We start from the raw sequence: 40,452 nt of genomic DNA on the forward strand, positions 1-40,452 counted from the left end.
AAGGGATTCCCGCCCAGGTATAACGCTAGGCCAACTAGGGAATTACAGAGATAGGACGGAACGAACCAAAGGTCCAAAGTCACAGTCAAAGGTTTCGATCGATCCTAGTTTGTATTATTTCCTTCAAACAAAAATCAAACAAGAATACAGTCGCATAGGGCGATTCAGGGCTCCATTGCGATTTCTATTTGTTTCTATAGAATGAAAGTGACTTAATTGATCCTACATCAGTAACACTAAAAAGGGGACGAGCGCTAGGTCATACCATGAGATCTCTATCCAATCACGTGGTGACCTCGCTCGTCCCCGAGTTACTTGGGAAGGACGCGCTATTAAATGAAACGGTGGCTGAGATCGAGAGGAGGGCCCTGGAGGAGGCGGAGAGGACCTCCCCCAGGTACGCCAGGGGGAAGGAGGTGAGGAGGAGGGGTTACGCCGGGTACAGGTTCTTGAAGGGGTTCAGGGTCTCCCTCCTGGGGAGGAGGGTAGTGTACGGGCTGGAGTGGGTCACGGTGAGGTTGCCCGTGCTGTACAGGGGAGGGGAGAGGGTGAGGACGAGGGTGGAGGAGGAGTTGCTCAGGGAGGAGGGGCTGGTGCTCAGGTCCCTCCTCCTGCCCGTGTTGGGAGGGAACGCCAAGCTCTGGACCCAGGAGCTGGAGGTGAGGGGGGACTTCAAGTACGTGGTCGTGGACGGGAAGTACGTGAAGTTGAGGGGAGGGAGGAGGGGGGTCCTCTTAATCGCGTTGGGACTCACTGACCACTGTGTGAGGGCCGTGCTTGACGTGATCCTGACCAGGGAGGAGGACGTCGTGAGCTACTGGGACCTCCCGGTGAGGCTGTGGGGGAGGTACAACCTCACCCTGGTCGTAGCCGACGGGGTGAAGGCCCTAGACACGGCAATCTCCCGCTCCGGGATCAAGGTCGCGAGGCAGACCTGCCTGGTCCACCTCAAACGGAGGGTGGACAGGAGGGTTAGGGTCTTGCTGGACCTCCTCCTCTCCCTCGCCGAGTCCGTCCCCACCCGTGGCTCTCCCCTCCTACCTCCTCGCCCCCAGGGAGGCCCCTCCTCAGGTCAAACAACCTGGCCGAGTCCTTCAACTCCCTCCCGGAGAGTTCGGGAAGTGCCACTCCCCCTGGAGGATCGCCCGGGCCATAGCCCTCAACTACAACCTCTCGACCTGTTATCTCATCCTGATAATATTACAAGGACCCTTATTTCTTCGTGAAATGATCAAATATATTCAGTAATTCCTTCATTGAATAAGTCTAAACCGAGAGATATATTACAATTTGCAAAGGAGCCCTGAATCGCCCACTCTCAACCGGAGTATGGGTATTAACTATCATTGCTGGTTTAGTTGCAGCAATAATGTTCAGTAAAGGATATTTAAAAGCAACAGCCTCTTCATTTCTGGGCGGAGTGGCTTCCTCAGGATTATTCATTTTCTTAAATTACGTTACCTTAGGGGCCCCAATAGTTAAAATCGGCTATTACGCAGGGGAAGTTGCAGGTCTACCAGGATCCATCCTTTTAATCTTTTCAATCCTTCTAACGGGCCTTTATTGTATAATAGGCTCAGTTATAGGAACGTATACAGGAAAGCTCATACATGGCAGTTAAGTTACACGTAGCCCTTCTCAAAAATTTCTGTACATACTTGAGATTTTCAGTCATATATTGATTCATGTGTTTATAACTGTACATCCGTATGTATCAATGTCAATCTTGAGAATAACGGGGTTTAGTGTTTACCCGTGGCGTAACTTACCTTCTTTAATTACTTCTAATTCCGCCACGGGCACCCCTCTTAAGGGATCATATACGGTCACCCTTAACTCATTGGGGCTGGTCGAGGGAAACTTCAATACCCTCCCATCCACACTTTTATCACTCCCCAAACCTCGTGAGCAGTGCCCGTCATCAGTTAGGGGGATCATCAATAAAAACTACTTCGGTAATACTATATAAACACAACTTGTCAAAACGATATTTAGAAGTGATTAAAATTAACGAGTAGTTACGTAGAAGCGTTACAGTCTTAATTCGGTTCTAGGATTAAGGTAGGTCGTTCATCCTTAAGTAACGTTTATTAATTGCCTCACTATCAAACACTTCGTGGATTACACCACGGCCTATCAGACGGCACTCAACGACCCCGAGAAGTACTGGGGTCCGTTCGCCGAGTCCCTCTCCTGGTTCAGGAGTTGGGACCACGTTTTGACTGGAGACAAGTGGTTCGTGAACGGTACCACCAACATAGCCTACAACGTGCTCAGGCACGAGGGCACCGCCCTCATCTGGTACGGTGAGGGGGAGAGGAGGGAACTCACCTACGCCCAATTGAGGGCGTTGACTGAGGAGATAGTCTCACGGCTTAAGGAGAGGGGAGTCTCCAAGGGAGACAGGGTCTCGGTCTACATGCCCAACCTCCCGGAGACCATAGCAACCCTGCTGGCCTGTGCCAAGATGGGGGTGATATACTCAGTCGTCTTCGCGGGTCTAGGAGAGGAGGCGGTGAAGTCCAGGATAACTGATCTATCTCCTAAGTTGGTGGTGACCACCCAGTACACTGTCAGGAGGGGGAGGAAGATCCCTCTCCTGGGAGGAGACCTATTCTTGCCCAGGGGGATGGAACCTGGATCTAGGGAGGAGACGCCTTCGGAACCCATTGAGGCGAACTCCCCTCTCAAGGTGATGTATACCTCTGGAACTACGGGAAAGCCCAAGGGGATCGTCCTCCCCCACGGCTCCTGGATGGTGGGCCATTACGTGGTCTTCGACATCCTGTTCTCCCTGAGGCCTGGGGACAAGGTCTTCACCACCGCGGACGTGGGGTGGATCACATTCTCAAGGATAATGTACGGCACCCTCCTCCACGGGGGCACCTTAATTTTCATGGAAGGAGCACCAGACTATCCCAGGGACAGGGTGGCCAGGATAGTGGAGGAGGAGAGGCCGAAGGTCTTCTTCACCTCCCCCACCCTACTTAGGCTTCTCCGTTCCATGGGGGTGAGACCTCCCAGGGTGGAGTACTTGGCCACCGCCGGTGAGATAATGGATGAGCCATCCTGGGACTTCGCTGAGACATTTGCGGACAAGGTGACCGACGTCTACGGACAGTCTGAGACAGGTTACGTGGTGGGCGTTCCCTTCTCCTTGGGTGTGGAGCCGAGGAAGGGGTTCGCCGGGGTACCCTTTCCAGGGGCAGTCCTGGACACGGTGGACGATCAGGGGAGATCGGTAAGGGGAGAACCGGGCTACCTGCTACTCAAGTCACCCTTCCCCACGAAGTTCGTGGGGGTGTGGAGAAACGAAGAGAAGTACAGGGAGTACTCCAAGAGGTTCAACTACCACGACACTGGGGACGTGGCTGTGATACAGGACTGGTACGTTAAGATAGTGGGGAGAAGTGATGACATGATAAAGGTGGCAGGTCACAGGATAACTAGCGGGGAGGTGGAGGCTGTGGTAGGCACAATACCTGGAGTTAAGGACGTCTCAGCCGTGGGAGTTCCAGACTCGGTAAAGGGGGAGAAGCTCGTTATCTTCGTCGTGGGGGAAGTGGACGAGGAACTCATAAAGGATACCGTGAGGGAGAAGCTCGGCCCGATATACGTCGTCGACAAAGTGATAAAGGTGCCGAGGATGCCCAAGTCTAGGAGCGGAAAGGTGGTGAGAAGGATCTTGAGGGACCTCACGGTGGGGAAAGAAGTCGACCCGACCATACTGGAGGACCCTGAAGTTGTGGTAGAGCTCAAGGACGCCCTGAGGAAGGGTGGAAACTGAGGGACAACTAGGGTAGCAGTTATTTGACTCTCCCTTAACTGACGTCCTGTTATCGAGAGAAATCTTATGACCACTCGGGATTGATTAGAGTTACGCCACGGGTAAACACTTATCCGTCAGAGGTCATTCTAGCTGACCCGTCACTTTAGCTCTATATACTAGGGGACGTCGCACAACATGAACCTGTGTCCCTCTACGGAGTCGGGGAGCAGGATTTTCCGAAAAGAGAATTAAAAAAGGATCCCTTGCTCCTTCTTTTAAATGTTCTGCCTCACGACATGGGAGCCTTTCCTAGGGGTGCCTTAGCCCCCAGGGCTTCGGCCACCACGCTCGCCAACCCTGTGTACCAGGCAGCAATGGCGGTAAGTATTCCCACGTAACCTCCAGCGTGGAAGAGACCGACGTTGCCTGTCATGGCACCTATGCCCAACAGGAAGAAGGTTATCCACAGGAGGAGGAACGTCATGAAGAGGCCCATGTTGGACTTGAAGGTCCCGAACCACATCACCAACGTGAATATCCCGAACACCACCAGGACGTAACCTATGGCTGTAGCCGACACTGTGCCGAAGACTCCTATGGACGTGAGGAAGAACCACTCCCAGAAGGCACCATACGTGAAGAACGCCACGTAGCCGAAGGTATTTCCTGCCCTCCACTCCAATACGGCAGCGAGGAGTTGTGCTAGTCCGCCGTAAAATGCGGCGAGACCCAACACGACTCCACTACCGCTGCTCAAGAGGCCCGCATTGAAGGTGCTGAGAACGAGGGTCGTAAGGGCGAAGCCGGACAGACCTAGGGGAGCTGGATTAGCTCTCTTCTGTTCCGTCATTATAGATCTAATTTTTTTGGTATGTTATTAATATTAAGCTTTACTGCAAAGTTAATCACGATGAATCTTCCCTGAGTGTACCCCAGGGGGCTTTAGTGACTGGAGAATCCTCTCTTTCATGTTCTATAAACACTTTTCTTACATAGAGATTATTCTTATATATATAAATCTCGAAGGTTGCCAGATCCAAATCAACGTTTATTTTTTCCGTAAATAAGTTGGGAAACAGCTTAAATAATGAAAATGAATTAATATATATGGAATCATCAACAACTCACTTGAGGATCAGGAGGCCCCTCATAGTTACCTCCGACGTAGACGTGCGGGAGTTGCTCAAGAGGATGGAGGAGGAGGGTAAGGGGATAGCTGTGGTCATGGAGGATAGAAGGCCCGTGGGGATCGTAACAAGACGAGCTCTCGAGAGGGCATTATCGAGAGGTTTGAAGGGCGAGGTTAAGAAGATAATGAACGAACTCATCATCACCATCACCGGCGAGGAAGACCTGTTGGATCTACTCACTACCATGATAAAGAACAAATTGGAGTGCTTCGTGGTGATGAGGCGAGGTAAGTTGATCGGTGTGGTGACGGTGGACGACTTGTTCTACTCCATTCAGAAAAGGACATACTCCTAGGGAGACAAACGAGTGCAGAACTAAATTTGCTTTCGCCTTGACTTCGTAGAGACTGTAACTCTTTTACGAAACTGCTAGTCATTTTAACTCTCTAAAGGTCGTTTTGATTAAGTTATGTTCATGTAGTATTACCCAAGAATTCTCTCGATGATCTCCCAACTGATGACGGGCACTGCTCACGAGGGTGGGAGTGATAAGATCGTGGATGGGAGGGTATTGAAGTTTCCCTCGACTAGCCCCAATGACTTGAGGGTGAGCGTGTATGATCCCTTAAGAGGGGGTGCCCGTGGTGGAATTAGAAGTATTAAAGAAGGTAAGTTACGCCACGGGTAAACACTCGCTCCAGGACGACTGTAATTTAGAGGATGTCGTAAACTAGAGGATGTTTGAGGTTAGAAATTAGAAGTTTATCTCGAGATTAAAAATAGAGCTGAACCTTCTACTTTTGCAATATCGAAATACTAATTCCCAGAATCGAGTCAGTTAATACTTATAATCGTAGTCTTCATTGTCTAAGACTCTTGTACTAGATTAAAACAAATGTAACGAAGTACAAGGTAATGAACCCTGGATATAACTGAAAACTAAATACCTCAAAGATCATCAATGTGAAAATTTCATCCTTTATCTTAATGGGGGTTAAGGGAGGAAGACCCCCACCGTGGGGATGAATAGCCCCTTGTAGAAAGGCTTTATATTTATAAAGAGTGTGGAAATAATGTAGTCATTAACCTATTTATATTTGTATAATGATTATTACTTATGGGTAGGAAGGCTGTAGTTAGGTAAGTCGTTTCTTGTCCCTCTTGTAGTTCCCATCATGTTGTTAAGTGTGGTAGACCTTTGGGTAGGCAGAGATATTTGTGTAGGGATTGCGGTAAGTACTTCTTGGGTGACGCTAATTACCATCACCATTCCAAGAAGTTGAGGGAGGAGGCTTCAAAAATGTATGCTAATGGTATGAGTATGAGGGCCATATCCAGGGTGCTTAATGTACCTCTAGGTACTGTGTTCACTTGGATTAAACGTTATGGTGGGCAGAAGTAGGAGTATGGGGATAAGGCTTATGACGCTAATGAGGTTTACAAGACTGGGGTTGAGGTTGTTGTCCCACCTAGGAAGAACGCTTCTACTAGGCGTGGTCATCCTGCCAGGCTGTAATGGAGTTCAAGAAACTGGGTTATGATCGTTGGAGGGAGGAGAAGGGTTATGGAGTTAGATGGAGGATTGAGTCCTTGTTCTCTGCTGTGAAGCGTACTTTTGGGGAATCCGTTAGGACCACAAGTTTTGCATGTAAAGTGGTTGAAGGCCAAGTTCTGGGCTTACGCGTGGATGGCCCACTTGGCTAATTCTGTAGTTGATAGGGCTCCGGGTATTAGGGTGTGAGCTTGAAAATAACTTTGAAAAAATAATACTTACTGAAAAATTCTCATCATATCATGTCATACTTATGAAATAAATTGAAGAGATCAACAAAACATTACTCTTAATAAAGTTTAAATCTACGTCCTCTTTAATTATCTCATGAGCTTTAAAGAAGGTGACGTTCTAGTTACTAACGGCGAACAATTACCTGGATATAAAATTGTTGAAATAAAAGGTTTAGTAGTAGGAATAACTGTAAGGTCTAGAGGTTTAGGCAAAAACATAATTGCATCTTTGCGTAGCCTTGTAGGAGGAGAAATTAAAGAATACGTAGAATTAGCAGAGCAAGCCAGGTTACAAGCTATAGAGAGAATGGTAAATAACGCAAAAGCCTTAGGAGCAAATGCAGTGGTGAATGTTAGGTTCGACTCTAATGAGCTGTCAGAGGCGATGGACGAAATTATAGCTTACGGAACTGCAGTTGTGGTAAAGAAAGATAGTATGTAGTAAAAGTAGGTGAGGTAATCTGTAACGGAATGGTAGGTGAACCTTATCCTCCTTTATCACGGGCTCACCCAGTTCTAACCCTTTGACCCGTGGAGAGAACCAGGTGTGGGACCAGGAGAGGGTCAAGTACTGGTGAGGTTTAACAGTTATCCTCACGTTCTCACCATCAACCTTCCTCAGAGTAGACTTAACCCTTACGTAAACCTTCTTCAATCTAGGTTTCCTCAGTGAAGCTCGTCCTTTTTCAGCCCTCCTCCAACCTTTCAACACGGAGTAAGTGTCGCTTATTGCCTTGTCAGCGTAGTGTGAGGTTAGGACGTTGACCTCCTCCAGTTCGTCCCTCAACGTCCTGTAAACCCCTTCTTCTCGGGGTGGGTTATCTTGACCTTCGTGATGACTTTCTTACCCCTCTTCACTTCCCTCCTCTCAACCTTCGTCTTTTCCCACAACCAGTCTAAAGCCCTCTGCAGTAGGACTCTGTAGTTCTCTAATAATACTCTGCTCTCCTCCTTCTTGTTGTTCTTCATGGAGTAAGTTAGGTAGACGTATTCCTCCTCTGGTTGAAACGATTTAAGCCTTAATTTCCTCGACGCACTTCCTCACCTTCTCGTACTTGTGACTCCCCATTCCTTGCAATTTCTCGCTGAACGAGACCAAGATCGAGATCAGATCCTCTATCAACTCTTGTTCCGGAGTTTTGTCCTCCCTGTTCAACACCACGAGCTCACAGCTGTGCGCTTTGCACACTTCCTCAAGTATCTCGAAGCCGAACCTAACAAGTCTGTCGGGATATGCAATGACTTTTGACACCTCGTTATTTAATATCATCCTCAGTTGAGGAACCCCTTCCTCTTCACGTTCAACGAAGATCCCACGTCTTTTATCACCTTCGTATTCCTTAACGTTCTCCTCAAGGTATTTAACTTGCAGCAGTTATGGGATTTCTCGTTAGGTGTAGCCTTGAAGTCTAGGCAAAGTCTAATAACTGCTGTACTTGGTTTATCAAGTCGTCCTTTTGTGTATTTGATACCCTAGCATAAAGTATCACTTTCCTCCTTCTAACAATCCCCATCAACTTCTCTACGTACTCCTCCCTGAACCTCCACTTCCCGCTCTGTAGTACTGGTTTTATCTATCCCTTCTTTACGTATTCTCTAAGTGTTGCATAGGATATTCCTAAGCGTTGGTGGACTTCCTTAGGTCTCAACATAATATAAGAGTTTATGACGAAATAATATAAATTTCACGTTTTGTCTGAAACTGTTGGCTATGGCTCCCCAGGGAAGACCTATCGTAATTTGAGAGAGGAGGGCCTCATATTCCCAGATCTGAGGATGCTGAGCTCCATAAGTTAATATCCCCCTAAAGCTAAAGATAGGTAGTGCAAACGTTACGAATAGTGGTTTCGGGTTTAGTTCAGGGAGTGGGATTCAGGCCCTTCATATACAGGATCGCCACTGAAAGTAACGTCAAGGGTTTCGTTAGGAACATGGGAGGAAGTGAGGTGGAGATAGTCATCCAGGGTGGAAAGAGAGAAATCTCCACGTTCTTCTCGCTATTTTACTTGAAGCTCCCCGCTCCAGCCAGGATAGAGTCCTTGAGGGTGGAGGGATTAGAGGAGTGTAAATTCGGAGAGTTCAGGATTATGCCCAGTTCTCTGGACAGGAGGGAGCCCAGCCAGATCCCCCCGGATTTCACAGTCTGCGACGACTGCCTGAGGGAGGTCTTAGACCAGAGAAACAGGAGGTACAGATATCCCTTCAACAGTTGCGCCTACTGCGGACCTAGGTTCTCCATGATCATGGCAATCCCCTACGATAGGGAAAATACCTCGATGCGTGATTTCCCCCTCTGTGAGCACTGTAGTGGGGAGTACTCAAACCCCACGGACGAGAGGAGGTTTGACGCCCAGGGGATAAGTTGTCCCATCTGTGGTCCGAGGCTCTTCCTGGAGGACCTCTCAGGGGAGAGGGTGGAGGGAGATCCCATACTTCAGACAGCCAAGTTACTTTCGGAGGGCCACATTGTAGCGGTGAAGGGTGTGGGGGGTTATCACATAGCAGTCAACCCCTTCAATGACGACCTCGTGAAGGAGCTCAGGAGGAGGAAGAACAGGCCCGAGAAACCCTTCGCCGTCATGTCGATCTCTACCTCTGTCGTATCCAGGTATGCTTACCTGTCCAGGGAGGAGGTGGAGGCTCTGGAGTCTCCCGAGAGGCCCATAGTCCTCCTCAGGAAGAGGGAGGAGAGTCAGCTGTCCAAGTACATTTCCCCAGGACTTGACAGGGAGGGATTCTTCCTTTATTACACCCCCCTCCACTACCTGATATTAAGGGAAGTTGAGGGGAACTCACTGATCATGACCAGCGGGAACAAACACGGATACCCCATGTGCATCGACGAGAAGTGCGTCAGGGAGAAACTCAAGGGGATCGCGGACTACGTCCTCTACCATAACAGACAGATAGTCAACAGGGTGGATGACAGCGTGATGAAGTTCACGGGGTCGAGGAGACACTTGCTGAGGAGGGGAAGGGGATTCGCACCGCTTTGGATAAGACTGAGGAGGATTGGATTGCCGGGCCTGGCGATCGGGGCCGAGTTGGGGAACGCAGGGGGAGTCCTACTAGGCGACAAGGCCATCCTAACGCAGTACGTGGGCGACACGGACAGGGTGGACAACCTGGTCCAGTTGGAGAGATCCCTCGACTTCCTCCTGAGAACCTACGGGGTCGCTCCCAAAGTCGTGATAACAGATAAGAATCCGGCTTACCAGAGCAGGAGGTTGGCCAGAAAGTACGCTGAGAGATTCTCGGCCCAACTAGTCGAGGTTCAACATCACTTCGCCCACGCCTTGAGCGTCAGTGCAGAGAGGGGCGTGGAGGAGGGGATCGCCATAACCATAGACGGCGTGGGGTACGGCGACGATGGGAACGCGTGGGGAGGAGAGATCCTCAGGTTCAGGGGGGCAGACTACAGCAGGGAGTTCCACCTCAGATACATACCTTACCCAGGAGGGGACGTTAACGCGCTTAAACCTAGGAGGATGCTGGCTAACTTCCTGGGCACTTTCATGGACTGGGAGGAGGCAGGAAAGGTCGCGGGAATTCCGCCCGAGGAGGTAGTTGTGCTTTCTAACCTCAACAGGAGACCTGGACTCCTCACCTCCAGCACGGGCAGGTTTTTGGATGCCGTGTCCGCTTACCTCGGGGTGTGCCACAGGAGGACGTATGAGGGCGAACCAGCCATCAAACTGGAGGCTGCAGCTAAGGGTGGTAAGGTGTTGGACTTGGATTTGCCGGTGAGGGGTAGAGAGATAGATACGGTGGAGGCGTTCAAGTGGCTAGTCTCGCATGACCCACCGTTAGCTGATGCAGCCGCGACTGTCCTGTACAGGCTCGGGGAGGCCCTAGTCAAGGCTGCCCTGAGGCTGAACCCCGACGTGATCCTGGTCTCCGGCGGTGCGGCTGTCAATGAGTACATCCTCAAGGGGATGGAGGACAACTCCCAGGGGATCAGAGTGGTAACACCAAGTAAAGTTCCGGCAGGAGATGGGGGAATAGCCCTGGGACAGCTAAACTTCTCTACGTTGGCTAATCTGGAAGGGTTATAAGGTTGAACCTTTAATTTCACCCATGAGGGTTCTCGTTTTAGGGGTAGGTAACGTCTTCATGGGAGATGACGGCTGCGGTGTAGCTGTGGCACAGTCCCTTGAGGGACAGGTGGAGGGGGGAGACGTTAGGGACTTAGGGACCGGAGGGTTACCTGCGGTAGACTTCATGAGTAACTACGATTTGGTGGTGATAGTTGACGCAGCTGAAGTCGACGACGTTAAGGTCATAGAGGTGGGCGACAAGGCTGGGGAGGACGAGATAGCAGAGACCGTGTTGTCCATGGCCGTTGGGGGTTCACACGGGTTGGGGGTAATGGATCTCATCAACCTGGTCAGGGTCGGAGGCGACGTCCCAAAAATCGTAATAGTGGGGTGCAGGCCTGAGAGGTTAGAGGTAGGAATCGGTCTCTCCAGGGAAATGGTGGGAAGGTGCGTTAAGGCAATCGAGGTGATATCTGAGCTACTCTCCAAGTATAACGTCCAGGTGAACGTTGACGGGGCGAAGAGTAGGTTACTCCATAACGAACTTGCTAGGACTCACGATGTTAACGAACGCTCAGGAACACGGTAGAAAAGATCGCCCAGCACTTGTGGGAATTTCCCTTAAATATGGCCCTCCAACAGAGGCGAAATTTAATAATTGCTGATCACGTTCTCCTCCTGTAACGAAGAACCTTTGTCATAGGTCCCTGAGGTTCTCGATTATCTCCCTCAGGTTCCCCTCCACCTCCTCTCTCGAGACGACCCTAATCGCGTAACCTGCGTGAACTAGGACCAGGTCCCCTTCCTTGGCCTCCACAAGTCCCAGCTCTACCTCCCTCACTATCCCTCCGAAGTCCACCATCGCCCCAGACCCTCTCACCTCGATTACCTTCCCCAAATGGGCCATATCGTAGGGATCGTATTCAGACATCCTGGAGCGCCCTCATCAATTCCTGCTGATATCTCAACATCTCAGCGTACTCCTCCTCCGTTATCTTCTCCATTATCATCCCGTAACTCACTACCACTGGATCTCCCTCCTTCACATCGTCAAATCCGTTCACTATGACAGGCTCTATGGCACCGTTACCGTAATCCACGAAGGCGATCTGCCCCTCTACTGAGACCACCCTTGCGGGGAAACTCAGGCACATCACTACTATCTTGAAATTGCCCAATAAAAACTTGAGTCCCTCAGGGGACGTTGAGGTGCCCTACAGCCCATGACTACTTATTTTCTCGGGATGAAATTGGATCAGGATAGAGTTGACTCCCCTCGACATAGAGACCATAGAGTTAAGGGTGGAAATAGAGAAGAACGTAGTGACCAAGGTAACGTCGTCAGGGAATAGGCTCAGAGGTTACGAGAGGGCCTTCGTTGGGAAAGACCCCATCGAACTCTTGAGGATCATACCGAGGGTGTTGTCCACTTGCTCCCAATCCCACGTCCTCGCCTACGCTGAGGCCGTGGCGGAACCCGGAAATTGGGAGGAGGCCTCAAGGATCATGGCTATCCTCGAGATCGTTGAGAGCCACATGAAGCACCCCTACGCCTACTGGTTCCCCTACCTTGGGGGAGAGGAGTACAGTTTCCCCTCTGGGATTAAGTTCAGGAGGATAAACGAGGCGACCAGGAAAGTCAGGACGTTAATGGAGAAGGTGGGAGGGAAGTGGCCCTCGGTGGGACACCTGAGCCCTGGTGCGGGGGTCAGGTTCCGACTTCAGGACCTCATCGATGTGATCAAGGTTTTTCAGGAGCAGACCATAGGCATGGACCTGGATTCCTTCTTAGAGCTCTCCGACCTGGAGGAGTTGAGGGGCGATTCGGCCCTCCTAAACAAGGTCGAACCGTGGAGGGCAGGGTTGAAAAGGTACTTAGTGATAGGTTTCCCCTTCCGGGGGGACTTCTCCCCGCACCTGATCACTGACGAGGGTAATACCGTCACTTACTCCGGGCAAACCGTGGAAGTGGGACCTCTGGCACAGGCACTCTCGGTGGACCCCCTGATCAGGAAGCTCCACCACATGTGGGGACCCTCACCCCTGTTGAGGGAACTCTCCAGGCTCAGGATAGTCGCCTTTCTCCTCAGGGAATTGAGGGACGTGGATCTGGTATCGGAGGGGGTCAAGATCAGGGGCGGTGGGGTAGGGGGAGTCGAGTCCATAAGGGGTTCCCTCATACACATCGTGGACCTGGGAGAGAAGGTAAGGGACTACAGGATAGTCCAACCCACGACCTTCAATGCCTCACCTGGAGGGGCACTGGAGAAGGCAGTTCAGGGGATACCTGTCAATGACCCCAGGTCTCCCTGGGAGATATCTCTGGCAGTGAGCTCACTGGACTCATGCTTTGTGACTCAGGTGGAGGTGTTCAACGAGGGTAAGTTTGTGCTCTCTAAGAGGATAGGAGGGTTCTGTTGAACTCATCTCCGTCCTAGCGTAGCTCTCAATGGGCCCTGGACATCTTGTCCGTTATCCTCTGCGCCGCTAACTTAATTCCCTCGAACGTCAGTTCCACTGACCCCTCCCTGACCTCAGCCAACCCAGATTCTACCAGTTCCCTGAGCGTATCACCGTCAACCTCGTCAGCTCCCCTCTTCCTCCCGTAAGCTAAGTCCATGTACAGTACCTGGAGAAAGTCCATCAGACCGTAGAGGGAGGAGAGCTCCCTCACCCCAGCCTCCGTGAGGTACAATAACCCTCCCTCCTCCTTGACCAGTCCCCTCCTCATCAATCCCTCAAGGTCAACCCCCCGGAGCTTCAGCTCTTCCCTCCTCCTGGGGGCTACGTGGATCTCCTCGAGAGCAAGCAGGTCAGAAAGCACCTAGCCTCACCTTCGTGACCTCTGGAGAAGGCCACGATGGTTACCTTTGCCTTTACACCCCTCATCCTGGCCCTCATGAGGTACTCCTCCAGTTCACTGTAGGAGAGCACCCCGGGATATATCTCCTCCAGGCCCAGGACTAGGAACCTGACCGACTTGGCTGAATCCACCACGATCACCTCATCCTCGTCTCTCATTAACTCATCCATGGCGTCCAGGTTGGGGCCTATGAAGAGACCCCCGAAGTCCTCCACTATCCTTCCACCTTCATCTCCATGGAGTTCGTTCCCTACCCCTATGAGCCTCATAACCTCATCGCCAGTTTCTCCTTTCCTCCGTCCAGGACGTGGACGTTACATACCATACAAGCGTCGTGTGACCTGACCACGTGAGCGACCTCAATGGGGTTGGACAGGTCCTCCACTTCAGTTCCCACCAGGGCCATGGTAAGGTGACTCGGATTCCCCTCAGGGTCCTCAGGTCCCATGTTTATCTGTGTGGGGGTGACAACCTGGTAGTTCTCTATCTTACCATCCTCCACCACGATCCAGTGTCCCAAGGACCCCCTCGAGGCCTCAACCAGACCGTAACCCATGGCGAACTGTCTCTCCTGGGGCTTTATATAGGTAGGCCCATTAAAGTCATATGTGTCCAGGTTATTCAGGATCAGCTCGTGTATTAGGGCCAACCTCACGAACCTGGCCACCTCCCTCGCCAGGACATTTGTACCGAACCTCTTAACCAGGTCAGTCATGAGCCTGTTCCCAGCTACTACCAACATGGACAACGCTCCCACCTCGGGTGCAACGTACCTGTCCTTGAGCTTATACCTGAAAGTCTTGGTGAAAGTATACTTTCCCTTCCCGTTGGGTGGGAGAGGGTTAGTCTGGCCCATGAATGGGTTCAACCCTATCCTGTCCCCAAGGTCGTAGGTGTAGAAGGAGTGGGCGACGAACTCCAGGACGTTGTTAGGATCGACCTCGAACCTGTCCCACGAGTTTAGATCCAATATTCCCCTACTGAACACCAGCTTCTCCCTGGAGTTAGCCGGGTCGTAGTCCTCAGGCACGTTGACGTGACCGTAACTCATGAGGAACTGAGATCCCTTCCCTATCCTGTGCCAGCCCATGGATTGACCGTAGTTCCACACCTTAGATACGTCTCCCTCGGGGTAGTCCTTGGCCCACTGCTCCAGGTCCTCGACGCTCTCAAGCTCGAGGAATTGGTCTAGGGGTCCTCCCAGGACGGTCCTCTCCAGGAACTCAGCCGTTATCTGTCTTATTATACCCTTAGCCTTCACAACGTCGTTCGGGAAAGGTTCAGCGGTTATTCCTCCAGGAACCATGGCGGAGCCGTGGGGCCACTGGCCTCCAAAGATGGCGTAAATCTCGGCGTATCTCTTGGACCACACGACTGCCTGCTTATATGACGTCCCTACGTAGGGGGCCCACCTTAGCACCATGTCCCTATAGAAGGGTAACTTCTCATACTTCCTGTTGACGGAGTCTATCATGAACATCAGGTAAGTGTGCCTCACGTCGTTCTGTCCCATCTCAGCCAGGGTGAGGACGTTCCTCAGCCTCACAGCGTTGGGGGGTACCTTGGCTCCGTAGGCCATGTCCAGGGACTTAGCTGCAGAGAGCAAGTGGGATCCACCGCAGATCCCACAGATCCTTGGAGTTATGACCAGGGAGTCCATGGGATACTTGCCCTTGAGTATAACCTCAATGCCCCTGAAGAGCCTGGACATGGGATAGGCCTTGACTACCTTCCTCCCCTCAAAGATCACCTTGAGGTCCAGGTCTCCCTCCACCCTGTTGAGGGGGCTTATCACCCTCTCATTCAATCCAGTTCCCCTCCCTCTTGATGAGGGGTCTCACTAGGTACTGCGGTGCAGCGCCCCTGGCTATGGCTGAGAGGGTTATGTAAGATCCCCTGCTAACCCCCAGGGGTAATCTCTTGGGGATCCCTGACCTGTTCTTCTCAGTCCTGAAGAAGTTGAAGGTGGGGAAGTCGAACTCGGTACAGCCCATGCAGGGGGTTCCAACCCTGGTCTTGCTGCTCTGGTTGTTCCAGAGGATGTTGTTGCACGGACTCCTGGTGTACGACCCCCTACAGCCCAACTCGAAGTAGAGACAGCCCTCCCTGTGGCCGAGTTCCTTTGAAGCTATCTTGAACGTAAAGTAGGGCTGCCTGGGGCAACCGAACTGGGTTGTGGTGGAGTAGAAGATCTTGGGCCTGTTGAAGTCGTCAAGGTCCCCCTGGGTTATCCTCTCCTCCAAGATCATGGACAAGGTCGTGAACAGCCACTCTGGATGAACGGGGCATCCCGACAGGTTTATCACGGGGAGTCCGGAGGAGGACCTGAAGTCCTTCCCCAGGAATCCGCCGGCCTCTTTCCTGTGATATTGAAGACCTGTGGATTGCGTCGGGTTTGGGTCTGCTGCCGGTATACCACCGAAGGAGGCGCAGTCACCCACAGCTACCACATACTTGGCCCTCTTGGCTATCTCCCTAACCCAGTGCATCATGGGCTTACCTGCGAACATGTTGTACTGACCCGTACCGTTGGGTCCAGTTATGACTGAGCCCTCGAAGAGGAACACGTGAAGTTCCAGCCTTGCCTCCAAGATAGAGTTCAACAGCCTCTTCAGATCTCCCCCGCACTCTGGTGAGAGTGAAGGGTGCCACAAAAACCTGGCTTCGTGTTGGTGGAGAAATTCCAGGACGTCCGGGTCTGACGCGTTGAGCATGGACAGGGTGTTTCCTCCGCATGCCCCTCCCTGGAGCCAGAGAAGGTTTCTCATTTTGTAATGATAGAAACGCAAGATATTTAAGGCTGACTTATGAAAGACGTTGAATAATTTTAAGTTATAGCTGGAGAATCATTGAAAATAATTATAAATCGCGTAATAAAGTTGGAGGATATATGAATAGACGTCGCTATATTAAGGATAATGTTCAGCTCCCATATAAGTGGGCCGCAATGTGACTAGGATATCAGGGCAAACTTCAGGCCTGAACCTTTGAGTAATATCCGTCCAAATAATCACGTGAGGTATTTATTTTAAAAATAAGAAGTATTTGAACAAACTTTTTAAATACATGATTTAGAATCAATTAGATCTCAATGAGCGAGAGAGATGAGGACTACCAGGAGGGCCTGAACAAAATCAAAGAGATAGTGATATACCTCAATACCACAGGCATCTTAGACAGCATACTGGACTTCGTCAGTGACGAGAATAAGGTGAGGTCTTTCCTCCAGTCCAGGACCTACAGGGCCGTGATCGAAATGTTGGGAGATCTCAAGGACATGATAGACAGGGGAGAGGTGAGCTCTGAGGACTTCGTGAACGGAATGATAGCCATTGCGAAGCACATGGACAAGATAGGGAAGATCCTCACTATACTGGACAAGAACGGCGTGCTTGACGTGATGACAGCGGGGTTAGCTAAGGCGGCCGAGACCATGGTTCAATCGAACAAACAGTCCAACATAGTGGAGTTACTCGCGTCCTTTGACGATCCGGATGTGAAGAAGACCCTAGCTTACCTGAGGTTGATGTTGAAGGAACTGGGCAGGGCCGTTGATCCCCTAGTGAAAGGGAATGGTCAACAGAAGTGATCCCTCTCTCCCCCAGGGCTTATTAAGTTCGTCAGCTCCAGGAGGATCAACATGGCATTCTTCACAGCCTTCCCCTGTGTGGTGAGGGAGTAGAAGACCTTGACCGTCCTGTCAGGTACAACCTCCCTAGCTATCATGGAGTTCTCCTCCAGCTCCTTAAGTCTCGTGGAGAGTGCCCTCTGGGTCAGACCTTCGACCTTCCTAAGGATCTCGTTGAACCTCATCTTACCATACTTATCCAGGAGCATGAGTATCGTGAGAGTGTACTTCTTAGTGATGAGATCATAGATCTTAGGCGTATATAAGGTGCACAACTCCTCGTCGTCCCTGAGACAGCAGCCCATTGCGCAATATCCTTCGAGAAAAAGATAAAACTATTGTCCACTCCAAAATTCCGTGACCCGAGTTAAATCAATATTAGCTTAAAAAGTTGTTAAAATTTATCTCGATAGGATCCTGGAAAATCTAACTCCTTTAAAAGGATTTATGATAATTTTTTATTAAATAATGGATTGAACTCAAACAATTTATAACGCATAAATCATGGTATATCTGTCTGATCCGGAATAGTGCGATGAGACCATCGACTGCTCGGAGGTGGCTCTAGCCTCACGACAGATTCATTCTCCGAACACCTTGGAGAGGGAACTCAACACTTTGGGTAAACGTGGGGTTTTCCCGTAGAGGAAGAGTTCGAACATATCGTCCAATATGGCTGAGAACACGCTGTACAACTCTGTCTCCATCATCTTACGTATTGCCCTAGGGTAGAGTTCCGGCCCTGGCTCCAATTCCCCAGCCAGGTGTAATGCGAGGTGCTCCACTGAGCCCAGCGCGAAGGACAGTCTCATGACAACGTCATCGGAGGACTTAGCCAGGGTGAGGAATGTCTTGGCCAATGAGGCATAATGACCCTCCTCAATGTTCAGAGGGGGTACTTCCGCCTCTCCCGGTAGTCTCACACCCTCCTCTAATCTCCGGTTTATCTCCTCGCTCAAGTAATACCTCTCAACACTTACCTTACCGCCCTTGTTGAGCTGGATGGCCACGTATATTACCAGTATTGGAGGAGTGAAGGGGGAAGGGGGCGTGTAGTGGAGCATGGGCATGTCCCCCCTGCTCAGGTTTACCAGACCTAATTTGACCACTGGAAGTCTGGTCTCAGGCTCGACCACGTTTACGATCTCATCCAAGTGTTCCAGGTCTTCCGCCAAACTTCACCGCCCTTATGTACCTGGCCCCAGGCTTCCTCATGTCCTGGGGAGTTAAGACGTGTTTTAGCCCTCCCAACGCCCTTGCGGCCACGTTAAACCTTGCCCACTCCTCCATGATCTCGGCGAATGCCCTCGCCTCATGGATACACGCACCTACGGACAGAACTCCGTGATTCATGAGGATCACCACCCTGGGCACCTTGGCTCCCTCCCCCCTCACTGCCTCCCCCACGTTTCTCGCTAACTCGAGCGTACCTGGATGAGAGTAGGGAACTACCTTCACCTCGCCCAATATGGCAGCTGCCTCTCCGTGTGTGACCTCCAGGTATCCAGAGATGGCCACTCCCATGGTGTAGGGAGAGTGGGCGTGTATTACAGCATTGACGTCAGGCCTCCTCCTGTAAACTTCCAAGTGCATGCTGACCTCTATGGAAGGTTTGAGGTCTCCCTGTATCAAGTTCCCCTCCATGTCTATCTGGACCAGATCCTTGGGCTCCAGCTCAGACCTAGGGTAACCTGATGGCGTTATCCAGATCTTGTCGGATCCTGGTAGCCTGGCACTCTGGTTCCCTCCTGCGTTACTGATCATCCCCTTCCAATACAAGGTCCTCACGCTGTTGACCAACTCCCTCTTCAGTTGTTCCTCGTTGGACTGGCAGAGCCTGCAATACGTGTTGCCTATCATGTAGACCATTATCCTACCTCCTACATCTCGGGCTGACGTTGACTATCCTGTGGGTGGCCCATATCCAGCAAGTTCCCTCCTGCGACACCATGGGTGCACCCTTGGGATCCTCAGGCTTACAAGTCTTCCTGTAGAGTGGACACTCTGGGGGATCGATGAGGCCCATGACTACCTCTCCGCACCTAGCACCGGCCACGTACTCGTCCTGTGTCTTAGTTCTGTCCCTGATGCCGTACTGAGCCCTAGCGTCCTTCCCCCTGAACTCCTCCTTCAGCCTAAACCCGGCTCTGGGGAACACGGCCACTCCCCTGACGTAACCGTCCTCAAGGTCGAAGACCCTGTCCATGACCTCCTGTGCCTTCACGTTACCCTCCCACGTAACAGACCTGGTGTACTCGTTCTCAATCCTTGGCCTTCCCTCGTCTATTTGCTTCAGGATCATGTAGATGGCCATCAGGACGTCTATGGGCTCAAACCCCGTCGCCACCATGGGCTTCTTCGACTTCAGGAAGTACTCATAATATGGCTTGAGCCCGGTAACCGTCACGGAGTGACCTGCAGAGATGAAGGCATCTATGCCCAGGACGTTCGACTCCATCACTGACCCCTGGATCGCTGGAGTGTACCTGTATGAGACCAGGAAACTGAGGTTCTCCGGGACTCCCTTGATCATCTCGAAGGCAGTAGCTGGGGCAGTGGTGTCCATTCCCACGGCGAAGAAGAGGAAGTCCTTATTCGGTTCCCTTCTTGCCATCCTCACGGCGTCCTGAACTCCGTAGATCACCCTCACGTCACCTCCTAGGGCCCTAGCCTCCTCCAGGGACATCCTCGTTCCCCTGGCCCTGGTCATGTCTCCGTAGGTAGCCACCACGACACCATCCAGGGCTAGTTTCGCAGCGTCGTCTATGTCCGTCGCGGGAGTTATGCAGACGGGACATCCAGGTCCTGCCCTGACCTCAACGTTCTCGGGAAGTAGGGATCTTATGCCGTAATGGGTTATCGTCCACTCGTGACTCCCGCAAACGTGCATTATCATTATGTTCTCCTCAATCTTCTTGGCGAGCTCGGCTATCTTGAACCTCAAGGCCTTGGCGAGGTTCGGGTCCCTATAGTACTTCAGTATTGACAGGTACTCGCTCACTCCCCACCACCCACTATCTCATTGAAGTCCTGCCTCTTCTTCTCCTGAGGTAAGTCCTTGGTCATCTCGTTCCATATCTCCACTGTCCTCACGGCCTCCTCCTCGTCCACAACCTGGATTGCGTAACCTGCGTGGACCAGGACGTAGTCTCCCACCTTAGCATTGACCAGGGAGAGCAGGATGTTGTCCCTCACAGTTCCGTTTCCGAAGTCCACCTTGCCGAAATCTCCAGTTATCTCCACAACCTTACCTGGAAAAGCTACGCACACCTCACTTCACCCCATAAACCCTCTTCATCTCCTCCCTCTCCGCCTCAGTGAACGAGTAGAGGGGAAAATAGTCCTCGTCGAAGTATATCATGGGCACTCCGCAGTGCCTAGGCACGTCCACCTCCTTCCCGCAGATGTCACATCGAAGCACGTCCACCCTCCTGAAGTTTCCCCTCTGAGAGTAGGACATGGGTCTCCCACAGTGGTAAGGGACGCTCTCCTCAGCCCTGCAGATTACACACATGAGTCTCTCCATCTCCCCCACCTCAACATATCCTGGGAACCGGGTCCCCCAGAGGTCTCCCCACGTATCTCTCACCTCCCACGACTGTCTCCATGACAACTCCCTCAATGTCCTTTCTGACCTCCCCTATTACAGCTGCGTTTTTTCCTAGGGGATGTGAATGCAGAACCGCCATGATGTCCCTCACGTACTCCGGGGAGACAGCCAGTACTGCCTTCCCCTCGTTCCCCAACTCGAGGACGTCGATCCCCAGGAACTCCACCGCTGCCCTCACCTCATCCTTCACGGGTATTTCGCTCTCCCTTATGTAAATGCCCAGTCCAGACTTCTCTGACCAATCCTGGAGGAGGTCTGCCACTCCTCCCCTTGTTGGATCCTTGGCGTCGGCTATGCCTCCAACCTCCATGAGGTTGAGCATGAGGCCGTTGAGGGGAGCCACGTCTGAGGTGATGTTGGACTCAAAGCCCACCCCCTCCCTCGAGGAGAGGACCGCCACAGCGTGATCCCCTACCGTGCCAGTGACTATTACCTTGTCTCCAGGTCTTATGTTTAATGGGACGAGCCAGTCCCTAGGTTGTCTCGTCTTCCTCAAGGTCTCAATGTCGTGATCGAGTTCCTTTGGCCTGACGCCCAAACCCGATGTGTTTATCACTATCCTGTCCAGACTTCCCCTCTCCATGACCTTGGTGTCCCCAGTGACTATGTGAACCTTGGCCTCCTTCGCTGTATCCCTTATGCTGTCGACTATCCTCTCTAGATCACTCTTGGGGAACCCCTCTTCCAGGATAACCCCCAGGCTCAGGGCTATGGGTTCTCCCCCCATCATGGCGATATCGTTGACCGTCCCTGTGACACTTAACCTCCCTATGTCCCCTCCCTTGAAGAAGATGGGCCTGATCACGAAGGAGTCCGTGGTGAACACGGTGTTTCCGATCACGGCAGCGTCGTCCATGAGGTCCAGGGGAACTTCTCCGAATCCGTCACTGAGTCTAATGAAGACCTCCCTTATCAACGTGTGCATATACGAACCTCCGGCACCGTGGAGGAGGGTTATCACGTCTCTACTGTTGACCGTACCCATTTGAAGATATATGGCTTTTTGAGTTTATAAAGATAGATAACCTGAAGTTTTATGACTTAAAATTATTAAAATTATCCGAATTAACAAAACTACTCACACATGTGCGGTGTGTACCACACTCAATTGGTTAGCGATATAATCAAATATACCTTAAAAGTCCTTTTCCTCAGCAACATTAAAAAGCTTCGATTTTTTTAAGAGATTGGGAACCTTGCTTTCACCGCTGGTGGCGTCCTACATAGTTTACGTAGTGTCCATGACCGTGGTGATGAGCTGGGCCTTCGAGAGGGCCTTCCACGGTGTGGGTGTCGCCTTCTGGATCCTGATCCTTTCCTCCATGACCACCCTGACTTTCCTGTTCCTCTTCTCATACTCCCCAGACGTTCTCCTGTTTTCCATAGCGATCCTCTCAATTCCAGTGACCCTATGGAACCTCGGGAAGTGGAGGTTAGGGAGTGTCGCTGGGCTCCTGGCGTCCGAGATCCTTATGAGTCTGCTCTATTACGTCATGCTGAGAGGGTTAGGAAACGCGGTCATAGCACTGGATTTTTACGGCACTGATATTCCCTCAACCTACGTTAACTCTCCCTTCCAAGTGCTGGAGGCCCTGGCTGAGCTGGCTAACTCCTTCATGTTCTTCCTGATGATCCTCCCGGAGATCCTCTACTTCTGCGTGAGGAACAGGGATACGTTCCCCTTGATTCTGGGCTCCCTGGCCCTGGGAGGGCCGAACATAGCGTCTGAGATGACCCACTCAATCCTCCCACTCCCCTACGACCCAGTGAAGGAGGCGTCCATATTCGTGTCCCTGCTCTCCCTGGTAAGTTCTGTGTACGTCTCCAACTCCTTCATGAGGGGCAAGTTAAGGGGAGGAGAGTTCCTTACCTTCATCATCTCTAACCTCATGTTGAGCGTGTGTGGAGAGTACTACGCGGTAACGATAAACGAGATACCTTACGCCTTGGCCACTCTGATCACGCTGGGTCTGTCCTTTGTGAGACCAAAGGTGGAGCTGAGGGATTGGAGGACGTCCTTAATCCTCTCAGTCCCCCAGTACCTTTGGGGTCTATCTGTGGGTACTTGGTACAACGAGATCTCCGTTGGGCATCTCCTGGGAACACTTTTCCTCCTAACATACCTGGTCTCACTGTCGGCTAGTCACTTGAGGATAAAGGGAGCGGATAGGGAGGGCTTGGCTCACCCCAGGAGAGTGAGGTGAGGTCCATCCAACTGGGGTGGTATACTTGCTTATACTTTACAAAAACACTTAGGGACAAGTGAGCCCCTTCTTATATGCAGTGGGGAAAACTCTGAAGAAATGTTATTAAAGAGAGTTCTGCAAGATTTTGGTAGGAATTTTCATGGTGAGATTTCACACCAATATCTCAGAGCTGAGGAGAGACATACTTCACATCCTGGATTTGGTCCCCATGTCCACTTCCAGCGTAGCTCCCACCTTCAGCATAGCCGCAGCCTACGGGGTCATGGTTTCCCTCGCGGGACCTCAGGCCATAATGTCTACGCTATTGACCGCCATCCCCTTCATCTTGATAAGCCTCATTTTTAGGCAGTTCAACGTACACTTTCCCCACGCTGGGGCATCATACCACTGGGGAGTGAGAGTGATAGGAACGAGGTTCGGCGCCTTTCAAGCCTGGGTGGTCACGTTAGCTTATTTCCTGTCGATCCCTCCCATAGTGGTCCCTGCAGGGGAGTACACCCTGGCACTCTTGGGCTCCTTAGGTCTGATACCTCCATCTGCGGTGGGGGAACCTAGCCTAGTGACCGTGGCTGGAGTGATCTGGGCACTTGTAGCAGCGATCCCACTCCTCTTAGGGGCAAAACCCACTGCTAGGTTCACTGAGGCCTTCCTTGGGATGGAGCTGGTGATCTTGGGGCTCTTCCTGGTTCTGGGATTTTCACTCATGCCCCACCACGTGGTAAACCCCTTCTCCCCTGACTGGTTCTTCAGCACGCACGTGAATTGGGGTGGCATAGTCCTGGGCATGGTTGTGGCCACGACGATAGTGGATGGCTGGGAGATCGACAGTTACTCCTCGGAGGAGTCCAAGAGGCCCAGGAGGTGGCCTGGATTGAGTGGCGTGATCGGACTCCTGACCGTGCTCCTGGTTTACGGTGTGACCATGCCCCTCATGACCGTGGAGACCCCACTAGCTCAATTGTCACAAAGCGTTGATCCCTTGGCGACCTGGGCCTCAATGGTAATTCCCAACTACGCCTGGCTCATGGACGTGGCTGTGTTGGCCTCCACGGCAAGTTCCCTCTGGCTCACAGCCTTCATCCTCAGTAGAGCTTGGTACGCCATGGCCAGGGATGGGCTACTACCAAAGTTCTTCGGGTGGACCCACGAGAGGTTTGGCTCACCTTGGGCTAACGTATCTTTCATGACGGCCCTAGTAGTGCTCATCAACGTCCTCATCCTCATCTCCCCCTCCGTACAACAGTTCTTCACCCTGGTCCTCAGTGCCGCAGGGATTTTCCTGGCCTTGGAGTTCTTCCTGGACAGCGTTTGCGGGATCGTCTTCTTCTGGTTTAAACACGAACCCACGGGAAGGGAGAGACTGAAGAGTCACGTCCACTGGACCTACAGGCTTATATCCGTGTTGTCTTCCTTAGGTTTGGGATCCTTGATCGCCCTGGGGCTATACTACAGTCCGTCCACCATAGGATACCTCTTCCCAGAAGTATTCGCGACGTTGATAGGCACTGGAGTCATCATGGTGCTACTGTCCAGGAGGATCGTAGTGAGGGAGTTCATAGCCCCCGATTAACCCTTCCTCCTGACGAGGTACAGTGCCAGGAATAGCGTTAACGCCACAACCAGCATGGGAAGGAGGTAGGACGGGGTTTGAGCGGGAGCAGGAGTGATCGAGGGCCTATTGATTGTCACGTTCTCAGTGACGGATTGAGTGACCGGGCAACCCGGTGCTATTATGGAGATCGTTCCGTCAAAGAAGTTGCTCACGAAGATCTCACCACTGACGGTGTCGTAGAGCACCGACTTGGGTGACACTCCAACACCTATTTCCCCAAGAGTCTCGTTTCCAGCGAACGCAAGAACGGAATCAGGCCCGTAAAGGCTATCTAGAGAAACGTAGATGAACCCATCCCTGGGATCTACAGCTATTCCCTCAACCTTCTGACCCTGCAGTTGGAGTGAAGTCAAGGGCTCAAGCGAGGACGCGTTGAAGACTTCCAGGTAACCGTCCCCTCCTACGTAAATCTTCCCGTTCCAGAAGGTCACCACGTTAGGGAAAGTATTGAGCTCCACCACCCTATTCACGGTCAGTTCAGGTGAGATGGAGTAGAGGTATCCCTGGTTTTCGGAGAAGTTGAGTGTAGTGACGTAGATGTCCCCGTCAAGTGGATTAACGGCAATGGAAGTCACTACTCCATCTACTCTCAGGGAAGGAGACAACTCATTGCCTCGCAGTTCCCCTAATCCTCCAGGGAAGCCCACGTAGATTTCCCCATTACGTTGGTCGTAAACTATACCAGTTGGGGAGACGTTTAGTCCTACAGTTCTCAAGAGGGTGAGGGTTTCGTCACTTATGACCGAGATTGACATATTGGGTAAGGTTCCGCTGGCCACGTATATCAAGCTCTGGTTGGGATCGTAGGTCATATACTCAGCTCCAGACACGTTTATCTGCCTCAAGATCTTCCCGTCGTAAGGACCCAAGACGTACACTGACCCCACAGCAGCCACGAACACCCTCCCTTGGGAGTCCTGGATCAACTCGCTTGGGGAGATCTGGGAGAAGATGTTAGCCAGGCTACCTTGAACCACCGTGAAGTTTCCCAGATCCACGGTGTACTTTACGTACCCAATTGGTGGAGACAGACACGAGGAGCTCAGGGAGACTAGGAGGATAAAAAACAGGGGGATTGAATAGATTCCCATCACCTATCTTAAAAGTCCAACCAGTACTTCTCGTCAGGATCGTTACTTTCGTGATGCGGTTTAGCGTTCATGAGCTGACCGTAGAGCTTGGTGGATACAGCGATGACCCTCTTCAACTCCTCCTTCGTCTTCACGTTGTCCATCTCCAATCTCCCCACAAGGGACCTCACGTTGGCCAGGTTTTGGGTAGCGTCCTTCCAGAATCCCCAGTCACTCCTAGCGTGAAGCAGTACCTTATTAACGTCTATCCTCTCCTCCAATAGTAGTATAGCAGCTATGTCCGCGGTGTCCTTATCGGTGGGGAAGTGCATCTGTAACTTGGTGAGGAGCAAATCCGTGAGGCTCGCCGAGTACTCCTCCTCCCAACTCAGGTTGATCCTGTGATTGAAAGTGGGGACATCCATGTAATATGCCTTCAAGACCAAACTCTCATAGAAGAACATGCCAGCAACGTCGCCCATGGTCCTCTCCAAGTGATAGTAGGGAGTCCAGCCCTGTTCCTTTACCACCTCCTTGAACCTCTCCCTGGACGACGTGGGGAGTATGACGTTCATGTCCTGAGGTCCGTTCCTCCTGTAGAGCTTCAGGAGTTCCACGGAGTCCTTACTATCCTTAACCCTGTGATATATCCCTATGGATCCGTACAGGAGGATCTTAGCCCCACTCTCCTTGAGGGAGGAATATATCCTGTCATATAACTTGAGGTACTCCTGAGCTACACTCTCAAAGGGTACCTTCCTCTGTTGCGATACGTCGAACGGGGTAATTCCAGACATTGTTGAAATTTACTTTATTCATGTTATTAATAGTTTTCTTATGATGGTTAAGAGGAGAGGTTGGAGTAGAGAGGACGAGTAGGGCACTGGGAGCTCCTCAGCCTCCTCGCCAAGGACCTAAACCCAAGGTATTGGCGTGAGGACGAAACTCGGTCTGACTGTTCCTCTCTCGGATTTAAACGATACTACAAATTTACCCTACACAGACAATGATTTCTTAAACGTTGGAAAACACGTTTGAAAAAAATATTTTAAATTTCTCTGAACGATGAATTATTCATGAAGTACATTGCCGAGATAGGCACTGAGCATCCTCAAGAGTCAATTAGGGCCTTATTGTCAGACCCCCACTTCGTGATCCCCAGGGTCTTCAAGTCGGTGAAGGAATTCAGGGTAGAGGGATCCTCCTTCAGAGGGGTGGCGAGATATTTCGGCTTTGAACACGAGGTCTTAGGGAACGTCTACTCCTCCGTCAACGAGGTCTCCTATCCCTTCACCTTGAGGCATGGCGTTGACGTCGGTACTGGGAGATTGACGTTCTTGATACAGCCAGGTTCGGTGAGGGTTATCCTGGAATACGAGGGATGGATGGAGAGGTTCTCCAGGGGAATACTAAAGGGTTGGGTCAGGGACTTCCTCACCGACTTCGAGGAAGTAGTCAGGATGGAGAGAATCAAGAGGAGGTTGTGAGAACTGGGGATTTAGGGAACTGAGTTCAACAGCGGAGTTCCAGTGACGGAGAGCTGGGTTCCCTCGTGAATTGAGTGTACTACACAGGTTCTAACGCCATGGCTAGTTGAAAGCTCCATTCCACGAGGGAGGATGGCAAGGTCTCAAGTACACTCCTGCCCTGTCCTCTCAAGGAATTGTTGAGCTCTCGTGACGAGCTCACCCCACGCCCTGAACTTTACCCACCCTCACGGAGCTCCTCCCTCACGATTTTGATTTCATGCCTCTGGGCCCCACCTTTCCCTATCCCGGAGGTGGGATTCCAGAGGCTCTACAGGTAGTCCAAGCCCCGATGCCGACGAAGTGCCCATCCAGGTTGTTGGGGCCAAGGCTCACCACATTAACCCTCGCCCTAACCGAGGAGTCTCGGTGATGCTCATTACGTCCGTTACTCTCATTTAGAGAATGGGCGAGTTGAGGTTCAAAGACCCTGTGGACTATCCATCCCTCAAGGGAGGGTGTCTTCCACCCCACAAACTCCCGAGACGATAACTGTGAACTATAAAATTGTGAAAATGCATACTTAATGCATGGAGTTCAAGGAGTGGAGTGACTCCATAAGCGATGGGAACCCCCTCAAGGTAATCTACTTTTGGACGGAATGGTGTGAGGAGTGTGAGGCGCAGGCGAGGGAACTCTCTCTGGTCGAGAATTGGCCTGGCTTCAGTTACGTGAGTGTCAACGCAGATGAGAGACCCGACCTCGCCGTGAGGTATTCCCCTCAGATATATCCTTCCCTGAGTATAGTGACAGAGAACAGTGTGGTGGGAGGTACGTACGGGTTTGTGAGTCAAGAACAAGTCAGGGAGACGCTCCTCCTGGCCCTGAACCTCCTCTTGGGCGGAGGAAAGCTGGTCGTTCCCAAATCCACCAAAAGGGAGGGAGTAGACTCAACTCCTACATCTCCAAAGGTACTCGTGGAGAGGATAAAGCGTAATTGTCTATCGTTCTTCGACATCTATTACGGGGGCTTCGAGAAGGAACCTAAGTATTACTTACCCAACGTGCTGAGGTTCCTCATGAGGATAAAGGGGGATCCCTACCCAATTGAGGTGGTTAGGTACACCTTGGATGCCGTCATCTACAACCTCTGGGATGATGGTTTCTACTCTCACTCCCGTACCTACGACTGGAAGGAAAGATCCAGGACTAAACTCACGGATCAAAACGCCGAGATGATCCTCACGTTATTGGACGCCTACGGGACCACCAATGACTCGTACTACCTGGATTACGCTGTGGAGACTGGCAGGTGGCTCATGGGGACCAGGGTGGGAGAGTTTTATCCCGTGGCAATGGTGGACGGGAGGGCCAGGGGACCTCCACTGATGACCGTCAACAGTTTGGTGGGAGAGGCACTCCTCCAATTACACTCATTCACTGGCGATCCAAAGTTCCTGAACGAGTCCTTAAGGTTGGCCTCGCTCTTGAAGAGGAGGCTAAGCCACGATCTGAGGAACGAGGGGCCTCTATTCCTCTTGGACCTGGCTTATCTCCTCAGGTTCCTCTCAGCCCTTAACCAAGGGAGAGAGTTGGTGAACTTGGCCCTCTCCCAATACTTCGGAGGAGACGCATTCTACGACGTCACCCTAGAACATGCCAAGGTTAACGGGATAGGGAGGTTCAAGCTGATAACCGACAACTCCATCCTAGGACAGGGACTCGTTAGACTCGGTATGAGGGAATTGGCAAACGGTGTTGTGGACTACTTCTCACGAAGGTACTGGAACTTCGCGTACTTTAACCAAGCTGACCTAGGCCTCCTAGTGGAGATGTTGCATGGAGATGCGTGAGCTCTACTTGATTTCCGTGGCCCTGGGTCAGGTCATCCTAGTCGTCGAAATTATCCTACTCGTGAACTCGCCCTCCCTGCTCGGGGGAACTCTCTCCACCTTCACTCTGATCAACTACTTCCTTACCTTTGTGATACAGTTCATGATAATCTTTACGTTTCTCACAATCCTGAGGGGTAGAGTTAGGTATCTATTACCTCTCTTGATAGTTCCCGTAGTGGGACAGGTCACCGAGGCCGTCCTGGTCTACCTCCTAAGTAAGGAGAGGAGAATCCTAAGGACTGCCGTGTTCGTCCTCCTCTTCCTCTCCAGCCTCCTGGTCTCCTCGTTGGTACCCTCACCTCCCCAGTTCCTCTACAATTATCCTGCACTGAGGACCTTCGCAGAGTGGTTGGCCATATCAGATACGTTCAACGTGGCCCTCCTCCTCTACCTCTACCACCTCTTCGGTCTCTGGAGAACCCTTCCCGGGACAAGCAAGACCGCGTGACTTCCCATGAGATCATCCTCACTCTTCTCAGGGCTCATACTACCACTCCTAGTCATTCCCTGGGAGTTATTGGTTTACGACTACTATAGGAGTATCTACGCAGGCGCTGTAGTTGTTACCCTCGGGGAAGTCACGGCGACGTTATTGGTAAGTAAGCTGAGCTATCGGGAGTTGAGGCTGGAGCTAAACTATGGACTCCTCCTAGTCATCCCCCTCCTGATCATTATGACCCTGTATCCTAGTCCCAGTCCCATAGGCTATACTTACCCCTTCCTCCTAGTCCCGGCCGTGGTCGGTGGGATATGTGAGGAGCTCATATACAGAGGATTCATCATGGAGGACGGTAGATACGACCCTTACGTCCAGTCCGTCCTTTGGTCCATCAATCACGTCCTTGACGGACCAGTCTTCGTAATCTACACCTTCATAATAGGGGTGATCCTAGGCTTGATATCCAGGAGGTACGGGCTCCTCCCGTGCGTAATAGTTCACCCAGTGGCCAACATGTTAAGGTTGCTCCTTTGATCTGCAGTGCTTACAGGACTCTGCGTCATGTTGTCCACTGTCATGATGAAATCAATAACCACCGCGATCAGGTTATTCTAGGTCCCTCAGAGGTGTCGTTGAGATCACTGAGGTGTCCCGAAGGAGTTCCATGGCCTTCTCCTTCATCATCCTCAAGCACTCCTTTCCCCACTGGCTCAACTCCATCCCTTCATCCCTTTCAACCTCGCATTCCAGGACCAACGTTAAGTCGGGCAGAACCCCCAAAGACCTCGAGACCTTCAGGAACGTATCAACGTCCATGTAATAGGCCTTCACGCTGGTGGAAATCTCCATCCAAGTTGAGAACGGACTAACGACCCCCCCAGGTCTGTAGAGCCTGAGCTCTCTCTTACCTCTCCTCTCCGCAGTTAATATCACGAGGATGGATGGGGAGACATGTTGCAGTAGGGAGGCTGCCTTGAAGGCCCCTAGACTCAAGTCCAGGACCTCTAGACCTTCCCTCCTGAGTTCCTCCATGGCCCTTAGGGGAATGGAGTAGTCCCCTTGGTAGAGGTAGCCCAGGGCCGCGAGTGTGGGGGGACCGGTTAAATCCAATTAACTCACCGCCCTAGAGAGACCTGAGGACTCCAAGGTCTCCACCATCTTCTGGGAGAACAGTAGCTCAAAGGCGTTCATGGCGACCTTGTCTGCACCCTTAAGTAGAGCAACTTCCATGACCACGTTCCTCTTTAATACCGTGTAGTTGAAGCCATTGAGCTTAGCCTCGTGTTCCCACATTACACCTCCCTCCACCCTACCCTCTTTCAGGAGGACTGGGATCTCCCTATGGTGTAGAAGCACAGGGTGAACTTCCCTGGACTCGGAATCCCCGCACCTCTTGGTTAGGGAACCCAGGGCCGACCTTCCCAGAAAGGACAGTCCTGGGTTAGGTAACGCTATCTTCCTCGCCTTGCAGGCGTCTATTCCCTCTGGTGTAACCAACACCGAGTTAGTCCTAACGTAGGCCCTCCTGGTGAGCAGGATCTCCCAATCTCTGAAACCTCTCATCTCCTGAGAGGGTAGCGACACTATGAGGGGGGATCTGTCCAACACCAGGTTTCCTACCTTGACCTTCTCGTTGAAGATCTGTCTCAAGAGCACTCCTGAGGGGAGGCACTCCATGAAGGCCTTAATGTAACTCTCGCCCAACAAGGAGAGGTACTTCTCAGCAAAGTTACAGAAGTACGTATCGAAGAAGATGACCAGTTTACTGCCTACCTCCCCGAAGAGATCCTCCACCCTGTTCCAATCAGAGGTGAGGTCTATCATCGGAACTCATTTGTGGAAAGGCAATAATAAATCCTGGAGTTTAATGTGCATGACGTGCTCACCTCACGATATCTCCAACAACGGCTGAGAGGCCCTTACGATCAGTTAATGAAAAACAGATAGATTAATATTACTAATTCTTGAGTCTTATAAATTTAATCTGCAGTACTTGATTTAAACTTGACCTCCCACAGGTCTTTCAGTAAATCTGCACAGGTCTGCCATATTTCTAATCATCAGCAGTTATTAGATTTCACCTAGATTATAGGGCGGTACCTAAGGGAGAATCCAATAACTGCTGTAATCATGTTACCGTGATTAGGTTACCTTCACCAGTGCTTTGTGTGCTTGTTCAATTTTCTCAGATGTCAATCTCATTGCACAACTTAGAATTTAAAATCACATCATAATTTGAAAGAAAGCTTTACGTTAACTCTGATAAAAATTGAAGTAGCACATAAAGCACTTCACTAGAGCATTAATAAATACTATTTCTAGTGGATTATCTCAATAATATAATACAATTACAGTTCCCAAAGGATCCCTACGTGACACCTCACCTAAGGCTCTAGCACTTCTCATTGTTATCAACATTTATTAAGGTAAAACTTGTTGGGAAGTTTAGTAGAAAAAATTTTTAAACATGGTATAGTCTAATATACCTAGTAAAGTGGTGTATATGGGTCTAACAAGGAGGGATTTCTTAAAGGTATCGGGCGTAACTGCCCTAGGGACTAGCTTAGCCCTGTCAGGACTCTCCTACCAGGAGCTCCTGGCCAAGGCTAAGGATCCCGATCAGCCCATAAACATAGTGTGGACAGGGAACGGATGGTGCGGAGGTAATACCATAGCCTTCATTGACGCCATGAACCCCGCAGTAGAGGACGTAGTAACTGGGGTATACTTCGATGGGAAACCCATTACTCTCAGACAGCCCAGCGTGCCTGAGCTGGGTATGATAAACCTAGTGTATCACCCAATCTTGATGCCACAGGACAGCATGGCCTATGCCACCATGGAGATGGCACTTAACGGGGAGCTGGACCCCTACGTACTGGTTGTCGAGGGAACGCTCTTCGACGAGTTCGGAGTGTATTACAAGAAGCCCAGTGGCTCCTTCTGGTGTTCTGCTGGGAGGAAACCGGACGGGAGCGTACTCCTGTGCGACGAGTTCGTCTTCAACCTCATGAAGAAGGCCTATGCTGTAGTAGCCACAGGGGCCTGTGCAACCTACGGGGGAATTCCAGCTACGACCAACGGGTTGGGTCAGAGGTCTCCTACTTACGCCATGGGCATGCTGGACGATCCCTACAGGGGCATATACGGCTTTCCCTATTACGCTCACCAGGTCTACCAACAAGGATTAGCTCCTAACGTAATAGATGAGGACATCTACTCAGCTACCAACTCCCAGGTCAACACTTCCTGGCCAGGGCCCAGTTACCACTGGCTCTCATCTGGAGGGTTACCCATAGTGTCCATAGCAGCCGACCCACCTGCCGGAGATTGGATAATGAGGACACTAGTTTCCCTAGTGCTCTACGCCAGGGGACTCGGTCCAAATCCTGCAGACGACCTAGACGTATTCAATAGACCCAAGTTCTTTTACGGGAACGAGACCCATCAGAACTGTCCTAGGGCCGGCTTCTTCGCTCAGGGCATCTTCGCCTACGAGTTCGGAGACCCACAGTGCACCTACAGCCTGGGATGTAAAGGTACAGAGGCCAACAGTCCAGCACCGAGACTCGGATGGGTAGGAGGAGTCGGTGGATGTACCAGGGGAGGTGTCTGCATAGCCTGTACTGCACCTGGGTTCCCAGACCTCTACGAACCGTTTTACGCGCCTCCGAACGCACCGACAGTCCCCAGCACTACACTCTTCGCGGCCGCAGCTGCTGCTGGAATAATAATAGGTGCAGGTAGTTACGCCTTCTCCAGGAGGAAGAGACTCCCACAAACCCCCAAGTCCCAGAGGTGATGTGAATGGCAACTAGTTCTCCCTATTACTTCACGTTCGACTGGACCAAACCGGTCCTCATAGAGCCCATAGTCAGGATAAAGCCCGAGCTGGGAATTCAGGTCACCTATGATTCCGTGAGCGGTAGGGCCTCTGACGCTTACGCTGCAGCAGGGATGTTCAGGGGATTTGAGATATTCATGAGGAACAAGCCGGGGCCAGACGTCATAATGCTCTCCAGCAGGGAGTGCGGCATCTGTGGAGAGCACCACCAGTTCATAGAGAGGATAGCCCAGGAGATGGCCCAAGGGGGAAACGCCCCTCCACCCCTAGGACTTGAGGGAATAGTGCTGGCCACCGACGCTGCCATGACCTATGACGCCACAGCACACCTGACGGCTCTGGGTGGACCTGACTGGAGCTCACTGTTCTTCAAGATAGCTGGTTACTTCCCCAGCCAGATTTACGAGATAGCCCAACAGACTCCCCTGAGTAAGGTGGCCCAGGAGTCGCAGGCCTTCCCAATGGGACCACCCTCAGAGATGGAGATGGCAGGCGTTAAACTGAGAACCGTGGCTGACATCATGGACGCGTTAGTCCCAATAATAGGGGCATATTTCCTGGAAGGGGCATATGCCTGGAGGATACTTCACGAGGCAGAACTACTCTACTTCCTACGGATTCCACATCCCATCACCATGGTTCCAGGAGGAATAGGAGTTCCTCCAACCGTTGAGAACCTCCAGAGGTACTTCCAGAGGATGGTTGACGGTACTGCCTGGTTGATGAAGCAGATGGCTGCGTACGAGTACCTGACGCTCTTCTTAGCGGACTACAACAACGCGTTCGGTATACAGGCCCTCTACGACAAGATAAACGGAACCCTAGGTTTCGCGGAGGAAGGGAACAGACCGGGGAACTTCGTATCTTACGGGCAGAGCGACGTCTCTGAGGCACCATCAGTGACTCCCTCGAGTACCTCGGTGTCCCCCTATGACGGCACGTATGAGAACATGGGTGCGTGGGGGAGAGCTAGGGTGGTCAAGCCAGGGTTAGTGATACAGAAGAACTCCAACTCCCCTCCCACATTGGTCACCAACGACCTGGTGGACATAAACCTGGGCATAAGGGAGTTAGTGGAGTCCTCCTTCTATACCCCATGGTACGAGAACGGTTCCTTCAACAGTGAGGTTCCGTCCTCGGTGAGCGGGATAGAACAGGACCCCTCAGGTAACCCCGTGAGTTTCTACCATCCATGGAGGAAGTGGACTATGCCAAATCCACAACCGAGGGCCGTGCCAATGGCCTACGGTGCTCCCTACTCTTGGGCAGTGTCCCCTAGGTTTGTTCCATATCAGAACGGGAAACCCATCACCAATCTCTTCTACAACGTGGAGGCAGACCCCATGGCTGTCATGTACGCTCAGGTGTTGCAACCGCAGGCCCCTACACCTATCTACACCTCAGACTACCCCTCAGGTTTCGGTGTGAGTTACAACAGCAACGAGATGAGTGCCACCTTCGTCCTGCCCACGGTCAACAGTCCTAGGGTGACATTACCTCCGGAGTTCCAGCAGGGGAGCGAGATAGAGTTCAAGTACGTGGCTCCCTACGCCCTGTCAGGAGGGAAGATAGTGACCAACGCCATAGAGAGGATGAGGGCCAGGGCATTCGAGGCTGGGTTGGACGGAATGGGAATGTGGGTAGCGTGGATGAGTGCCGTCACCTACTTGAAGCAGGGGAGGACACAGGTCAGTAGTATGCCACCTTCCAGCTGGACCTATAAACAGAACACCAACATAGATGTAGCCCTAGGCGTGGGCATGAAGGAAGCTCCCAGGGGAGCGCAGTATCACTCTGAGGTCTTCGCCACCGGGACCGGAGTCTCTGTTCCCACGATTAATCCGCAACAGATGCAACCAACCACAGTCAACTCAGGTCCAAGGGTCAGGAACAGCTACGACGACGGGATTCAAACCATTAAGCCTGCCTCCCCCACTCACGGTGCTGGAACCTTCGAGGAGGTCATAATGGGTAACCCAGACTACAACATGCCTGGGACTCCCAGATTGACCGTGCTACCGCTAGAGCAATGGGACGGCTTCGAGTTCGCCCAGACGCTGAGGTCATTCGATCCCTGCTTCGTCTGTGGTGTTCACATGGTTCTACCCAACGGAAAGGCTAGGTATCTAACGCTGGGGGCCCCGATAGACCTAAGCAACTCCATTAAGGCGTTCTACAGGTTTGCCATGAAGGTCAAGTGAGGTATAGGCGATGCTTCCAGTAGTCTTGGCAATAGGCGCATCGTTGGGGTCGGACTCCCTTTACTGGTGGGGTCTGAACGTAATCTTCCCCCTGGGTCTCCTCTTCTTCGTCTTCGGTGCCATATATAGAATCTCCAGGTACTTCCTAGGGAGAAGGGTAGTGACCTATGCCACCGCTGGGCTCGGCGCTGAAGTGAAGGAGGCCATTACTGCCATACCGACGCCCTTTCAGTCAGCCGCTAGGAGGGACCCGTTCCTCATAGTGGAGACAGTGTTCTGGCACATATTCATGCTGGGTGTAGTCGTACTGGTGGGAATTCACATCCTGGCGTGGAACTACATCTTCGGTAGTATATTCGGCGTCTCCAACCCACTGTGGTTCCTCCTAAAGATCTCCACCCCAGAGCAGTTTACCTCTGCATATCAAATGGGTCTCCTGGGATCAAACGCCTACTCCCACGGAGGGATACTGAATCCGCTAGGAGCTTGGAACTCGGCTGAAGTCTCTACGTCCACCTTCGACCCTTGGAGCTTCCTTTCGGTACTAGTTAACGGAACCACCATGGGGCTTCTAGCCCTAGCGGGGATACTGGGATACCTGGTGACGAGGATAGTTGAGGACGTCACTGGACACAAGAGATTGAGCTCCTCCGGAGATTACGTCTTCCTCATACTACTCTTCGCAATCATAGTGACTGGCCTAGCTGCCATGTACGACTTTCAGGTTCCCTACTTGGGAATACCTAACCAGACCAATTGGTACGGACTTCACATAGCTTTGGTTGGAGCGTTCATAGGCTACGTACCCTTCAGCAAGGGATGGCACATGTTCGGCTACTACCTGGGCAAGGGAATGAGGGGTTATGGCTACGGAAGGAAGAAAAGGTGAAGTTTGCGGGGGATTCAAGGTGGAAGGAAAGAACGTGAAACTGGGTAGGAGGTTGGTCTCGAGGGCCTTGGACGAATTATCTCCCTACGATGTCTGGGGAATACAGGAGTGCATGAGGTGCGGCGTCTGTAGGTACACGTGTCCATTTTGGCTTGACGGACAGGAGGCCACTGACATCCCGGCCTGGAGGACCTACGAGGTCAATAAGGTATACTCCATGTTCTATACTGGGTACGGTGTGGTGGTCAGGTTCCTGAGACTTAGGGGGATCAAGTCCTCGGAGTTCCTGAAGTGGAGGGAATCCGCCTACAACTGCACAGCCTGTGGGGCGTGCACAGAGACCTCCCCTCTGGAGATACCCAACTGGTACACCGCCATACTCCTGAGAAGGATGCTCCACCTCTCAGGGACTAACCTGGAGGGGGCTGAGGAATGGGCAGGGAACACCAAGAAGACAGGAAATGCGCTGGGTCTAACCAGAGAGGAGTGGGGAGAGAGTGCCAAGTCTCACGGGTTGCCCGTGGACGAGAGGGCAGACGTCCTTTACGTTCCCAGTGCCCTCGAGGCTAAGGATCCAAACGTGCTGGGACAGGTCTCCTCACTGTTCTCAACCCTCAAGGAGAAGTGGACGGTGAGCTCACAGGTCAGCGACGTGGGGTACTACGCTTACCTAGCGGGGGACTTCGAGACGGCGAGGGAGCAGTTCGACAGGGTGTTCCAGGAGGCCAAGAGGTTGGGAGTGAAGAGGATAGTGACGAGTGACGGCTCAGGTTTCTTCTTCCTGAGGTGGCAGGCCCCCAAGAGCTTGGGAAGGAAAATCGACACACCGGTGGAGCACCTCACCGAGACCGTGTACGAGGCCTATAGGGCAGGGAGGGTGAAGGTGGATCAGGCAGACGTAAAGGAAGATACCACCGTGCACGACTCGGAGTTCATGAGCAGGTTGGGCGGAGTGGAGAGACCCCATAGGGAGCTCATGAAGGCAGTACTGCCATCCTACAGGGAACCTAAGGCTTCACCCTCCTCCCACACACTGTTCACATGTGGACACCACCTGGAGCTCCTCAAGGAGAAGGAGGAGAAGCTGAAGAGGGTGAGGATGTACTCAGTGAGGCAGCTAGCCTCCTGGGCTAAGACCGTAGTAACCTTCGATCCCAACTGTAACCTCTCCATGCTTAACGGGATTAAAGACGGACAGGGACTGAGCAAGTCCTATTACTTCACGGAGGTCTTATCCAAGGCGGTGAGAACTTGAGCCTGCTGAGATTGTTCATGAGGCTGACTGGACTTGACTCCACCATCAAGGAGGTCGTGGACGAGATCGTGGGCTCCACCGGTAACGATCCTAAAGTGATGGGACTCCTACGCTTGGTTCCACCTAGCCCCAGTGATGGGACAACGGAGCTCATGGAGTTGGCTAAGTCGCTGGGGATAGAGGTGAAACCGGCAGTGCTAACAACCGACCTCAGGAGGAGGGCGACGGCTCTGGCAGCCAACACTACTACCGTAAACGTCGAGAACCCAGAGGCCGTCTTATGGGAGATAGCCCAGAGATTCAGGGTCAGAGGAAGGAGAGATGGAAGTAGTTAGAAGTTCGAATTCAATCATTTTTTCTAAACCGTATCCAAACGAACTACTTGACAAGATGATTGATGGGATACCTCTCGGGCCAGAGGTAGAGATCTTCGAGGAGCCCGATGAGAGGGTGAACGGATACTCCAGGTCCATTTCGTTCTCCTCCAAGGGGGAAAAGTCGCAGGAGGCCTTCGAGAGATTCCTGAGATCACTCTCCTTCAAGGGAGACCTCAGGGAATTGGTGTGGGCCTATCAGGTTGAGTTTGTGGCGAAGATCCCCAAGGTAGTTAAGCTTGACCTACCCTCAGTGTTACCCTTGGTAGGTAACGTTATGCTGACTGGTGTGGTCATAGCTAACGTTAGGAACTTAGATACGGCACAGAGGAAGTTCACCCTGGTTCAAGTTGATAACAACGTGAGGGTACTTAAGAGGGACGAGCAGTACGTGAGCCTCAGTGAACTCCTGCGTGAGGCGGAACTCTTGGTAAAGACCTTGTGGGGAGATGGAAGTGAGCTCAGGAAGATAAAGTTTTGATGACATATTAGATTGACTAAAATAATTTAATTAGCCTATATTACCCTCACGTCAGCTGGAGCCCACCTAAAGATCAGGTTCAGGTGTCCATTGCCCCCAGCGCTCATATGCCTGTGTTCCCAGGGATCCATGAAGGGCCTGGAAATCTCTCGAAGTTCCTAGTGATAATCACCTTATAGCAGTTATTAGATTTCGCCTTACTTATAGTGCTATATCCAGTGGAAAAATCCCATAACTAATACATGGGAGAACATTGAAGCCAAAGAATTGAAGCTTTTAGGAGGTTTTGCCCTAATATTGCTTTAACCATCAAAGCCTACGCTGGATTTTCCTTTTTAACTTCTTGTCAAACGTGAGTAACTGCAGGTTTAACCTGAGCGATATCGATAAGATTAAGAAGTCATTAACGTCATCATAACCCCTCACTTCATCCTTGTTACCTAACGCGTAATATACGTCCTCCAAAGTCACCGGGACTACCTCAATCTTAGGATCGTTTAACACTTCCTCTATTATTCCTAGATCCATCTTATTCTTAACGAGGTAGTAGGCCAGTTCCGTAATGGAGATAATGGGTAAATAAGCCTTCTCCAGATTGCTCCACTTCTTCAATGCCATCCGGTGGTTCTCGTGGTCTTTGAACATCACCGCTATGACGAAGTTGGTATCAGCTACTGCCTGCAATCCTCTCGCTGACCTCGTTTATTACCTCGTTTATCTCCTCGTCAGTTATCTTCCTTCCTAAAGTTAGATTGAGGGAAGCTATATCCCCTTTCTTCTTCCGAATTATTATGTTATCACCCTCAACGCGTACGATCAACTTGTCCCCTATCCTTATGCCGAGCTTTCGCCTGGCCTCGTAAGGTATGGTCACTTGGTAGTTTCTGGTTACCTTGACCTCTTCCATGGTTAGTAACTAGTATTAGTAATATATAAAATTTTATATGAAGTTTGGTTTACGGATCGCTCCGATTACTAACAAAACTGACTTTAGGTTTCCCTTTAATTATACAGTGGACTCTGAATCTAACTTTTCATGCTGGGGTTCAAGCCTCATTGAATTTTCATGAATTTGTATCCAATCCTCAGCCCTTGAGCTTCACCGGAGTCGCGGGGAAACCCGTTACTCCTCCGCCCCCTTAACGGGGTGACCCCAACCCACCTACTCCCACTGGGAGTGAGAGAGAGGTGGGGAAACCCGCACATCTTGAGGAAGATATTCAAGGATGCGTTGAGTTGTCTATCCAGGGTGAAACCACACCTCTCACAACGAAAAGTCCTACCTTTCGGGAAATCCGTCCACATCTGGGGCAGGACTTGGAAGTTAAATGCGGGTTCACCTCCTTAACTAGGGAGCCGTATAGTGGGGCCTTGTACTTCAACACACGGTGGATCGACCTCCATACAGTCCTTGAAATCTTCTTAGACAACTTGTCGTCAGCTTCTTGGAACATATCCTGTTTGTTCAGTTTCTCAACAGCAATCGTAGTCACGGGATACATCTCAAGGAGCTCGTTGACGAACTTGTGAACGTAGTCCCTAACTCTATTCCTCTCACGGTGGGAGTACTTCCTCGACAACAACTCCCCTTTCCTACCGTGCTTGGAAGCGAAGGACTGTATTCTACCCCTCTTCAACTCCATCCCAAACTTGAGGCTGTACAGCTCCCTCAAGGAGAAAGTGACGAACTTCTCGCCGTCGTAAGCGTCCAGAGTATAGAGGTTACTGTCGATTGCTAGATAGTCCAGGGGAGTTGACCAGGGTAATTTGTAACGGAATGGTAGGTGAACCTTGTCCTCCTTTATCACGGGCTCACCCAGTTCTAACCCTTTGACCCGTGGAGAGAACCAGGTGTGGGACCAGGAGAGGGTCAAGTACTCATACGGTCTTACAGTAA

General features: G+C 51.6%; 42 protein-coding genes and 6 pseudogenes. 24 read left to right on the forward strand and 24 right to left on the reverse strand.

Annotated features, from left to right (window positions below; all coding sequences use genetic code 11):
* The first annotated feature begins 266 nt into the window (after positions 1-266).
* Both METMK1DRAFT_RS16025 and METMK1DRAFT_RS02245 read left to right on the forward strand, forming a co-directional pair.
* Positions 267-1,248, forward strand: a pseudogene (locus tag METMK1DRAFT_RS16025) (transposase).
* A 121-nt stretch (positions 1,249-1,369) separates the two neighbouring features.
* Entirely contained in the window at positions 1,370-1,621 is a 252-nt protein-coding gene (locus METMK1DRAFT_RS02245; protein ID WP_009070372.1) for a hypothetical protein, read from the forward strand.
* 128 nt (positions 1,622-1,749) lie between these two features.
* Here the strand turns inward: METMK1DRAFT_RS02245 and METMK1DRAFT_RS02250 are convergent, their stop codons facing one another.
* Complete coding sequence (locus METMK1DRAFT_RS02250; RefSeq protein WP_009070374.1) at positions 1,750-1,938, reverse strand: hypothetical protein; 189 nt, start codon at positions 1,936-1,938, stop codon at positions 1,750-1,752.
* A 178-nt stretch (positions 1,939-2,116) separates the two neighbouring features.
* On the opposite strand from METMK1DRAFT_RS02250, the gene METMK1DRAFT_RS02255 reads away from it, so the two are divergent.
* A complete protein-coding gene (locus METMK1DRAFT_RS02255; RefSeq protein ID WP_009070375.1) occupies positions 2,117-3,787 on the forward strand; it encodes an AMP-binding protein in 1,671 nt (556 codons plus the stop codon).
* Between the two features lie 271 nt (positions 3,788-4,058).
* Here METMK1DRAFT_RS02255 and METMK1DRAFT_RS02260 read toward each other — a convergent pair whose 3' ends face one another.
* Positions 4,059-4,619: an acetate uptake transporter gene (locus METMK1DRAFT_RS02260; protein WP_009070376.1), complete on the reverse strand. Its 561-nt coding sequence runs from the start codon at positions 4,617-4,619 to the stop codon at positions 4,059-4,061.
* A 257-nt stretch (positions 4,620-4,876) separates the two neighbouring features.
* Between METMK1DRAFT_RS02260 and METMK1DRAFT_RS02265 the strand changes: the two genes are divergently transcribed.
* From METMK1DRAFT_RS02265 to METMK1DRAFT_RS02280, 5 genes and pseudogenes are all read left to right on the forward strand, one after another.
* Positions 4,877-5,254: a CBS domain-containing protein gene (locus METMK1DRAFT_RS02265; protein ID WP_009070377.1), complete on the forward strand. Its 378-nt coding sequence runs from the start codon at positions 4,877-4,879 to the stop codon at positions 5,252-5,254.
* A gap of 147 nt (positions 5,255-5,401) precedes the next feature.
* Positions 5,402-5,587, forward strand: coding sequence for a hypothetical protein (locus METMK1DRAFT_RS18075; RefSeq protein WP_009070378.1), 186 nt, complete (start codon positions 5,402-5,404; stop codon positions 5,585-5,587).
* 429 nt (positions 5,588-6,016) lie between these two features.
* A pseudogene (locus tag METMK1DRAFT_RS17180) lies at positions 6,017-6,298 on the forward strand (IS1/IS1595 family N-terminal zinc-binding domain-containing protein); the annotation flags it as partial.
* Positions 6,299-6,304: 6 nt separating this feature from the next.
* A pseudogene (locus tag METMK1DRAFT_RS16030) lies at positions 6,305-6,640 on the forward strand (transposase); the annotation flags it as partial.
* A gap of 138 nt (positions 6,641-6,778) precedes the next feature.
* Positions 6,779-7,126 carry a YbjQ family protein gene (locus METMK1DRAFT_RS02280; protein ID WP_009070380.1) on the forward strand — a complete coding sequence of 116 codons (348 nt, stop codon included), beginning with the start codon at positions 6,779-6,781 and terminating at the stop codon, positions 7,124-7,126.
* Between the two features lie 12 nt (positions 7,127-7,138).
* Here the strand turns inward: METMK1DRAFT_RS02280 and METMK1DRAFT_RS18755 are convergent.
* Both METMK1DRAFT_RS18755 and METMK1DRAFT_RS02290 read right to left on the reverse strand, forming a co-directional pair.
* A pseudogene (locus METMK1DRAFT_RS18755) lies at positions 7,139-7,653 on the reverse strand (RNA-guided endonuclease TnpB family protein); the annotation flags it as partial.
* A 43-nt stretch (positions 7,654-7,696) separates the two neighbouring features.
* A pseudogene (locus METMK1DRAFT_RS02290) lies at positions 7,697-8,258 on the reverse strand (IS607 family transposase).
* Between the two features lie 267 nt (positions 8,259-8,525).
* Here METMK1DRAFT_RS02290 and hypF point away from each other — a divergent pair.
* On the forward strand, positions 8,526-10,739 hold the full coding sequence (gene hypF / locus METMK1DRAFT_RS02295; protein ID WP_245544527.1) for a carbamoyltransferase HypF: 2,214 nt from the start codon (positions 8,526-8,528) through the stop codon (positions 10,737-10,739).
* Between the two features lie 22 nt (positions 10,740-10,761).
* Complete coding sequence (locus tag METMK1DRAFT_RS02300; RefSeq protein WP_009070387.1) at positions 10,762-11,310, forward strand: hydrogenase maturation protease; 549 nt, start codon at positions 10,762-10,764, stop codon at positions 11,308-11,310.
* 108 nt (positions 11,311-11,418) lie between these two features.
* On the opposite strand, the gene METMK1DRAFT_RS02305 is transcribed toward METMK1DRAFT_RS02300, so the two are convergent.
* Positions 11,419-11,652: a HypC/HybG/HupF family hydrogenase formation chaperone gene (locus METMK1DRAFT_RS02305; protein ID WP_009070389.1), complete on the reverse strand. Its 234-nt coding sequence runs from the start codon at positions 11,650-11,652 to the stop codon at positions 11,419-11,421.
* Positions 11,645-11,875: a HypC/HybG/HupF family hydrogenase formation chaperone gene (locus tag METMK1DRAFT_RS02310; protein WP_009070391.1), complete on the reverse strand. Its 231-nt coding sequence runs from the start codon at positions 11,873-11,875 to the stop codon at positions 11,645-11,647. Before METMK1DRAFT_RS02310 ends, METMK1DRAFT_RS02305 begins: the two co-directional genes overlap by 8 nt.
* A gap of 112 nt (positions 11,876-11,987) precedes the next feature.
* Here METMK1DRAFT_RS02310 and METMK1DRAFT_RS02315 point away from each other — a divergent pair, with 112 nt between their 5' ends.
* A complete protein-coding gene (locus METMK1DRAFT_RS02315) occupies positions 11,988-13,142 on the forward strand; it encodes a nickel-dependent hydrogenase large subunit (protein ID WP_009070393.1) in 1,155 nt (384 codons plus the stop codon).
* A 25-nt stretch (positions 13,143-13,167) separates the two neighbouring features.
* Here METMK1DRAFT_RS02315 and METMK1DRAFT_RS02320 read toward each other — a convergent pair whose 3' ends face one another.
* The 4 genes from METMK1DRAFT_RS02320 to METMK1DRAFT_RS02335 are packed head-to-tail and all read right to left on the reverse strand — an operon-like array spanning position 13,168 to position 16,352.
* Positions 13,168-13,545: a hypothetical protein gene (locus METMK1DRAFT_RS02320; RefSeq protein WP_009070395.1), complete on the reverse strand. Its 378-nt coding sequence runs from the start codon at positions 13,543-13,545 to the stop codon at positions 13,168-13,170.
* Positions 13,506-13,853: a hypothetical protein gene (locus METMK1DRAFT_RS02325; protein ID WP_009070396.1), complete on the reverse strand. Its 348-nt coding sequence runs from the start codon at positions 13,851-13,853 to the stop codon at positions 13,506-13,508. The genes METMK1DRAFT_RS02320 and METMK1DRAFT_RS02325 overlap by 40 nt, the downstream gene beginning before the upstream one ends.
* Complete coding sequence (locus METMK1DRAFT_RS02330) at positions 13,850-15,391, reverse strand: nickel-dependent hydrogenase large subunit (RefSeq protein ID WP_009070398.1); 1,542 nt, start codon at positions 15,389-15,391, stop codon at positions 13,850-13,852. Before METMK1DRAFT_RS02330 ends, METMK1DRAFT_RS02325 begins: the two co-directional genes overlap by 4 nt.
* Positions 15,384-16,352, reverse strand: a complete 969-nt coding sequence (locus METMK1DRAFT_RS02335) for an NADH-quinone oxidoreductase subunit B family protein (RefSeq protein ID WP_009070400.1) — start codon at positions 16,350-16,352, stop codon at positions 15,384-15,386. The genes METMK1DRAFT_RS02330 and METMK1DRAFT_RS02335 overlap by 8 nt, the downstream gene beginning before the upstream one ends.
* Positions 16,353-16,675: 323 nt before the next feature.
* Here METMK1DRAFT_RS02335 and METMK1DRAFT_RS02340 point away from each other — a divergent pair, with 323 nt between their 5' ends.
* A complete protein-coding gene (locus METMK1DRAFT_RS02340) occupies positions 16,676-17,173 on the forward strand; it encodes a helical membrane plugin domain-containing protein (RefSeq protein ID WP_009070403.1) in 498 nt (165 codons plus the stop codon).
* On the opposite strand, the gene METMK1DRAFT_RS02345 is transcribed toward METMK1DRAFT_RS02340, so the two are convergent.
* The 7 genes from METMK1DRAFT_RS02345 to hypE all read right to left on the reverse strand — a co-directional run bounded on the left by METMK1DRAFT_RS02345 (position 17,161) and on the right by hypE (position 21,807).
* Positions 17,161-17,517 carry a winged helix-turn-helix transcriptional regulator gene (locus METMK1DRAFT_RS02345; RefSeq protein ID WP_009070404.1) on the reverse strand — a complete coding sequence of 119 codons (357 nt, stop codon included), beginning with the start codon at positions 17,515-17,517 and terminating at the stop codon, positions 17,161-17,163. The two genes, METMK1DRAFT_RS02340 and METMK1DRAFT_RS02345, sit on opposite strands and share 13 nt — an antisense overlap.
* A 276-nt stretch (positions 17,518-17,793) precedes the next feature.
* Positions 17,794-18,366, reverse strand: a complete 573-nt coding sequence (locus METMK1DRAFT_RS15450) for a hypothetical protein (protein WP_052300177.1) — start codon at positions 18,364-18,366, stop codon at positions 17,794-17,796.
* A complete protein-coding gene (locus tag METMK1DRAFT_RS02355; RefSeq protein WP_009070407.1) occupies positions 18,359-19,081 on the reverse strand; it encodes a class II aldolase/adducin family protein in 723 nt (240 codons plus the stop codon). Before METMK1DRAFT_RS02355 ends, METMK1DRAFT_RS15450 begins: the two co-directional genes overlap by 8 nt.
* Positions 19,082-19,085: 4 nt before the next feature.
* Positions 19,086-20,213, reverse strand: coding sequence for a hydrogenase formation protein HypD (hypD, locus tag METMK1DRAFT_RS02360; protein WP_009070409.1), 1,128 nt, complete (start codon positions 20,211-20,213; stop codon positions 19,086-19,088).
* A complete protein-coding gene (locus METMK1DRAFT_RS02365) occupies positions 20,210-20,482 on the reverse strand; it encodes a HypC/HybG/HupF family hydrogenase formation chaperone (RefSeq protein WP_009070411.1) in 273 nt (90 codons plus the stop codon). The genes hypD and METMK1DRAFT_RS02365 overlap by 4 nt, the downstream gene beginning before the upstream one ends.
* A gap of 1 nt (position 20,483) precedes the next feature.
* Positions 20,484-20,738: a hypothetical protein gene (locus METMK1DRAFT_RS02370; protein ID WP_009070412.1), complete on the reverse strand. Its 255-nt coding sequence runs from the start codon at positions 20,736-20,738 to the stop codon at positions 20,484-20,486.
* A gap of 10 nt (positions 20,739-20,748) precedes the next feature.
* Positions 20,749-21,807, reverse strand: coding sequence for a hydrogenase expression/formation protein HypE (hypE, locus tag METMK1DRAFT_RS02375; protein WP_009070415.1), 1,059 nt, complete (start codon positions 21,805-21,807; stop codon positions 20,749-20,751).
* Positions 21,808-22,018: 211 nt separating this feature from the next.
* On the opposite strand from hypE, the gene METMK1DRAFT_RS02380 reads away from it, so the two are divergent.
* Complete coding sequence (locus METMK1DRAFT_RS02380) at positions 22,019-23,026, forward strand: hypothetical protein (RefSeq protein ID WP_009070417.1); 1,008 nt, start codon at positions 22,019-22,021, stop codon at positions 23,024-23,026.
* Positions 23,027-23,168: 142 nt separating this feature from the next.
* The gene (locus tag METMK1DRAFT_RS02385; protein ID WP_009070419.1) at positions 23,169-24,599 is read left to right on the forward strand and encodes an APC family permease; all 1,431 of its coding nucleotides are present in this window, start codon (positions 23,169-23,171) and stop codon (positions 24,597-24,599) included.
* Here the strand turns inward: METMK1DRAFT_RS02385 and METMK1DRAFT_RS02390 are convergent.
* Complete coding sequence (locus METMK1DRAFT_RS02390) at positions 24,596-25,732, reverse strand: YncE family protein (protein ID WP_009070421.1); 1,137 nt, start codon at positions 25,730-25,732, stop codon at positions 24,596-24,598. The two genes, METMK1DRAFT_RS02385 and METMK1DRAFT_RS02390, sit on opposite strands and share 4 nt — an antisense overlap.
* A gap of 8 nt (positions 25,733-25,740) precedes the next feature.
* Positions 25,741-26,508, reverse strand: a complete 768-nt coding sequence (locus tag METMK1DRAFT_RS02395; RefSeq protein WP_009070423.1) for a hypothetical protein — start codon at positions 26,506-26,508, stop codon at positions 25,741-25,743.
* A gap of 279 nt (positions 26,509-26,787) precedes the next feature.
* On the opposite strand from METMK1DRAFT_RS02395, the gene METMK1DRAFT_RS02400 reads away from it, so the two are divergent.
* The 4 genes from METMK1DRAFT_RS02400 to METMK1DRAFT_RS02420 all read left to right on the forward strand — a co-directional run bounded on the left by METMK1DRAFT_RS02400 (position 26,788) and on the right by METMK1DRAFT_RS02420 (position 30,045).
* Entirely contained in the window at positions 26,788-27,198 is a 411-nt protein-coding gene (locus METMK1DRAFT_RS02400; RefSeq protein WP_009070425.1) for a DUF3211 domain-containing protein, read from the forward strand.
* A 569-nt stretch (positions 27,199-27,767) separates the two neighbouring features.
* A complete protein-coding gene (locus METMK1DRAFT_RS02410; RefSeq protein ID WP_009070427.1) occupies positions 27,768-29,030 on the forward strand; it encodes a thioredoxin domain-containing protein in 1,263 nt (420 codons plus the stop codon).
* Positions 29,017-29,520 (forward strand): hypothetical protein, encoded by a 504-nt coding sequence (locus tag METMK1DRAFT_RS02415; protein ID WP_009070429.1) that lies wholly within the window; start codon positions 29,017-29,019, stop codon positions 29,518-29,520. The genes METMK1DRAFT_RS02410 and METMK1DRAFT_RS02415 overlap by 14 nt, the downstream gene beginning before the upstream one ends.
* A 6-nt stretch (positions 29,521-29,526) precedes the next feature.
* Positions 29,527-30,045 carry a CPBP family intramembrane glutamic endopeptidase gene (locus tag METMK1DRAFT_RS02420; protein ID WP_009070431.1) on the forward strand — a complete coding sequence of 173 codons (519 nt, stop codon included), beginning with the start codon at positions 29,527-29,529 and terminating at the stop codon, positions 30,043-30,045.
* Between the two features lie 72 nt (positions 30,046-30,117).
* Here the strand turns inward: METMK1DRAFT_RS02420 and METMK1DRAFT_RS02425 are convergent, their stop codons facing one another.
* Positions 30,118-30,621, reverse strand: coding sequence for a hypothetical protein (locus tag METMK1DRAFT_RS02425; RefSeq protein WP_009070433.1), 504 nt, complete (start codon positions 30,619-30,621; stop codon positions 30,118-30,120).
* Positions 30,622-31,335 carry a hypothetical protein gene (locus METMK1DRAFT_RS02430; protein WP_009070435.1) on the reverse strand — a complete coding sequence of 238 codons (714 nt, stop codon included), beginning with the start codon at positions 31,333-31,335 and terminating at the stop codon, positions 30,622-30,624.
* A 679-nt stretch (positions 31,336-32,014) separates the two neighbouring features.
* Between METMK1DRAFT_RS02430 and METMK1DRAFT_RS02435 the strand changes: the two genes are divergently transcribed.
* The 6 genes from METMK1DRAFT_RS02435 to METMK1DRAFT_RS02460 are packed head-to-tail and all read left to right on the forward strand — an operon-like array spanning position 32,015 to position 38,555.
* Complete coding sequence (locus tag METMK1DRAFT_RS02435) at positions 32,015-33,313, forward strand: NADH-quinone oxidoreductase subunit B family protein (protein WP_009070438.1); 1,299 nt, start codon at positions 32,015-32,017, stop codon at positions 33,311-33,313.
* Between the two features lie 5 nt (positions 33,314-33,318).
* Positions 33,319-35,556: a Ni Fe-hydrogenase I large subunit gene (locus METMK1DRAFT_RS02440; RefSeq protein WP_009070441.1), complete on the forward strand. Its 2,238-nt coding sequence runs from the start codon at positions 33,319-33,321 to the stop codon at positions 35,554-35,556.
* A 10-nt stretch (positions 35,557-35,566) separates the two neighbouring features.
* Positions 35,567-36,445 (forward strand): hypothetical protein, encoded by an 879-nt coding sequence (locus METMK1DRAFT_RS02445; protein ID WP_009070444.1) that lies wholly within the window; start codon positions 35,567-35,569, stop codon positions 36,443-36,445.
* Positions 36,420-37,700 (forward strand): (Fe-S)-binding protein, encoded by a 1,281-nt coding sequence (locus tag METMK1DRAFT_RS02450; RefSeq protein WP_009070447.1) that lies wholly within the window; start codon positions 36,420-36,422, stop codon positions 37,698-37,700. Before METMK1DRAFT_RS02445 ends, METMK1DRAFT_RS02450 begins: the two co-directional genes overlap by 26 nt.
* Positions 37,697-38,035, forward strand: a complete 339-nt coding sequence (locus METMK1DRAFT_RS02455; RefSeq protein ID WP_009070449.1) for a hypothetical protein — start codon at positions 37,697-37,699, stop codon at positions 38,033-38,035. The genes METMK1DRAFT_RS02450 and METMK1DRAFT_RS02455 overlap by 4 nt, the downstream gene beginning before the upstream one ends.
* A complete protein-coding gene (locus METMK1DRAFT_RS02460; RefSeq protein WP_009070451.1) occupies positions 38,022-38,555 on the forward strand; it encodes a hypothetical protein in 534 nt (177 codons plus the stop codon). Before METMK1DRAFT_RS02455 ends, METMK1DRAFT_RS02460 begins: the two co-directional genes overlap by 14 nt.
* 309 nt (positions 38,556-38,864) lie before the next feature.
* Here METMK1DRAFT_RS02460 and METMK1DRAFT_RS02465 read toward each other — a convergent pair whose 3' ends face one another.
* The 3 genes and pseudogenes from METMK1DRAFT_RS02465 to METMK1DRAFT_RS02475 all read right to left on the reverse strand — a co-directional run.
* Positions 38,865-39,239, reverse strand: coding sequence for a PIN domain-containing protein (locus METMK1DRAFT_RS02465; RefSeq protein ID WP_009070454.1), 375 nt, complete (start codon positions 39,237-39,239; stop codon positions 38,865-38,867).
* Positions 39,223-39,462 carry an AbrB/MazE/SpoVT family DNA-binding domain-containing protein gene (locus tag METMK1DRAFT_RS02470; RefSeq protein ID WP_009070456.1) on the reverse strand — a complete coding sequence of 80 codons (240 nt, stop codon included), beginning with the start codon at positions 39,460-39,462 and terminating at the stop codon, positions 39,223-39,225. Before METMK1DRAFT_RS02470 ends, METMK1DRAFT_RS02465 begins: the two co-directional genes overlap by 17 nt.
* 146 nt (positions 39,463-39,608) lie before the next feature.
* Positions 39,609-40,452 (reverse strand): annotated as a pseudogene (locus METMK1DRAFT_RS02475) (RNA-guided endonuclease InsQ/TnpB family protein); the annotation flags it as partial.

Origin of the sequence: Metallosphaera yellowstonensis MK1, assembly GCF_000243315.1 — an archaeon.
In the GTDB taxonomy this organism is placed as follows: domain Archaea; phylum Thermoproteota; class Thermoprotei_A; order Sulfolobales; family Sulfolobaceae; genus Metallosphaera; species Metallosphaera yellowstonensis.

What these genes read in the sequence shown, in the direction of transcription:
- METMK1DRAFT_RS02245 (WP_009070372.1), top strand. Translation starts at nt 1,370, where the DNA reads ATGTTCAGTAAAGGATATTTAAAAGCAACAGCCTCTTCATTTCTGGGC.
- METMK1DRAFT_RS02250 (WP_009070374.1), bottom strand. Translation starts at nt 1,938, where the DNA reads ATGATCCCCCTAACTGATGACGGGCACTGCTCACGAGGTTTGGGGAGT.
- METMK1DRAFT_RS02260 (WP_009070376.1), bottom strand. Translation starts at nt 4,619, where the DNA reads ATGACGGAACAGAAGAGAGCTAATCCAGCTCCCCTAGGTCTGTCCGGC.
- METMK1DRAFT_RS02265 (WP_009070377.1), top strand. Translation starts at nt 4,877, where the DNA reads ATGGAATCATCAACAACTCACTTGAGGATCAGGAGGCCCCTCATAGTT.
- METMK1DRAFT_RS18075 (WP_009070378.1), top strand. Translation starts at nt 5,402, where the DNA reads ATGATCTCCCAACTGATGACGGGCACTGCTCACGAGGGTGGGAGTGAT.
- METMK1DRAFT_RS02280 (WP_009070380.1), top strand. Translation starts at nt 6,779, where the DNA reads ATGAGCTTTAAAGAAGGTGACGTTCTAGTTACTAACGGCGAACAATTA.
- METMK1DRAFT_RS02300 (WP_009070387.1), top strand. Translation starts at nt 10,762, where the DNA reads ATGAGGGTTCTCGTTTTAGGGGTAGGTAACGTCTTCATGGGAGATGAC.
- METMK1DRAFT_RS02305 (WP_009070389.1), bottom strand. Translation starts at nt 11,652, where the DNA reads ATGTCTGAATACGATCCCTACGATATGGCCCATTTGGGGAAGGTAATC.
- METMK1DRAFT_RS02310 (WP_009070391.1), bottom strand. Translation starts at nt 11,875, where the DNA reads ATGTGCCTGAGTTTCCCCGCAAGGGTGGTCTCAGTAGAGGGGCAGATC.
- METMK1DRAFT_RS02325 (WP_009070396.1), bottom strand. Translation starts at nt 13,853, where the DNA reads ATGAGGCTCATAGGGGTAGGGAACGAACTCCATGGAGATGAAGGTGGA.
- METMK1DRAFT_RS02335 (WP_009070400.1), bottom strand. Translation starts at nt 16,352, where the DNA reads ATGAGAAACCTTCTCTGGCTCCAGGGAGGGGCATGCGGAGGAAACACC.
- METMK1DRAFT_RS02340 (WP_009070403.1), top strand. Translation starts at nt 16,676, where the DNA reads ATGAGCGAGAGAGATGAGGACTACCAGGAGGGCCTGAACAAAATCAAA.
- METMK1DRAFT_RS02345 (WP_009070404.1), bottom strand. Translation starts at nt 17,517, where the DNA reads ATGGGCTGCTGTCTCAGGGACGACGAGGAGTTGTGCACCTTATATACG.
- METMK1DRAFT_RS02355 (WP_009070407.1), bottom strand. Translation starts at nt 19,081, where the DNA reads ATGGTCTACATGATAGGCAACACGTATTGCAGGCTCTGCCAGTCCAAC.
- METMK1DRAFT_RS02370 (WP_009070412.1), bottom strand. Translation starts at nt 20,738, where the DNA reads ATGGAGAGACTCATGTGTGTAATCTGCAGGGCTGAGGAGAGCGTCCCT.
- hypE (WP_009070415.1), bottom strand. Translation starts at nt 21,807, where the DNA reads ATGGGTACGGTCAACAGTAGAGACGTGATAACCCTCCTCCACGGTGCC.
- METMK1DRAFT_RS02385 (WP_009070419.1), top strand. Translation starts at nt 23,169, where the DNA reads ATGGTGAGATTTCACACCAATATCTCAGAGCTGAGGAGAGACATACTT.
- METMK1DRAFT_RS02390 (WP_009070421.1), bottom strand. Translation starts at nt 25,732, where the DNA reads ATGGGAATCTATTCAATCCCCCTGTTTTTTATCCTCCTAGTCTCCCTG.
- METMK1DRAFT_RS02395 (WP_009070423.1), bottom strand. Translation starts at nt 26,508, where the DNA reads ATGTCTGGAATTACCCCGTTCGACGTATCGCAACAGAGGAAGGTACCC.
- METMK1DRAFT_RS02400 (WP_009070425.1), top strand. Translation starts at nt 26,788, where the DNA reads ATGAAGTACATTGCCGAGATAGGCACTGAGCATCCTCAAGAGTCAATT.
- METMK1DRAFT_RS02410 (WP_009070427.1), top strand. Translation starts at nt 27,768, where the DNA reads ATGGAGTTCAAGGAGTGGAGTGACTCCATAAGCGATGGGAACCCCCTC.
- METMK1DRAFT_RS02415 (WP_009070429.1), top strand. Translation starts at nt 29,017, where the DNA reads ATGGAGATGCGTGAGCTCTACTTGATTTCCGTGGCCCTGGGTCAGGTC.
- METMK1DRAFT_RS02420 (WP_009070431.1), top strand. Translation starts at nt 29,527, where the DNA reads ATGAGATCATCCTCACTCTTCTCAGGGCTCATACTACCACTCCTAGTC.
- METMK1DRAFT_RS02430 (WP_009070435.1), bottom strand. Translation starts at nt 31,335, where the DNA reads ATGATAGACCTCACCTCTGATTGGAACAGGGTGGAGGATCTCTTCGGG.
- METMK1DRAFT_RS02435 (WP_009070438.1), top strand. Translation starts at nt 32,015, where the DNA reads ATGGGTCTAACAAGGAGGGATTTCTTAAAGGTATCGGGCGTAACTGCC.
- METMK1DRAFT_RS02440 (WP_009070441.1), top strand. Translation starts at nt 33,319, where the DNA reads ATGGCAACTAGTTCTCCCTATTACTTCACGTTCGACTGGACCAAACCG.
- METMK1DRAFT_RS02445 (WP_009070444.1), top strand. Translation starts at nt 35,567, where the DNA reads ATGCTTCCAGTAGTCTTGGCAATAGGCGCATCGTTGGGGTCGGACTCC.
- METMK1DRAFT_RS02450 (WP_009070447.1), top strand. Translation starts at nt 36,420, where the DNA reads ATGGCTACGGAAGGAAGAAAAGGTGAAGTTTGCGGGGGATTCAAGGTG.
- METMK1DRAFT_RS02460 (WP_009070451.1), top strand. Translation starts at nt 38,022, where the DNA reads ATGGAAGTAGTTAGAAGTTCGAATTCAATCATTTTTTCTAAACCGTAT.
- METMK1DRAFT_RS02470 (WP_009070456.1), bottom strand. Translation starts at nt 39,462, where the DNA reads ATGGAAGAGGTCAAGGTAACCAGAAACTACCAAGTGACCATACCTTAC.